This window comes from Saccharicrinis sp. GN24d3, from assembly GCF_052400645.1.
In the GTDB taxonomy this organism is placed as follows: domain Bacteria; phylum Bacteroidota; class Bacteroidia; order Bacteroidales; family Marinilabiliaceae; genus Saccharicrinis.
On record NZ_JBQTGI010000011.1, the window covers coordinates 1 to 57671 of the forward strand.

At 39.3% G+C, this 57671-nt stretch carries 47 protein-coding genes; 33 read left to right on the top strand and 14 right to left on the bottom strand.

Annotation, left to right across the window (positions count from 1 at the left end; all coding sequences use genetic code 11):
• The first annotated feature begins 297 nt into the window (after positions 1–297).
• Both mnmA and ACT29I_RS13700 read left to right on the top strand, forming a co-directional pair.
• Complete coding sequence (mnmA, locus tag ACT29I_RS13695; protein WP_430933002.1) at positions 298–1497, top strand: tRNA 2-thiouridine(34) synthase MnmA; 1200 nt, start codon at positions 298–300, stop codon at positions 1495–1497.
• Between the two features lie 179 nt (positions 1498–1676).
• Positions 1677–3986: a beta-N-acetylhexosaminidase gene (locus ACT29I_RS13700; RefSeq protein ID WP_444793712.1), complete on the top strand. Its 2310-nt coding sequence runs from the start codon at positions 1677–1679 to the stop codon at positions 3984–3986.
• Positions 3987–4088: 102 nt separating this feature from the next.
• Here ACT29I_RS13700 and ACT29I_RS13705 read toward each other — a convergent pair whose 3' ends face one another.
• Positions 4089–4592 carry a SixA phosphatase family protein gene (locus ACT29I_RS13705; RefSeq protein WP_444793713.1) on the bottom strand — a complete coding sequence of 168 codons (504 nt, stop codon included), beginning with the start codon at positions 4590–4592 and terminating at the stop codon, positions 4089–4091.
• A gap of 127 nt (positions 4593–4719) precedes the next feature.
• Here ACT29I_RS13705 and ACT29I_RS13710 point away from each other — a divergent pair, with 127 nt between their 5' ends.
• Positions 4720–5232, top strand: a complete 513-nt coding sequence (locus tag ACT29I_RS13710; protein WP_430933005.1) for a metallophosphoesterase family protein — start codon at positions 4720–4722, stop codon at positions 5230–5232.
• A gap of 79 nt (positions 5233–5311) precedes the next feature.
• On the opposite strand, the gene ACT29I_RS13715 is transcribed toward ACT29I_RS13710, so the two are convergent.
• Together ACT29I_RS13715 and ACT29I_RS13720 are read right to left on the bottom strand one after the other, a co-directional pair.
• Positions 5312–6154, bottom strand: coding sequence for a hypothetical protein (locus tag ACT29I_RS13715; RefSeq protein ID WP_430933006.1), 843 nt, complete (start codon positions 6152–6154; stop codon positions 5312–5314).
• A 102-nt stretch (positions 6155–6256) separates the two neighbouring features.
• Complete coding sequence (locus ACT29I_RS13720; RefSeq protein ID WP_430933007.1) at positions 6257–7087, bottom strand: hypothetical protein; 831 nt, start codon at positions 7085–7087, stop codon at positions 6257–6259.
• A gap of 503 nt (positions 7088–7590) precedes the next feature.
• Between ACT29I_RS13720 and ACT29I_RS13725 the strand changes: the two genes are divergently transcribed.
• Entirely contained in the window at positions 7591–8526 is a 936-nt protein-coding gene (locus ACT29I_RS13725; RefSeq protein ID WP_444793714.1) for a GDSL-type esterase/lipase family protein, read from the top strand.
• A 92-nt stretch (positions 8527–8618) separates the two neighbouring features.
• On the opposite strand, the gene ACT29I_RS13730 is transcribed toward ACT29I_RS13725, so the two are convergent.
• Together ACT29I_RS13730 and ACT29I_RS13735 are read right to left on the bottom strand one after the other, a co-directional pair.
• Entirely contained in the window at positions 8619–9665 is a 1047-nt protein-coding gene (locus ACT29I_RS13730; RefSeq protein WP_430933009.1) for a TRM11 family SAM-dependent methyltransferase, read from the bottom strand.
• A 214-nt stretch (positions 9666–9879) separates the two neighbouring features.
• The gene (locus ACT29I_RS13735; RefSeq protein ID WP_444793715.1) at positions 9880–11493 is read right to left on the bottom strand and encodes an ABC-F family ATP-binding cassette domain-containing protein; all 1614 of its coding nucleotides are present in this window, start codon (positions 11491–11493) and stop codon (positions 9880–9882) included.
• Between the two features lie 511 nt (positions 11494–12004).
• Here ACT29I_RS13735 and ACT29I_RS13740 point away from each other — a divergent pair.
• The 8 genes from ACT29I_RS13740 (at position 12005) to ACT29I_RS13775 (ending at position 20796) form a co-directional block, all read left to right on the top strand.
• Positions 12005–12796: an META domain-containing protein gene (locus tag ACT29I_RS13740; RefSeq protein WP_444793716.1), complete on the top strand. Its 792-nt coding sequence runs from the start codon at positions 12005–12007 to the stop codon at positions 12794–12796.
• A gap of 173 nt (positions 12797–12969) precedes the next feature.
• Positions 12970–13818: an HAD-IIA family hydrolase gene (locus ACT29I_RS13745; protein ID WP_444793717.1), complete on the top strand. Its 849-nt coding sequence runs from the start codon at positions 12970–12972 to the stop codon at positions 13816–13818.
• 81 nt (positions 13819–13899) lie between these two features.
• Entirely contained in the window at positions 13900–14736 is an 837-nt protein-coding gene (locus tag ACT29I_RS13750) for a CvfB family protein (protein WP_430933013.1), read from the top strand.
• A gap of 331 nt (positions 14737–15067) precedes the next feature.
• On the top strand, positions 15068–15862 hold the full coding sequence (locus ACT29I_RS13755) for a sirohydrochlorin cobaltochelatase (RefSeq protein ID WP_444793718.1): 795 nt from the start codon (positions 15068–15070) through the stop codon (positions 15860–15862).
• 126 nt (positions 15863–15988) lie between these two features.
• On the top strand, positions 15989–16582 hold the full coding sequence (locus tag ACT29I_RS13760) for an ABC transporter ATP-binding protein (protein WP_430933015.1): 594 nt from the start codon (positions 15989–15991) through the stop codon (positions 16580–16582).
• A 6-nt stretch (positions 16583–16588) separates the two neighbouring features.
• A complete protein-coding gene (locus ACT29I_RS13765; protein WP_430933016.1) occupies positions 16589–17377 on the top strand; it encodes an ABC transporter permease in 789 nt (262 codons plus the stop codon).
• A gap of 148 nt (positions 17378–17525) precedes the next feature.
• On the top strand, positions 17526–18368 hold the full coding sequence (locus tag ACT29I_RS13770; protein WP_444793719.1) for a polysaccharide biosynthesis/export family protein: 843 nt from the start codon (positions 17526–17528) through the stop codon (positions 18366–18368).
• Between the two features lie 22 nt (positions 18369–18390).
• Complete coding sequence (locus ACT29I_RS13775) at positions 18391–20796, top strand: polysaccharide biosynthesis tyrosine autokinase (RefSeq protein ID WP_444793720.1); 2406 nt, start codon at positions 18391–18393, stop codon at positions 20794–20796.
• A 6-nt stretch (positions 20797–20802) separates the two neighbouring features.
• Here ACT29I_RS13775 and ACT29I_RS13780 read toward each other — a convergent pair whose 3' ends face one another.
• Both ACT29I_RS13780 and ACT29I_RS13785 read right to left on the bottom strand, forming a co-directional pair.
• Complete coding sequence (locus ACT29I_RS13780) at positions 20803–23874, bottom strand: AAA family ATPase (protein WP_430933019.1); 3072 nt, start codon at positions 23872–23874, stop codon at positions 20803–20805.
• Positions 23871–25097, bottom strand: coding sequence for a metallophosphoesterase family protein (locus ACT29I_RS13785; protein ID WP_430933020.1), 1227 nt, complete (start codon positions 25095–25097; stop codon positions 23871–23873). The genes ACT29I_RS13780 and ACT29I_RS13785 overlap by 4 nt, the downstream gene beginning before the upstream one ends.
• A 543-nt stretch (positions 25098–25640) precedes the next feature.
• On the opposite strand from ACT29I_RS13785, the gene ACT29I_RS13790 reads away from it, so the two are divergent.
• The 3 genes from ACT29I_RS13790 (at position 25641) to ACT29I_RS13800 (ending at position 27573) form a co-directional block, all read left to right on the top strand.
• Positions 25641–25913 carry an HU family DNA-binding protein gene (locus ACT29I_RS13790; RefSeq protein WP_430933021.1) on the top strand — a complete coding sequence of 91 codons (273 nt, stop codon included), beginning with the start codon at positions 25641–25643 and terminating at the stop codon, positions 25911–25913.
• Positions 25914–26047: 134 nt separating this feature from the next.
• Entirely contained in the window at positions 26048–26719 is a 672-nt protein-coding gene (locus ACT29I_RS13795) for a TrmH family RNA methyltransferase (RefSeq protein ID WP_430933023.1), read from the top strand.
• 140 nt (positions 26720–26859) lie between these two features.
• On the top strand, positions 26860–27573 hold the full coding sequence (locus ACT29I_RS13800) for a LytR/AlgR family response regulator transcription factor (RefSeq protein ID WP_430933024.1): 714 nt from the start codon (positions 26860–26862) through the stop codon (positions 27571–27573).
• A 71-nt stretch (positions 27574–27644) separates the two neighbouring features.
• On the opposite strand, the gene trmD is transcribed toward ACT29I_RS13800, so the two are convergent.
• The gene (gene trmD, locus ACT29I_RS13805) at positions 27645–28319 is read right to left on the bottom strand and encodes a tRNA (guanosine(37)-N1)-methyltransferase TrmD (RefSeq protein WP_430933025.1); all 675 of its coding nucleotides are present in this window, start codon (positions 28317–28319) and stop codon (positions 27645–27647) included.
• 219 nt (positions 28320–28538) lie between these two features.
• On the opposite strand from trmD, the gene ACT29I_RS13810 reads away from it, so the two are divergent.
• From ACT29I_RS13810 to hemF, 10 genes are all read left to right on the top strand, one after another.
• The gene (locus ACT29I_RS13810; RefSeq protein ID WP_430933026.1) at positions 28539–31046 is read left to right on the top strand and encodes a DUF349 domain-containing protein; all 2508 of its coding nucleotides are present in this window, start codon (positions 28539–28541) and stop codon (positions 31044–31046) included.
• Positions 31047–31260: 214 nt separating this feature from the next.
• Positions 31261–31596 (top strand): hypothetical protein, encoded by a 336-nt coding sequence (locus ACT29I_RS13815; protein WP_444793721.1) that lies wholly within the window; start codon positions 31261–31263, stop codon positions 31594–31596.
• A gap of 84 nt (positions 31597–31680) precedes the next feature.
• Complete coding sequence (gene hemA, locus ACT29I_RS13820; RefSeq protein ID WP_430933027.1) at positions 31681–32937, top strand: glutamyl-tRNA reductase; 1257 nt, start codon at positions 31681–31683, stop codon at positions 32935–32937.
• Positions 32938–33128: 191 nt separating this feature from the next.
• Positions 33129–34061: a hydroxymethylbilane synthase gene (gene hemC / locus ACT29I_RS13825; RefSeq protein ID WP_430933028.1), complete on the top strand. Its 933-nt coding sequence runs from the start codon at positions 33129–33131 to the stop codon at positions 34059–34061.
• A complete protein-coding gene (locus ACT29I_RS13830; protein WP_430933029.1) occupies positions 34054–34839 on the top strand; it encodes a uroporphyrinogen-III synthase in 786 nt (261 codons plus the stop codon). Before hemC ends, ACT29I_RS13830 begins: the two co-directional genes overlap by 8 nt.
• A gap of 48 nt (positions 34840–34887) precedes the next feature.
• Positions 34888–35856, top strand: a complete 969-nt coding sequence (hemB, locus tag ACT29I_RS13835) for a porphobilinogen synthase (protein ID WP_430933030.1) — start codon at positions 34888–34890, stop codon at positions 35854–35856.
• Between the two features lie 170 nt (positions 35857–36026).
• Positions 36027–37319: a glutamate-1-semialdehyde 2,1-aminomutase gene (gene hemL / locus ACT29I_RS13840; protein ID WP_430933031.1), complete on the top strand. Its 1293-nt coding sequence runs from the start codon at positions 36027–36029 to the stop codon at positions 37317–37319.
• A 69-nt stretch (positions 37320–37388) separates the two neighbouring features.
• Entirely contained in the window at positions 37389–38420 is a 1032-nt protein-coding gene (gene hemE / locus ACT29I_RS13845; protein ID WP_430933032.1) for a uroporphyrinogen decarboxylase, read from the top strand.
• Positions 38421–38499: 79 nt separating this feature from the next.
• Entirely contained in the window at positions 38500–38814 is a 315-nt protein-coding gene (locus ACT29I_RS13850; RefSeq protein ID WP_430933034.1) for a DUF6787 family protein, read from the top strand.
• 78 nt (positions 38815–38892) lie between these two features.
• Positions 38893–39792, top strand: coding sequence for an oxygen-dependent coproporphyrinogen oxidase (gene hemF, locus ACT29I_RS13855; protein WP_430933035.1), 900 nt, complete (start codon positions 38893–38895; stop codon positions 39790–39792).
• A 191-nt stretch (positions 39793–39983) separates the two neighbouring features.
• Here hemF and murB read toward each other — a convergent pair whose 3' ends face one another.
• Genes murB through ACT29I_RS13870 form a run of 3 tightly spaced genes read right to left on the bottom strand, consistent with a single transcriptional unit; the run spans position 39984 to position 43941 of the window.
• The gene (gene murB / locus ACT29I_RS13860) at positions 39984–40997 is read right to left on the bottom strand and encodes a UDP-N-acetylmuramate dehydrogenase (protein WP_444793722.1); all 1014 of its coding nucleotides are present in this window, start codon (positions 40995–40997) and stop codon (positions 39984–39986) included.
• A 6-nt stretch (positions 40998–41003) separates the two neighbouring features.
• Positions 41004–43382: a GumC family protein gene (locus tag ACT29I_RS13865; RefSeq protein WP_430933037.1), complete on the bottom strand. Its 2379-nt coding sequence runs from the start codon at positions 43380–43382 to the stop codon at positions 41004–41006.
• Between the two features lie 31 nt (positions 43383–43413).
• On the bottom strand, positions 43414–43941 hold the full coding sequence (locus tag ACT29I_RS13870; protein WP_430933038.1) for a DUF7935 family protein: 528 nt from the start codon (positions 43939–43941) through the stop codon (positions 43414–43416).
• 252 nt (positions 43942–44193) lie between these two features.
• Here ACT29I_RS13870 and ACT29I_RS13875 point away from each other — a divergent pair, with 252 nt between their 5' ends.
• From ACT29I_RS13875 to ACT29I_RS13900, 6 genes are all read left to right on the top strand, one after another.
• Positions 44194–45384, top strand: a complete 1191-nt coding sequence (locus ACT29I_RS13875) for a pyridoxal phosphate-dependent aminotransferase (RefSeq protein ID WP_430933039.1) — start codon at positions 44194–44196, stop codon at positions 45382–45384.
• Between the two features lie 216 nt (positions 45385–45600).
• The gene (locus ACT29I_RS13880; RefSeq protein ID WP_430933040.1) at positions 45601–46605 is read left to right on the top strand and encodes a GntR family transcriptional regulator; all 1005 of its coding nucleotides are present in this window, start codon (positions 45601–45603) and stop codon (positions 46603–46605) included.
• Positions 46606–46813: 208 nt separating this feature from the next.
• Positions 46814–47857: a UDP-glucose--hexose-1-phosphate uridylyltransferase gene (locus ACT29I_RS13885; protein ID WP_430933041.1), complete on the top strand. Its 1044-nt coding sequence runs from the start codon at positions 46814–46816 to the stop codon at positions 47855–47857.
• A gap of 222 nt (positions 47858–48079) precedes the next feature.
• Entirely contained in the window at positions 48080–48616 is a 537-nt protein-coding gene (locus ACT29I_RS13890; protein WP_444793723.1) for an NADPH-dependent FMN reductase, read from the top strand.
• Positions 48617–48790: 174 nt separating this feature from the next.
• Positions 48791–49153 carry a DoxX family protein gene (locus ACT29I_RS13895; RefSeq protein ID WP_430933043.1) on the top strand — a complete coding sequence of 121 codons (363 nt, stop codon included), beginning with the start codon at positions 48791–48793 and terminating at the stop codon, positions 49151–49153.
• A 19-nt stretch (positions 49154–49172) separates the two neighbouring features.
• Positions 49173–49784 (top strand): class I SAM-dependent methyltransferase, encoded by a 612-nt coding sequence (locus ACT29I_RS13900; RefSeq protein WP_444793724.1) that lies wholly within the window; start codon positions 49173–49175, stop codon positions 49782–49784.
• Positions 49785–49851: 67 nt separating this feature from the next.
• Here the strand turns inward: ACT29I_RS13900 and ACT29I_RS13905 are convergent, their stop codons facing one another.
• On the bottom strand, positions 49852–50850 hold the full coding sequence (locus ACT29I_RS13905; protein WP_444793725.1) for a YhdH/YhfP family quinone oxidoreductase: 999 nt from the start codon (positions 50848–50850) through the stop codon (positions 49852–49854).
• A 136-nt stretch (positions 50851–50986) separates the two neighbouring features.
• Here ACT29I_RS13905 and ACT29I_RS13910 point away from each other — a divergent pair, with 136 nt between their 5' ends.
• Entirely contained in the window at positions 50987–51313 is a 327-nt protein-coding gene (locus tag ACT29I_RS13910; protein WP_430933046.1) for a winged helix-turn-helix transcriptional regulator, read from the top strand.
• Between the two features lie 150 nt (positions 51314–51463).
• Here the strand turns inward: ACT29I_RS13910 and ACT29I_RS13915 are convergent, their stop codons facing one another.
• Positions 51464–52882: an MATE family efflux transporter gene (locus ACT29I_RS13915; protein ID WP_444793726.1), complete on the bottom strand. Its 1419-nt coding sequence runs from the start codon at positions 52880–52882 to the stop codon at positions 51464–51466.
• 586 nt (positions 52883–53468) lie between these two features.
• Between ACT29I_RS13915 and purL the strand changes: the two genes are divergently transcribed.
• Positions 53469–57155: a phosphoribosylformylglycinamidine synthase gene (purL, locus tag ACT29I_RS13920; protein ID WP_430933048.1), complete on the top strand. Its 3687-nt coding sequence runs from the start codon at positions 53469–53471 to the stop codon at positions 57153–57155.
• Between the two features lie 77 nt (positions 57156–57232).
• Here purL and ACT29I_RS13925 read toward each other — a convergent pair whose 3' ends face one another.
• Positions 57233–57589, bottom strand: coding sequence for a DUF5684 domain-containing protein (locus ACT29I_RS13925; protein WP_444793727.1), 357 nt, complete (start codon positions 57587–57589; stop codon positions 57233–57235).
• Positions 57590–57671: the final 82 nt, after the last annotated feature.

The window sequence follows — 57671 nt, forward strand, 5'->3', positions numbered from 1 at the left end:
GGACACCCAAGTTAAAAAAGAAAGTCAGCAATAGCAAGGGATACGGAGGGTGTCCCACAAAAAGTGCGGAAGTCAAGTGTCCGCGGATAAATAGAATTAGACAAACTAATATAACTTAAAAGGGAGCATGTTGCTCCCTTTTTTTTTATGTACGACGGAAAATCTGCTTCATCTGTGGCCTAGAACCGGCTGTGAAACAACCATTTTTAAGTTTTATGATTTGAGGAATGACATGTTACTAATTTAATTTATCTTTGTGCGCTAATTTTTTGTACAAGAATAAGAAGAGGAATTAAAATGCAAAAGAAGAAAGTAGTCATAGGATTATCGGGTGGAGTTGATTCAAGTGTAGCAGCTTATGTGTTGAAGGAACAAGGCTATGAGGTGATCGGTTTGTTTATGAAAAACTGGCATGATACTACCGGTGTACTCGAAGCGGATTGTCCTTGGTTGGATGATAAATTCGACGCTATGGCTGTGGCTAAAAAGTTAGATATTCCTTTTCATTTTGTGGATTTGAGTGAGCAATACCGTGCGCGTGTGGTGGATTATATGTTTGCCGAGTACGAAAAAGGTCGCACACCAAATCCGGATGTGCTTTGCAACCGGGAAATTAAATTTGATGTTTTTCTGGATAAATGTTTTGAGCTGGGAGCCGACTATGTTGCTACGGGGCATTATTGTCGTAAGGAAACCATTGAAAAAGACGGCAAAGAATATCATCGTCTGCTGGCAGGTAGCGATAACAACAAAGACCAAAGTTATTTCCTTTGCCAGCTTTCGCAAGAACAGCTTTCTAAAGCTTTGTTTCCTGTTGGGGATATTATTAAACCAGAGGTGCGCAGGATTGCCAACGAGTTGAATCTAGTAACCGCCCATAAAAAAGATTCACAGGGAATATGTTTTGTGGGTAAAGTGGACTTACCTGTATTTCTTCAGCAAAAGCTCGAAGCCAAAAAAGGCAAGGTTTTCTTGATCGATAACGAAGCTGAATTGTATCAGCGAGACTGGCAACAAGCCAAAGATAATCCTTCGGATGAACTGTTGGAGGATTTATCAAAACCATATATGTTTCATCCTAAATATGGTAAAAAAGTAGGAGAGCACGGTGGAGCGCATTTTTATACCATTGGTCAACGTAAGGGTTTAAATATTGGGGGGTTCCCTGAACCCTTGTTTATCATCGGAACTAACATAGAATACAACCAGGTATATGTGGGTATGGGCAAAGAGAATCCCGGCTTGTTTCGTCAGGTGCTAAAAGTTAATGCCGACGAGTTACATTGGGTTCGGCCGGATTTGGCCATGGAAGTAGGGGAGAGCCGTAGGTTGAAAATTCGTATCCGTTATCGCCAACCGTTGCAAAGCGGAGTTATTCACAGAAGAAAAGAAGGTATGTATGTGGTGTTTGATGAACCGCAACGGGGTATTGCCGCTGGTCAGTTTGCTGCCTGGTATGTGGATGATGAACTGATAGGATCAGGCGTGATTAATTAACAGTTATCGGTTGCAAGTTGATAGCCAATGGTCAACTATCACATGGTAGTATTTGATGCTTTATAGGTTGACGGAAAAAGAGAACAGTTGCTGTTTACTTTGTCTAGAATTTTACCGGGTTATTATAAACAAACGTAATGTGTTAATATTTAGTTTTAATGTTGATAAGAATGATCGCTATGAATAAATTGATATTACTGATAGGTTTAACTGTTTTATGGGTTAGTTGTCATACGAATAGGGAGAAGCAAATAAAGATAATTCCCAAGCCCCTCAAGGTGGTAGATATTTCTTCTGCTTTTGTGCTTAATAAAAATACAAATATTGTATTTAATACAGACAACGAAGAGTTGCTAAATTGCAGCGTATATTTTCAAAAGGAATTGAGCAAGATAGCTGGATCTATAATTCCAATGGCGGAAGCAATTAATTATGAAAATCAGATTATTATTGAGCATAAACCTGAGCTAAAAAGTGATGCATATAATCTGGAAATTACAAATAACAATATTTCAATTTATTCATCTTCTTATGGCGGAGTAGTATACGCATTGCAATCATTAAAGCAACTAATCGCAACCAATAATGAGGAGAATACTACACGAATAACTATTCCTGGCCTATTGATAGAAGATGAACCTGCATTTGTATGGCGAGGGTTTATGCTTGACGTGGTTAGACATATGCAAACGGTCGATCAGCTAAAACAGGTCCTAGATTATATGGTAGAGTTGAAGTTAAATGTGTTTCATATGCATTTAAGCGACGATCAGGGATTTAGAATGGAAATTGAGAGTTATCCTAAACTAAACGAAATTGGTTCGTGGCGGGTTGATTATAATACAACGGATGAAAATGTAAATAGCTACTGGGGAAGGCCTGAACAGAAAAAAGGGGATAAAGCTACTTATGGCGGATATTATACGAAAAGTGAGTTAAAAGAGTTAATCGCTTATGCGCATGAAAGGAATATACAAATCCTCCCTGAGATTGATGTGCCCGGTCACTCAAGGGCCATTATTGCATCATATCCCGAATTGTCGTGTTCAAAAAATAAAACCTATGTGGCAACTGGATGGAGTCGTTTGAATAATACTTTGTGCCCAAGTAATGAGGCCACGTATCAAATGATGAGTAGTGTCATTAAAGAAGTGGCTGAATTATTTCCGATGGAATATATCCATATTGGTGGCGACGAGTGCTATAGGCATTACTGGGAAAAGCATGATCAATGTAATGATTTTATGAAATCAAATAGTTTAAAAGATACTCGTGAATTGCAAAGCTATTTTATTCATAAAATGGAGGAATTGGTAAGGGCAAATGGAAAAAAAATGATGGGTTGGGATGAGGTATTAGATGGAGGATTGGCTCCTAATACAACAGTTATGTCGTGGAGGGGCGAAAAAGGTGGAATTAAAGCTGCTCAGATGAACCACGATGTAGTGATGTGTCCATTCAAATACCATTATCTTGATTTTAAACAGGGCCAGTCCTCGTACGAGCCTAATTTAGGGTATGGACAAAGTTTGTTATCTGATGTGTATGCTTATTCGGTTATACCTAATGAGTTAAGTAAAGAACAAGGGAAATATATCATCGGTACCCAGGCAAATCTTTGGACAGAAAGTGTTTCTGATTGGGGAAAGCTTACTTATATGGCTTTCCCTAGATTGTTTGCAGCGGCAGAAAACGCATGGACACAACAAAGAAATAAAAATTGGGATGATTTTGTCGACAGACTGATACCGCATATGGAGTTGATGGATAAAAAGGGTATCAGGCACGCAAAGAGCGTGTTTAATCCTTGGGTGCATCATAAAGGGAATGGTAAGAGGATTGAAGTTTGGTTTACTTCTGAAATATCAGATCCAGTGATCCGATATACCTTAGATGGATCGGAACCCAATATGCAGAGTCCGATGTATACAGATACGATTGAGATTAATAAAACAGCAACGCTAAAGGCTGCCATTTTTGATAAAGATAAAAGGATGGGAGATGTGTTAAATCAAGTATTTCAAATTCATCAGGCTGCTGGGGCAGAAGTGCGACTTATCGAAGGAGAAACCAATAATAATCTTCAGTCCTTAACAGATTTGTCATATGGCGAATTTTTGCAATCAGGCGATACAAGCTGGGTAGCGTTTCATGGGGATTGCCTGATTGAGGTAAAGCTGCCTGAACCCAAAAATATAAATACTATAACGTTACGATCGTTAAGGCATACCTTACATGGTTTATATGCCATAGCGCGATTCGAGGTGTTTGCAGATATAAATGGTGAATACATAAAAATAGGAGATACAGGAGACATTGCAGAGAATTATACGCAAGGGCGTAATATAAAAACGAATAGCTTAGCTTGTCAGGCTAAAAACATTCAGAATATCCGTATCAAAATATATAAAGTAGATCCAATTCCCGAAACGCATGCGGGAGCAGGCAAAGTATCCCATATGAAAATTGATGAATTACAAATTTTTTAAATACGATGGGTTGATGAACATTGTTTACTCAATTGCACAATTCAACCTAATACCCTTGCGCTTTTATAACTTTATTACCATATACCTTGTTCCCAGTTTCTTTTATTCTTTAAACATCTTTGGATAAATATATAGCTCAACTTTTCCGGCTCTGGCTTCAACGTCGTTCCAGGTATCAGCGGCAAAATTAATCACCGTTGTGCAACTCGTAGGAAAGTGCCATAGGTCTTCAGTAATCAGATTTACGGTTAAGCCGGCAATATCCGGGTTATGACCAAAAACGATGATGGTATCATGTGCTTCTCCTACCTTAGATAAATAACTGAGCATCTCTGAAGTAGTATAACCATCGTAAATAAACTGTTCTTTCCGTATTTTATCCTCTGGATATCCCAGATGTTCTGCAAAAATCTTGGCAGTTTGCTTGGCTCGTTTAGCCTTGCTGGTAACAAAAAGACTTGGAAGAATACTTTTTGCTTTAAGTTGCTCTGCAATAATCACAGAATCTTTATGGCCGCGTGGCATAAGCTTGCGGTCAAAATCAGATTTGCTGTAATCGTAAACCTGCTCTGTTTTGGCGTGACGCACTAATATTAGTTTTTTCATTTATGAAGTATCAAGTTTATCGGTCAAACATTTATAATTTAAAACCTTTATACTTTTGTATTTCTTCTTTATGCGATTATTTATTGTCTAAAATAAGCTATTTTCGGGCAAAATAAAACTTTAATTGATGACTCGTATAGGACTATTATCGGATACCCACTCTTATTTCGACCCCAGATTTAAGGAACTTTTTGCCGATTGCGATGAAATATGGCATGCCGGTGATATTGGAGATGTAAAAGTACTTGATGCCCTGCGCGATCTAAAACCAACCCGGGCTGTCTTTGGTAATATTGATGATGCACAAATTAGGGCCGACCTGAAGGAACATCTTCGTTTCGAATGTGACGGAGTTGATGTTTGGGTCACCCATATTGGTGGTTATCCAGGCAGATACTCCCCATCTGTAAAATCAGAAATATACAAGAACCCGCCCAAACTATTTATTTGCGGTCATTCGCACATCCTAAAGGTAATTTACGATGATAAAATCAATTGCCTGCATATGAACCCAGGGGCTGCGGGCCGTTCCGGTTTTCACGCAGTGCGGACGGCCATCCGGTTTGCGCTGGATAAGGGTGAGATTAAAGATTTGGAGGTAATTGAGCTGGATAATAAAAGTTTTGGGGCCAAGTATTAGTTTTTTTCTTTCTAAACACTTGCACTTATATGCATTAAATATGATAATCATTCAGTTCTTAATGTTCCTTTGACTGCGCCTAGCCCTGTTCCTTCACCTGTTTCACTAATCTATCAGCTAAAGCTTCTATTAAATCATCAAATTCCGGAGCGTTGGCATCACTTAAGGCTGTTATGTTATTTTTAAGGAATTTGGGTGGTGCAAATAAATAGGTTCGTTTTTTAAATTTCCACTCCCGCTCTATTCCCAGATACTGGTGTGTGCGTTCGTCAACTTTGCCTAATTCGAAGATATCTTTTGCATCATTATCTTTTTGGGATTTTTCATCAATGCTTTTACTTTCAATATTTACCAATACAGCAGTTGTTTGAGGTAGACCCAGCAGCAGTTCACAAATAAAGAAGATATTGCCGCTGCGGCACAGTTTGCGATCCCTGTCACTAAGGTTTTGTTTATCCTGGACACCTTTAACCTGATATGCCATGCCGTTGAACATACTTTTTGAGAAGTTTAGTTTTGAATCAGAAAAATTGCGGTTTAAAACAGTTTGGATAAGTTCTTTCCCCATGGGGCCGCCAACACCTTTATGGCTAAAAACTCCTTCTTCCACATTCATTTCAATAAACATTCCGGACTGGTTTAAAATATTTTTCACCGCTTGGTAGTTGTATATAGTGAATGGTTTATCGGTCACATCATTTTTGACGGAGTGTACAGCTTTAGTCATAGCCGTAAAAAACACGCTGACATCAATAAAAGAATCTTTAATATCCTGATCGAAATTTTGGATACTGTCAGTGGTGGCACAAAGCATTATATTACCTGTTTCGTTAAATACATAATGCTTGGTCATGGGGGTATAATATGACTGAGCTTCCTTATCGTTGTTCCCTTTTAAATAACGCCAGATTTTTTTAAACATTATAATGGGTTTAGTTACAAATGGTTTTGACAAGCATTTACGGCCTTGCATAATTGCCTGTTGTAGTATTAGCGGTTAATATTCTATTATGTTTAACCCAGGTTATTTCCCGCTTCCGCCTGGTTTAGGAGTAGGTTGACCTCCTTCATTTTCGGAAATAGCAGACTTAATGGATTCAACTAGGTTGTTAAATTCCGGATCTGACATCGCCTCATTTAGAGATACTGCGTGTTTAACAAAAGATGGGGGAACGAATAGGTAAACCGCTTTACGAATGGAGATTTCATACCTTTTATTTTCAAAACTGAGGCAAGGTCCCGCTTTCATAATTCTTGCAGCTTCTTTGGCATCAACAGAAATTATAATCGGAGTTATAGAGACTGCTCCCAATAAATACTCACAAACAAAAACAATGGTACCAACTCTTGTTTTTTTACTTGAACTCTCCGACTCAATTTTAATGGATTCTTCTCCCATGCCAACAATCATATCCATCAGTGATTTCCCGATAGATGCCAGGTTACCGCTCAAACCGAAAAGTGTTTGGATCAATTGGTTTCCGATGGTAAGTCCCCATTGACTGCTTATGAAACGAATATTGCTTTGGGTTACCTTAACAAAGAGGCCAGAAGAAGAGACTAGTTTGTCTAAAGCATCATAATCATATAGATTGGCCCCAGCCTCTGTCATTGCTTTGGTCATAGCAGCAAAAAACAAACTTACCTGGCCAAAGGCTTCTTCCGCTTCGTTAGATATGGTTACATGATCAGTATCGACACCGTTGAGTGTTGTTGCAACAAATAGGTTCCCGGTTGCATTTACGACAAATTGTTTGGTGGCCGGTATTTCGGAGTTTTTGCCACTTGTAAGGTTGGCTGCTCGTGTTTCAGCGTTGCTGATCATGTGATCTTTAGGTGGAGTTACTGCTGGCATAACATTATAGTTTTAAAGTTTTATTAGAATTCCTTTTTTTTAGCAATCGACGGTTATTTTGAGTTATCGATCAATAAATATTTAATTGATACTGCACCGGGTTTCGTCCGGGAAAGTATAAATTACTGAGAGTAAGTTAGGTAAATATACAAAGAACAAGAATGTAAGTCAATAAGGATTTCAAAAGCTTGCAAAGTCTGTTTGGATGCAGTGTACCGTCTTGTCGTTTGCGTTACTCTTTTTAACCTGGCAGCTGATACCCAAAAATTAAAGAAGTCACCAATTATTCTTATTAATGCTAATATATTTCTGTTCGAAATAATAGAGGATGTTGAATTGCCAATCATCTCAAAAGTGGGCAAGTATAGCCATAAGTAAAATCCTTATGGGTGCTTAATTATGAATTGTTAACCGTTCGTTATGGCTTATATAAACAACCAATATGCATGTTGTCTGTTATAATTTAAGCAAGTTGTAAGAATCGTTTTTTATTACAGTAATCCGTGAAAAAAATAACCCTGTTCATATTTTTTCTGTTTTTGGGTATTGCATCAAGAGGTCAAGAGATACACGTAAGTAACCCTATTCGTTTTTTGGCGTTGGGAGATTCATATACCATCGGGCAAAGTGTGCTTGTTTCGGAACGGTGGCCAAATCAGCTGGCTAGTTATCTGGAGAATCGTGGTTTTACCATTGGCAAGCTTGAAATTATAGCACGCACAGGTTGGAGAACGGATGACCTACAGAATAATATTGAGCTGCAAAACCCTTCGAATGATTACAACCTGGTATCCCTATTGATTGGTGTAAATAATCAGTTTCAGGGAACCAGTTTTGAAAAATACCCAACAGAGTTTAGGCAATTATTAAACCAGGCCATTCAATTTTGTGGAGGCAAGGTTGCTGGCGTATTTGTTTTGTCCATTCCAGATTATGGCTACACTCCTTTTGGTACTTATAACAGGGCGACGATTAGTGCCCAGATAGATATGTACAACCAGGTGAACAGAAGAATTTCAGAAGAATTAGGCGTTACCTATATTGATATAACAACTATTAGCAGAGAAGCAGAGGAAAAGCCGCAATATATTGCCAGCGATAATCTACATCCCAGTGGTCAAATGTATGCCCAATGGGTTAGAGAGGTAATACAGAATATGGATTTAAATATCGCTCCAGGTGTTCCTTCAAACAAGGAACGATATCGCTGGAATTTATACCCAAACCCTGTTATTGATGAAGTTAGAGGTACTTCGGCCGTTCCGATTGCCTCTATTATAATCTATGATTTATCAGGGGAGCAAATTATATACCGGAGTATTCAGGACAATGCGTTTAGTATGGATATCTCCGATTTATCTTCAGGTGTTTATTTTTACCGGACTATATTGGTTAACAAAGCGGAGATATCAGGAAAATTTTACGTTCGTAAAAATTAAGGATGTTCTGTTGCCAGTGTATACCTAATCAAAAGCGACATTGTTGTTTCAATTTCCCTAGGATCTGATCCCCTGCTTCTTTTACATGTCTTTTACCTTTTCCTGGCCACAACAATATCTCTTTTTATAGATTTGTCCACCATATGTTCAAATTCGTCGTAAGGAGAATCAGATAATACCTCAAGTCCATGTTTAGTAAATGTTTCCGAAAGTTTTTGTCGGTTAACAATGAAGGAATTCCATGCTACGATTATTGCGCCGCCTTTTTTTAATACTTTCACCCATTCCGGTAAACATTCATCCAGAAGGTGGGATGGGTTTCTGGTTTTGGAGGCAGTTTTTTTACCTTTTACGTTTCCATGCGCAATGCCATAGGGTAAGTCACCAACAATAATGTTAAACAATTCCTTTTTAAAATATTTAAAAGCATTTTGAGAATTGCCATTCACCATACCCAGGGTTTTGATCGTTTCTCTTGATTTGAATTGTTCTTTGCTGGTAGCATATTCAAATTTCTGAATCTCCACAGCATCAGATTTATTTGAACCATAAATCTGCTTCTTGCTCATTAGATGTTTTACTCTTTCTGTCTGCAAATATTTCCTAAAAAAAATACTCGCTTCGTGCACCGACTTTGGTTCTATTTCAATACCGTATGTGTCAAAGCCATAGGTTGTTCCTTCAAACAAAGTGGTTCCCTTCCCGGCAACCGGGTCCAGCATTTTTATTTTATCGCCGTAGGTAAAATCACTTGAAAGCATAGCAACGTTAATCATCATCTTGGTAAATAACTCGTTGGTTTTGCCGGGGTATTTAAGGAGCGAGCTGATTTTATTGTTCAGGTATTCGTATTCGTCCCTTTGTATTGGAATTAAATAATCTTCATTGTCCTTGTGCTTCAGCACAAAAATGGCAAAAACAAAGGATAGCCTCGCTATTAAATTTAAATCTTTTGGGGTAAGAGTGCCATCTGATTCGATGGATAAATAGCGGATATTTTTAATCTCTACAATATCAATATTGGTGCAATCAGCTGATAATCTTGTGCTGGCCAATTTTAATTCTGCCAACGCTAACTTGTCGGCTATACTGTAATAAACCCGGTTGTGCCCGGGATGCTGTAGTATTAGGTACTTCATCTGATATAAAAATCTATCAACCGATAAACAAATTCCTATTTATAATGGGGAGTTCAGAAATCCCCCAATAGTATTAGTAAGAATGGCTATTGGCTAACCTTTGTTAAACCAATAGCCATTAATGTCATCATTAAACCAAATGAACGTTTTGTAAGTCTAGTGCTAAAAACGTTCAACTTGTTACTTTTAACTTTATGAAGTTACAAAGTTGCATTTAAACGTACATACTGTCTCTTCTTTTCATCAACTCTTCGTCGGCAATGTAATCGTCATAGTCCATCTGCTTGTCGATAATTCCCGACGGTGTTAACTCGATGATGCGATTACTTACTGTTTGAATAAATTCGTGGTCGTGGCTGGAGAACAACACGATTCCTTTAAACTGCTCCAGCTTCTCGTTAAAAGCCTGTATAGATTCCAGGTCCAGGTGGTTAGTAGGCGTATCTAAAATCATGGTGTTGGCATTCTTTAACATCATACGCGCAATCATACAACGCATTTTTTCGCCACCGGAAAGCACTTTGCTTTTCTTGTAGATTTCCTCTCCTGAAAAAAGCATTTTACCTAAGTAGCCTCGGATAAAAATTTCGGTTGTATCATGAGAATACTGTGCCAGCCAATCCTGAATATTCATGTCGTTATCAAAGAACCCAGAGTTTTCAACAGGGAGATAGGCTTTGGTAATGGTCTGACCCCAGCGGTATTCCCCGGTATCCGGTTTGTGTATATCGTTGATAATGTCAAACAAAGCACTCATGGCTCGAGGGTCTTTAGAAAGGAAAACGATTTTATCGTTTTTTTCCACATTAAACGAAACGTCTTTGAACAAGGTTTCTCCCTCGATGGAAGCACTTAAATCTCGAACCTCCAAAATGGTATTTCCCGGCTCTCTTTCCGGGGTAAAAATGATGGCAGGATACTTACGGGTGGAAGGGTGAATTTCTTCCACGTTTAATTTTTCTAACATCTTTTTACGACTGGTGGTCTGCTTACTTTTGGCCACGTTAGCACTAAAGCGGGCAATAAACTCCTGAAGCTCTTTTTTCTTTTCCTCGGCCTTCTTGTTTTGTTGCTGTTGCTGACGAAGCGCCAACTGACTCGACTCGTACCAGAAACTGTAGTTACCCGAGAATAACTGAACCTTACCAAAGTCAATGTCAACCGTATGCGTACAGATGGAGTCCAGGAAGTGACGGTCGTGGGATACCACCAATACCGTATTTTCGAAGTTCGACAGATAATGTTCCAACCAACTCACCGAATCCAGATCCAGGTCGTTGGTAGGCTCATCCAGCAGGAGGTTTTCAGGTTTACCGAATAGGGCGCGGGCCAAAAGGATTTTTACTTTTTGCTTACCGCTCAAAGTACTCATTTGGGTGGTGTGCAAATCTTCCTTGATACCCAATCCGCTTAACAAACTGGCCGCATCACTCTCTGCATTCCAGCCGTCCATTTCTGCGAATTTCTCCTCCAACTCCGAAGCTTTGATACCATCCTCGTCCGTAAAATCGGGTTTGGCATATAAAGCATCCTTTTCGTGCATCACTTCCCAAAGATGAGTGTGTCCCATCATCACGGTATCTAAAACAGTCAGTTCATCAAATTCGTGATGGTCCTGCTTAAGCACGGACAAACGTTCATTGGGGCCAAAAACAACCGTTCCGCCGGTTGAATCCAATTCGCCGCTCAATATTCTTAAAAGGGTAGATTTTCCGGCGCCATTGGCTCCAATAATACCATAGCAATTGCCTTGTGTAAACTTTAAATTCACATCCTGAAAAAGAACCCTTTTCCCAAACTGAATCCTTAAATTCGAAACTGTAATCATTTATATCGTTTTTTTTATTTTCACTTAAATAGTCTTATGGCTAAGCTAGCTTGTTGGGTTTGTAGACTGGAACAGAGATATTGCCTGTAATTTAGTAGCTTAATATATCTTGAAAATAAGTATATTATCTTATGTCTAAAATCTGACGATCTATTCAATAAAATGCGCGCAAAAATAGGTATTATAATTGAGCTTAAAGTACCTTGGGTAGTTTTTAATTGTTAAGGAATGTTTAATGGATGGAAAACGTTAATGAATGAACACCAGAGAACTTGGGTTTATTTCTTCAGACAAGATTTGCAGGATTTGCAATAGAATCCAATCAAGGCTTAAATAATAAGATTTTTGCCGGAGGAATTCAATAGATCAGGATTAAGTTGACACAGAGGAATATTTCTTCTCATGCCTTACCTATTGCGTAACTAATCCTGAATATTATTTATTTCAACTTACTATGGTTGAAAATTAATGTGTAAATTAGTTTTTCAACAATAACAAAAAGGTAGTTCATATGATAAGGAATATTTTAATAACATTTACTGTTTTCTTTGCATGCGCTTGCGCAACCTTAAAAGATAAAACGCATAAAGAGCAAGGTGCTATATTAAGTATGCAGGAATCAAATGTCAATTACGAAATGCAAAAGAAAGGAGTAGATTTCTTGGCCTCGGGAAATGACTCGGTTTGGTTGCTGGAAATTGATTTTGATAAAAAGGTGAGATTCACATCATACCAATTGGAGAAAGATTTTGAAGTAAATATACTTGCGCTGGGTAAAGGATTAAGAGGTTCGGAGGCAACACACGAAGTGATCAGCAAAGACGGAAAACTGACCGTAAGTATTAAAAACAAAGAAAAAAAGTTTATTCTGCCTGGAGAAAAGCCATTTGATGTTGTTGTGGCTTATGAAGACCATAAAACTAAATCGTTACAAGTGTTTAATGGTGAGGGTGAATTTTATGGTGCCATTGGTTTACATGATAGGTGGAACCTGGAAAAGATCAATGGAGAAAAACTAGATGCTTCAGGCCTTCGCAACCATCCGTTCATGGAAATTTATTTGGATAAAGGAAAAGCCATGGGTTTTTTAGGGTGCAATAATTTTTCATCAAACATTTATTTTGGAAGGGAAGAAATTTGTTTCACTACAGTTTTGAGCACAAAAAGGGCTTGCCTCAACGATGTGGTTGAACCAAAATTCACAAAAGCAATTTCGGGTAAAGCACTTAAATATAACTTCAATGACTTATATCTAATATTGGAGAATGAAACGGATACTTTGGTTTTTAAGAAAGGAGATTAGATTTGAGTATAAATATGTCACAATGCCTATCTAATAGCTATCAAACAAATCTAAAAACAATTTTTGCCACATAATGAATATAGTCTGATCTAAAAATTATCTTTGCGGCCATGTAAACATATGAGATAAATTTATTTTGCTTAATAAATTAGGGTCTCATTATTCAACGTTTAATGGAAATTGCAAAGTTTAAAGAAGTAGTTCGGCAATATAAAGTCGTGTTTTTTGATGCTTATGGTGTATTGAAAAAGCACAATGGAATAATGAATGGCGTAAAAGAGATGTTGGATTTTCTTAAGGAAGAAGGCATCGAATTTTATATTATCACCAACGATGCTTCCCGTTCGCCCGAGCTGCTGGCAAAAACCTATCACGAAGCGGGTATTGAGATTATAAAAGCAGATAACCTGATTTCGTCGGCTATGATGAGCATGACGTTTTTAAAAGAAAATATTCACCCTGGCGCTTCGGTAGCATATCTGGGGCGTAATACTTCGGAGTTTTTTATTAAAGGTGCCGACTTGGTGCCGGTAAGAATAGAAAATGTTGAACCCAAAGACTATCCTGATATAGAAGCAATTGTTCTGTTTGATGATGGTGGTTACGAATTTCACCCGGGAATTAACAAAACCCTTAATCTAATTAGAGGTACTGATGTTCCGGTTGTGGTAGCCAATCCAGATTTAATTTATCCGGTTAATAATGGTGAAACAGCGTTGGCTATTGGAAGTATTGCCAATATGTTTGAAGCGGTGGCCAATCGTAAATTTTTTAGATTCGGCAAACCGGATGTCAGTGTTTTTAAATATGCTTTTGATAGAGTGAACAAGGAGCGCAAAATTTCGAAGCGTGAAATTTTGATGGTTGGGGATACCCTGGCAACCGATATTATTGGTGGAAATAATTTTGGTATCGATACTGCACTTGTTTTATCGGGCAGTACTATTCCTAAGCAAGCTGAAGTTATGATACAGGAAACGGGGATTGAACCAACCCATATTTGTATCTCAGTGGTGGATTAAAACTTATCTTACCATCTTAATACTTGCGTCTTGTTACTTGCTACTTTAAAAGTATCTTTGCAATATAAATAGATAAATACAATGACAGAAATAGGTAAATATAATGTGTTGAAAGTGGTGAAGGACCTGGACTTTGGCCTTTATTTAGATGCGGGTGAAGATTTGGGGGAAATTCTGTTGCCCCGCAGATATGTACCGGTTAACTGTACCGTGGATGACGAGTTGGAAGTGTTTATTTATCTGGATTCGGAAGACCGGTTGATAGCCACCACAGAAATGCCGGAAGCAACGGTTGGAGAGTTCGCTTTTTTGGAAGTAGTATCCGTGGGTAAAGTAGGAGCTTTTTTGGATTGGGGTTTGCCCAAGGATTTGTTGGTGCCGTTCCGTGAGCAAAAAATGGACATGGAGAAGGGCAAGAAATATGTTGTTTACGTTTATCTGGATGATGAAAGCCGCAGAATAGCCGCATCGTCTAAAATCGAGAAGTTTCTGGATAACCTGCCGCCGGAATTTGAGGAAGGACAGGAAGTGGACTTGATTGTTTATCATCAGTCGGAACTGGGATTTAAAGCGATTGTTAACGGTACACATACAGGAATACTTTATGACAATGAGGTTTATCGTAACTTAAGGCGTGGCGATAAAGTTAAAGGCTACATTAAAAAAGTAAGGGAAGACGATAAAATTGATCTGGTTCTTGAAAAACCGGGATATGGAAAAGTGGAAGGCATTGCCCAGTCGTTGTTGAATAGACTGGAAAAGGCCAATGGATTTATAGATATGACCGATAAAAGTTCGGCAGATGAGATTAACCGCCGTTTGGGAATAAGCAAAAAGAACTTTAAAAAAGCTGTCGGCTCACTCTATAAGCAAAAAATCATCGATATTGAACAAGGCGGAATCAGGCTTTTGAAATAGTACTACAATGGAAAATAAAATTTGTCAATGGCAACTTTAATACCTCTAGTCTGAAAATTAAGATTACTTTACCCAGACTTTCCAAAGCTGTTGACGAAGGGTTTAGTGATATCAGAATATTTTCGGATAAGCCGACTTATTTAAATTTTGAAGCATGAGGAGGTGGAGAAACGTATGTTAGCCCTGCCATTAAAACTCCTAATAAGGCAGAGCTATTAATTTATGGAAGTGTGAATTTTGGGGTAGGTAATTCAAACAATGGATTGAGTTAACCGCAGTAGATATTATTTATCCTATAATCGGAACTACACATATGCTATCGAAAAATAAAATGGAAAAACCAATTAAGAAAGGAATTTTATTGGTGTCCTTCGGATCGTCGGTCCCTTCTTCAAAGGTGGCATTGGAGAATATGCATCGTGAGGTGAAAAAATCTTTTCCCGGCACAAAAATCCAATGGGCTTATACCTCTGCCTTCATCAGAAAAAAGTTGCGGGAACAAGGAGAAGCTATTGATTCTCCGGTTGTGGCATTGTCGAAAATGGCAGATGACGGTTATACCCATATTGCGGTTCAATCAATGCATACTATCCCTGGTTTGGAGTATGATTATTTATTACAGACAGTAAAAGGTATCACGGAAATTCCCAAAGGTCCTGTGAAAGTGAAAGTGGGACGGCCACTCTTATACTCCCATCAGGATATTGAGTTGGCCGTAGATGCCATGATCGCTAATTTTCCGGAAAGGGAGCTGAATGAAGGTGTGGTTCTTATGGGACATGGCACTCCTCACTTTTCCAATGTTTTTTATCCAGCACTCAATTATTACTTTGCCGAAAAAACCGATGGTGTATTTTTAGCAACAGTTGAAGGATTCCCAACGATACAGGATATAATTGTAAAGCTTAAACGAAACAAAATCGACAAAGTATTTTTAATGCCTTTTATGAGTGTGGCCGGAGGTCATGTAAAAAACGATATGTGTGGAGATGATCAAGCCAGTTGGTATCATTTATTAACTTCTGCCGGGGTTAAGGTGGAATGTATCTTAAAAGGAACGGGCGAAATAAATGAAGTGGTTTCTATCTGGGTACAACACCTAAAGGATGCCTTTTATAGTCTCTGACGTGGGATGCTTTTTTCATTACAAAAACAATACTCTCGCTATTTTTTCTAAATTGCACTGCAAAGAATTAATCTTCATGTTCATAAGTTAAGCATTCTTTATGAGCATCTATCTCAATACCTGATTATGATTGAATGTAAAAACATATCCCTCTCGTTCGATAAACTGGAAGTATTCAAGAGGTTCAATTTAAAAATTGAGAGAGGGGAATCGGTGTGTATTTCAGGAGAGTCTGGCAAAGGAAAATCGACGTTGTTGAAATTGTTGCAAGGTTTTGAGTTGGTAAATGAAGGAACTGTTATCGTTGCAGGAGACGAACTAAATGAGAAGTCAGTCGGGCAGATTAGAAATAAGATTGTCTGGGTTCCGCAAAATATCAATTTACCCGTTAAAAATGGGAATGAATTGATGGGGCTATTGCAGATAGGGGATCAAAAAGAAAAGGTATTAACCTTTTTAAAACAGCTTGGTGTCGACGCAAGGAATTTGGGGAAAGATTTTTCAGACGTCAGTGGAGGGCAAAAACAGCGTATCATCATTGCTATTTGCCTATGTTTAAATAAAGAAATAATATTTTTGGATGAACCCACATCATCGTTAGACGAGCATTCTGTTCGGCTGTTGGTGAGCACAGTGAAGTCGTTGAAGGGGAAAACTATTGTTTCGGCATCGCACAATAAAATCTGGTTGCAAAGCGTAGACCGGGTAATTGAATTGTAGGCTTTTATGGGAAAAACCATCGACATACAATTGTTTGATCTTAGCCTGGCGTTTTTGGTAATGATCATACCTGTTTCATTGTTTCTGTATCACAGGGTTAAAATAGTGAAAAGCGTTTTTATAGCTTTGTTGCGAATGATTGTGCAATTAAGCATGATTGCTTTGTATTTGGACCAACTCTTTGAACTGAACAATGCCTATGTAAATACTGGTTGGGTTTTTATAATGATTCTTGTAGGTGTTTCTACAGCTATTACCCGAGTGGGGCTGAATTGGAAATACTTTATTGTCCCCTTGTTTTTCTCGGCTTTGACATCGGTACTGGTTATTGACAGTTTCTTTCTGGGAATGGTAATAAAACCCAATTATTTTTTCGATGCCCGTTATTTTGTGCCAATCACAGGCATGGTGTTAGGAAGTTCGTTGAATCATAATATTGTAGGCTTAACTGCCTATTTTAAAGGCCTTACGGAGAAAAAAGAACTATTTTTTTTCCTCTTGACCAATACCGGAGAAAATAAACTGGCCTTGCGACCATTTATTACTGAAGCAGTAAAAAGGGGGTTGAACCCGATGATAGCCAATATGACGGTTATTGGCCTAATCTCTCTTCCGGGAATGATGACAGGACAACTGTTGGGAGGTAGCGATCCTGTGGTAGCAGTTAAATATCAAATAATGATTATGTTGGCCATTTTTACCGGAAGTACCATGAATCTTTTCCTGAGTATTTTGTTTTCCAATCGGTTTATCTTTGATAAGTTTAATAGATTGAAGAAAGAAGTTTTAAAATAATAACTCGAATCGATGTTTAAAACCTAAATTATCATTAGTGTAATGTGCATATCTCCATAAAAAGATTATTTTTGCTTGTTTAATTATACAATCCATAACAGGATTTATCATTTCTTACGTTGAAAACATTAAAAAACCCTGATAATCAATGCAATATATTTTTATATTCCTTTTTGCCATTTTGTTTGTTCTGGCCTTGCCGGTTATGTACCATACTAACATGAAGCGTTTAAAGGGAAAAATTATTTGGTTGCCTTTGTTGTTGATTTTGGCAGTATCGTGTATACCGCAAAAAGAATTGCTATATCTGCAGGAAAAAGAATCAATTGTTGAGTACGAGGCAGCTACTGAAATTACAGGAAAGTACACGCTACAGCCGAATGATTATTTGTTTATCCAGGTATCAACCTTCGACCCTAAGCTTTCGGAGTTTTTCAATACGACACAGGGAACCGGTGTAAATCAGTCAACACAAAACAACCTTTTTATGTACATGGTGGACGACGACATGAATATCGATTTCCCTTATGCCGGAAAAATAAACCTGAAAGGGTGTAACCTGGAGCTTGCCAAGGAAAAAATCAAAGCGGACTTAAAACCCTATTTGAAGGAATTCAATTTAATTGTGCGTTTGGGAAGTAATTCTTTTACTATATTGGGTGAGGTCTCGAGTCCGGGACAACACAAAATGAGCAAGGATCAAATCACAATTTATGAGGCAATTGGTATCGCAGGTGATTTGACAGCTTACGGTAAAAAGAAGGATGTGAAAATTGTTAGGCCACAAGCGGATGGAACCTACAAAACATTCATGGTAGATATTACAGACCATAAGATTATCGGTTCCGATATGTATTTTATATATCCCAATGATTTAATTTATGTTCGACCCATAAGAGCCAAGCAATTGGGTATTGGAGAATCTTTTAGCTTGGGTATTTTTTCTTCGTTATTAGCTTTGGCTTTAACTATTGTAACTTTAACAAGATAGTCGGTAAAGTATTATTTATTGTATGCAAAATTCACCAAACAACACCACTACCGATTCAGGATTAAATATAAACCTCGATTACAAAAAACTAATAAGGGATATACTTCAGTATTGGTGGCTGTTTGCAATAACACTACCAATCGCTTTGGGGGGCGTGTATCTCAAGCATCGCTGGGTTACCGAGATATACAGTGCTTCCATGCGGATATTGATGGAAGAGCGGGGCAATGACATGCCCCAGACGGATATGATGGAAGGTTTCGGTTTAACGCCTGGAATGAGAAATCTGGATAATCAATTGGCTGTATTAACTTCGTGGGACATGGTAAGCAATGCCATCAACTCCCTTAATTTTAATGTAAGTTATTTTGTAAAAGGTAACTTTAAAACTACCGAAATATATCCGGCATATGATTATTGGGTGGAGTTTGATACATTGCATCCCCAACTATTGAATACTGCGTTTTATATTGAAAAGATTGATGCCAATACATTTGAGTTAAAATATTCAACAGAGGGACAAGCCACCTATAATTACAGTAATGGTAACATGAGTTCCGTACCCGGTACATTGCAGGTATCGGAGCGGTATCGAATTGGCGAATGGATTAGTAAGGATTATTTTCGCTTTAGGATAATGAGTGGCCGATTTTCTTTGTCTTCGGAAAACCAATATTATTTTCAGTTTAATCATCCGGGAGCCTTAACGGGCCAATATTCCCGGTTGTTAAGAGCAGAAAAAAATGGTGAGTCTTCTATCGTTCGAATCTCTGTTACAGGAGCCAACAAAGGCAAGAACATAAAGTTTCTTAATACTTTGGCCGATGTGTTTATTGCATCAAATCTTCAAAAAAAGAATCAGATAGCTACCAATACCATCAAGTTTATCGAGTCGCAGCTGATCAATATCAAGGATTCGTTAAGCGATACAGGTAAGGAGCTGAGTAGTTTTAGGACTTTTAACAGGATTCAAAGCATCGATTCTAAAACGGAATATTTGTTTACCCAATTACAGGAGTCGGAACAAAAACTTGCAGAGCTGTACATTATGCAAAACTATTACGACTACCTTATTAACTATTTTGCTAACAGTGAAATAGATAACGAGATTATAGCGCCGGCCATTTATAAGGTTGACAATCAGTTGTTGACTTCCCAAATTCAAAAAATAATTGATTTAAATGCTGAGCGTTTGGCCGTGGGAATCCCTTTGGGAGAAACCAATATTAATCCTTATTCGGAGCAAAAGGAAATGGAGTTGAAGCTGGCAAAGGAAGTGTTGATTAAATCTATCGAGAACCAAAAAGGAAATTTATCCGATCAAATAAGTAGAATTAAGGAAGAAAAAGACAAGTTTGAAGCTGATTTATATGGTTTGCCCGAAACAGAACGAAAGCTGCTGGGGATAGAACGTAAGTTCGACTTGAACAACGAGGTCTTCACCTTTTTGTTACGGAAAAGATCCGAAGCACAAATCCAAAAGGCATCCAATACGCCCGATCATCAAGTTTTAGAAGCTGCCAGGAGTGGGGGGCAAGTAACGCCAAGTTTGCAAAGTAATTTGCAAAAAGCCGGGATGATTGGGCTTCTAATACCTTTACTCATTTTGGTTGTCAGGCAGTTGCTAAACAATAAAATTACCGGCGTAGATGATGTCGAGAAGATTACCTCGATTCCTATTATTGGCCAGGTAATCCATAGTAGTAAAAAGGAGGTGAACGTGGTAAGTACGCACCCAAAATCTGTTGTTACGGAAACCTTCCGTAGGGTTCGGACCAGGCTGGAATTTTTGGTGGGCGATAAAAAAGCACCGATTCTTACGGTAACATCCTCTATGCCAGGTGAAGGGAAAACTTTCTGCTCCTTGAATTTGGCTTCCGTATTTGCTTTGTCGGGAAAAAAGACCGTTATCATCGGTTTTGACATGAGAAAACCGGGATTGAACAAAGTTTTAGGTTTGAATGATTACGGAGGGGTGTCCAATTACCTGATTGGAAAGGCTGAACTGAAAGATATTATTTTGCCGGACCCATCCGGGTTGGAAAATTTATATATTATTCCTTCCGGCGTGATTCCTCCGAATCCGTCAGAATTGATTAACTCTGATAAAACCAGTGAATTGTTCGCCGTGTTACGTCAGCAGTTTGATATTATTATACTCGATTCACCACCCATGGGGGTGGTTGCAGATCCATATATTTTAGCGCGACATTCGGATGCTTTAATATTTTTGGTCCGTCATAACCATACTATCCGCCAGGTATTCGCACATACGGTATCTAATTTAAAAGCAGAAGGCATCACAACCAATGTGGGCATTTTGCTGAACGACCTGAATGTTAAACAGGGGGGGTATGGTTCGAATTATGGTTATGGTTATGGCTACGGTTATGGCTACGGATACGGGCATGGATATTACGAGGAATAGGTTGTATTACCTATTCCAACTTTCTTCTATGTGACTTCCTGTTTCTTGATCCTGTGATATGTTTAGGTAGGTGGGAATTTCCTGTTGCATTTCTTCAACGTGGGATATCACCCCAACAATACGATTCTCTTTTCTCAAATTCTTAAGCGTACCAAATACTATGTTTAACGATTCCTTGTCCAATGAACCAAATCCTTCGTCTAAGAAGAAGAAGTTGCGTTCCGTTTCGGTAAGTCTTTGGATATTATCGGCCAAAGCCAGCGCCAAAGCTAATGCTGCCTGAAAAGTTTGCCCACCTGATAGCGTCTTAACGCTGCGTAATTTACCTCCGTTCATATAATCGCGCACCTCAAAATTATTGTCCTCACTCAACTCAAGGCTTAGGGTTTGACGGGTCATTTTGTAAAAACGTTCGTTGGCTGTCGCACACAAATTCTGGAGGTAAACCGAAGAAACATAGTTGACAAATCCACTTTTGTAAAAAAGTTTTCGCAAGGTATCGATATCTGCGGCTCTTAGTTGCAGCTTGTTCAACTGTTCTTTTAAGTCCTTTTGCAAAATCAACTTCCGAGTAAGGTCAGTCAGTATCGATTGTGTTTTACCATGTTGGCGGTTGGCTTCTGTTAATTTCTCTTTTATGTCCTTGGCTTGAGCTATGGCCAGCATATGTTTTTCGGCTTCATATTTTTTTTCGCCCATTTCTTTTGTCAACTTCTGTATTTCAGAGTCGATGGACTGCATGCTGTGATGATACGCTTCTATCTTATGCTTAGATGCTTCAATATCCAGGTCGAGTTTTAGCAAGGACAGAACATGATCAATGCTTTTGTAATCTGATTTTTCAACATCCTTGTTGAGTTTTGTCTCGAGTAGGGAGTTTTGTTTTGATTCTGTTTCCAGGTGTTTTTGGTTAACGTCAATTTTGCCTTGCAGAATGGACATGGTATTCTGGTTATCTTCAACCAATTTACGGGTTTTTTCATAATTGGTGTTAATCTCTGAGATTTTACTTTCCAGCTTTTGAGATCTTTCTATAATAATTTCACTCTGGTCGTCCCTGTGTTTTATGATGAGCTCGCCGGGCAATTGTCCTTCCAGTAACTCTTTAGAATTGATGTTCTTGTCCAGGTCGCGTTGAATCTCACTTAGGACTGTCTGATAGCGTTCCTTATTTTTTGTTTCCTTGGAAAGAGTATCTTTCAGCCGAATGAGTTTGGCTTCGCTTGTTTCAATTTGCTTTTTTACCTGCCGATACGTTTCAAAGGATTTATCCAGCTGCTGTTTGTCTTGATAAATTTTAATACTACCTTTTTGATGCGTTTCGCGTTCCTTTTTTAGACTGTTTATTTTAATATCGATATTTTTAAGCTGGTTTTCCACGGTATTTATGCCGGCAATTTGTTTGTCAATAAATAAGTTCAGTTTTCGTGTTTGCTGGATAATTTTTTCCTGTTTATCGGTTTTGTTCTTTAGTTGATTAATTTGGTTGCTTATTTTGTTAGAATTCAGTGGTTTTGGGTGGTGTTCAGAGCCGCACAGCGGACATGCTTCCCCCGCGTTCAGTTCTTTTGCATATTTTTCCAGTCCTGATTGAATAAGTAAGTGCTCTTTTCGGTCATTCAACAGTTTGAGCTCTTTTTCTTCTTCTTTTAGTTTTTTGCTGAGTCCCTGAATCAAAAGTGGTTTGTTGTCAGGCGAAAAAGGAAGGGTTTGCTCGTTTAGTTTGTTTTGTATTTCTTCCTCCAACCTATTGGTCTGCCCAATTAAGGTGTTTCGTTCTAACGTGGCGTCGTCAATGCGCCCGGCAATATTATTCTCTTTCAGGTGCCATTGTTGAGCCTGGTTGATGATCTCGATGTCGGGCAGCTGCCTTTTTAACGAGGTTAGGGATGCTTGTTCTATTTTTTCTTCTTGCTCTAATTTGTGAATAGTATCAAGAACATGAGCCACTGTTTTTTCGCCATTTTTTAGTCTTTGGGTTCCTTCCTCCACTCCGGCATTCAATCTTTTAACCTCAACCAATTTTTTTAGGTTTTCGGCTTCCCTCTTTAACGCATCCAACCCATTAAATTCGTCACTTAACTGTGTAAAGATTGCTTGTAGTTTATGATGCTCGATTTGTTTTTCTTTTAAGGTTTGGGAATCCAAACTTAAGGCGTCTTTAAGGGCATGTAGTTTTTGCTTATGAAGGCTTAAGGTATCGATGGTATTTTTAAAATTTACCAGGCAGTATTCGTAGTCGGCTAGGTTTTTTTCAAGCTGACCAATGGTGTTTTTTTGTTGGTTCAGGGTTGCTTTTCTGTTTTGTAAATCCTCCAACAGTTCGGAGTTTTCTTTGAGTTTATCAAAGGCCAACACTGTTTGGTCTTTTTGTTTCTGAAGAGAAGAGAGTATGGTTATGTTTTTTTCAACTTGGGTAAGTTGTAACTTCAAATCGTCCAGCTGTTCTGTTGAAATAACCCCAATTTGTTCCAGTCTGCCCTCCAGGTTCTGCATATTGGCATTATTCTTCAATTCCAAATCCTTCACTTTGGGCGACAACTCGTATTTCTGCAGGTTAAATAATTCCTTCATCATACGGGTTCGATCGGTGCTTTTAAGCTGCAAAAACTCCTGGAACTTACCTTGCGGGATAATAATGGTTCGTTTAAAGTTATCATAGCTTAAACCAATGTTGTTTTCAATTTCAGCTTCGTTAATTGGTATATATTCTTCGCCCTTCTTTTTATAAAAGGTGCGAGGCGATGATTTTACATCGTGGTATTTTTTGCTGTTTCGCTTAGCGGTATATTGAATTCTGTATGCCTGGCTATCCTTACCTGCCAAAAAATCAAACTCAATAAATAGTAGGTTCGATTTTAGGTTCATCATATTGTAATTGCGGTTGTCGCCACTTAACAATAATCGGTCGGTTTTTCCATAGAGGGCAAAAGTAATGGCTTCAAGAATGGATGATTTGCCACTGCCAACAGTGCCAAATATCCCAAAAAGATGATTGGAAGTAAGTTTGTTAAAGTCTATGGTTTGCCTTTTCTGGTAGGAATAAAGGCCTTCTAGGGTAAGAGTAATAGGGATCATGCGTTTGAGTCTTTTTGTGCAATAACTTCATCCAGCAAGTTTAGTATGCTCTCACCTGGATCAATGCCGTTAGAATGCTTAAAGTAATCGGAAAATAGTGATCTGATATCTTTGTTGATATTAATGTTTTTGTGATTCCGCGTTTCTGGTTCCCGGTTTTTAAATTGAGGTATCAACGTAACAATACCCTCATGAATCTGATGAAGGTGTTGTCGCTCCTTGGCAGAGATATATTCATCGGTTTTTAAGGTGAGCTCAATTAGACAGTTGGGGCTGTTTTTAAGTTGAGCTTCCGCGTCTTCCATTCCGTCCGCTACAATCCGTAATAATTTTTTGCCCAGAATTAGTTCAACGGGTTTTACCCGGGCTTCTTGGTTGGGCTCAACATCTACTATCATTACATATTTTTTTTGGTCAGCTTCGGCAAAAGAATAGGACAAAGGACTTCCCGAATAAACTACAGGATGATGCGTTGAGGCTATGATTTGTTGACGATGCAAGTGCCCTAAGGCAACATACTGTATTTGTTTAGGGAAGTTAGAGGTATAAATGGCTTGTGCGCCGCCAACATGCAAAATAGGTTTTTCGTCCTCAGGTTCGTTCTGGGGTGTTTCCCCCTTGTTAATGACAAATAAATGCGTGGCCAAAATGTTTACGCCTTTGTCGTCGCAATTTTTGCCGGCAATTTTGTGCCAGTTTTTTTGCAGTATATCCCTGAGGTCAGCCTCCTTATCTTCCGCATCTAAAGCTTGTTTCATCCTGTATTCGTTGGCATAAGGCGTTGTTATTACACGAAGTGGATACGCCACATATGGTAAGTTAAATTCTATAAAACCTTCCTCCGATTTTGATACACGTAAACCGGATTCAAGTACAAAAGGAGTTGTTTTGCTATTGGGGTAACCCAAAAAAACAATGCCACATTCTCTCGCCAAAGGATCTGCCGTTTCAATTCTATCGGGCGAGTCGTGGTTGCCCGAAATAGCTATTACCGGTCGTAAACCCTGTTTGCTCAGCTTTTTCAGTGTTTTATAGAATAATTCAATGGCTTCCGATGATGGGTTGAACGTGTCAAAAAGATCGCCAGATATAATGACAGCGTTAACGTTTTCCGAATCCGCTATATTACATATCTCGTCCAAAACAAGAGTTTGCTCTTCGATACGGGTAAAGCTTTCCAGTTTTTTTCCTGTATGCCAATCGGCGGTATGTAATATTTTCATAATTGTTGAATAAGTAAAGTTTTGCCTCCATCACAATTTAGTCATCTTTCCATGGGCCTGAACTACTTGTTTCCGGACGAATTCGAAAGATTTCGTGTATTATGATAGTTTTATGGTTTGTTTTGGGCATCCTCAAGCCATCTTTAGAAAAGCAAATGTAAAATAAAAACAGGATTTAATCTCAAAAACAATATAGCATCTCCTTTAATCAAATTGAAGATAATAATATAACCATGTTAATAAAACATTAAACCATAGGGGGGTAGGGCAATTTTGATAGGGAATCATCTGAAGGAATGAATATTCATACGAAATAGGTTATTTTTTGATGCCATTTGGGTATTTTGATTAGAGCGTTGATAATTAGCGGTTAACGTGGGATTGTATGGGTTTAAGGGTTATATTAGTTATTTATTTCTTGGGTTAAAAATACGAAATCCCTTTATTTTATTGGCTTTGGATTTGGTTTATACTAGGAATAATCTATATTTGTAGAGCAAATTTGGTGAACTTAGTTGTTAACCCTAAAAATTATCAATTATTATGAACAAAGCTCAATTGATTGATGCTATCGCCGGAGATTCTGGTTTAACAAAAGCAGACGCAAAAAAAGCGTTAGATTCATTTATTAACGTTACAAGTGACGCACTTAAAGGTGGTGACCGTATTTCTTTGATCGGTTTTGGTTCTTTCTCTGTTTCTGAGAGAAGTGCAAGAACAGGAAGAAATCCTCAGACAGGTAAAGAAATTCAAATTGCTGCTAAAAAGGTAGTTAAATTTAAAGCTGGTAGCGAACTAGGTGACGCTGTAAACTAGTTCTCTGTTAAGGAAAAAATATAAGAGAGTACTTTTGGTGCTCTCTTTTTTTGTACCCGAAAGTTTGGTTGTATTGCAGTTATCTGATCATATATGTTTAATGTCTAAATAATTTATTGTTAAATAAGTTCAGGATGAAAGAGGAGTTGGTTCGGTTTTTAAGCGAGCATGTAACGGAAAATAGGAATGCGCTGTTTGATAGGGTTTTAAAGGATAGGACAAAATATATTACTGTAGTTTTAGAAGATATTTTTCAATCGCACAATGCCAGTGCGGTGCTTCGTTCATGCGATTGTTTTGGAATTCAGGATATACATGTTATCGAAAACAGAAACGTGCTTAATGTTAGCAGGGACGTAGCGCTAGGTTCAACTAAATGGCTGACTATAAACAAGTATAACAATGAAAAGAACAATTCCAAGTCAACACTGCAAAAGTTAAAAAAAGAAGGGTATCGTATTGTTGCAACCACTCCTCATACCAATGATGTTGAACTTTATGATTTTGATGTTTCAAGAGGTAAATCGGCGATCGTATTCGGAACGGAGCTGACAGGTATATCAGATATTGTCAAGGAGGAGGCGGATGAGTTTTTGCGCATCCCGATGTACGGTTTTACCGAGAGTTTTAATATATCAGTTTCGGCAGCTTTGGTATTGCAACATTTAGCCCATGAAATAAGACGGAAGAACGTAAATTGGCATTTGGCTGACGAAGAAATGTTGGAGATTAAATTACAGTGGTTAAAAAGAGCGATAAAGAGTGCTGAATTGATTGAAAGGGAATTTTATCGAAAAAAAATATAATGACCAAATTAGTTTGATATTGGATAAACATGTTTTTTTTGATGATTAAAATTGTTTTTCGTATATTTCACCTTTAAAGATTGTTCACGTAACTTTTTCTTTAAACTAAATTTTCTATTTTTGAAAAAAAGAAGCGCTCTATGAATTGTATAATTATTGACGACGATAAGTTATCAACCAAGATTATTGCAGAGTTTGTAGAAAAAACAGACGAACTTAACCTAATTGAGACCTACGAAAATGCTGTTGATGGTATCAACTATCTGAACGGTAAAAATAACAAACAAATTGATATTCTTTTCCTAGATATAGAAATGCCTGAAATGACTGGTATTGATGTTTTGAAAACGCTGAATGTATTGCCCCAAGTAATTATTTATTCTTCGAAAGAAAAGTATGCACTTGAATCGTATGAATATAACGTGACAGACTATCTGTTAAAGCCAGTTACATATCCTCGATTTTTAAAGGCGATCAATAAGGTTAAGGAAAAGAATGAGAAAAGCGAAGATGTTACGAAAAGTTCATCTGAAATATTCATAAAAAACAACTCTTCGTTGGTAAGGGTTAAATATGAAGATATTCTTTGGATTGAAGCCTTGGAGAACTATGTGGTAGTAAACACTTTTAGAGATAAATACACCATTCACTTCACCATGAAAGCTATCTCGGATAAAATGCCTTCTGATAAATTTGTCCGGGTTCACCGTTCTTTTATTGTTAACCTGAGCAAAATTAAGGTGATTGAAGATAATTCGGTAGTGATTAAAACAGAGTCAGGATCTAAGGTTATACCAATCGGTAAATCATATAAAGATCAATTAATGAACGATATTAATTTGATTACCAAGTAAATAAGAATAATGAAATGATAAAGCCGTAAGTGATTTTTTCGCTTACGGCTTTTGTTATTTGGCCTTGTTGTTTACTTTAACAAGTCGGGCCTGCGTTGTTTGGTTCTTTTGTATGCTTGTTGTTCTTTCCAGGCCTCAATTTTTTTGGTGTCACCGGATAAAAGGATTTCAGGAACCTTCATTCCTTTGTAATCTGCAGGGCGCGTGTAAACCGGAGGGGCCAACAGGTTATCCTGAAAGGAGTCAGTAAGGGCGGAGGTCTCGTCAGAGATTACACCAGGTATCAGCCTGATTACTGAATCTGCAATAACCGCCGCAGCCAGTTCGCCTCCTGTTAACACATAATCACCAATAGATAGTTCCAGGGTAATGTAATGATCCCTGACTCTTTGATCAACACCTTTGTAGTGTCCGCATAATATCATCAAATTACCGGTAAGTGATAGCTGATTGGAGATGCCTTGATTTAAGGTTTTACCATCCGGAGTAGTATAAATAATTTCGTCGTATTCGCGTTCTGCCTTTAGTTTTTCTATCAAAATGGCTATTGGCTCAATGCTCATGACCATTCCGGCACCACCGCTAAAGGCATAGTCGTCAACTTTTTTGTGCTTGTTGGTTGAGTAGTCTCTAATGTTGTGGCAATGGATTTCGACAGAGCCTTTTTCTTGTGCCCTTTTAATAATAGATTCACTAAACGGACCTTGAAACATGTCGGGAAACAAAGTTAATATGTCAATTCGCATCGTTATATGTTTGGTGTACAAATATAGTTAAATACAAAGTAAACATTTCATACTTTTTGCTTTTAACCGCAGCAAGCCCAAAAATACGTAAGCCACATGTATTAATTGACGGAAAAAATTTGACATTTTATGTATATATGATATATTCGTACTATAAATTAAATCAATTATTTATTTGCATGTGCAAATGAATTTGATGTACCAAGAACTTAAATGCTGATGGAAGCTAATGATCTAAATAAAACTGGCAACGAAGAAAAAGATTTGAGTAAAACCAATCCAAATTCGGAAGTAAAAAAAGAGGAGACTTCTTCTAATACAGAAACACCTGAAGAATCTGTAGTTGAGCCAGAATCCACGGAAAAGGATAGCGAGCAGGTTACAATAAATAAAACAGATACCGAAGAGCCGGTTGTGGAAGAGTCGGATAAGATAGATACGGCAGAAGCCGAGAAGGTAGAGAAAGTATTTTCGGAAGAGAAGCAAACAGTTCCTGAATCAGCAGCTGAGTCCGTTGCTGAAAGAAATGAGGGTTTAGAGGATGAAAGCCAGGATAAAGTTGCGCCTGAAACGGTAAATACTGATGAAGTGGAAAAGACTCAACCGGAAAAAGAAAGCTCAACCATTGTACCTGCCGAGGAAGTAACTGCCGAGACTCCAATCAAAGGGAAAGATATCGATCTAACACCGAAGTCGCAAGAGGCTGAGGAAATTAAAGCAGAGGCGACTTCCGGTGAGGAGGGAAAAACTGTAGAAACGAAAGTTGAACCGGAAAAAGTTGAACCGGAAAAAGAAAGCTCAACCATTGTACCTGCCGGGGAAGTAACTGCCGAGACTCCAATCAAAGGGAAAGATACCGATCTAACACCGAAGTCCCAAGAGGCTGTGGAAGTTAATGCAGAGGCGACTTCCGGTGAGGAGGGAGAAGCGGTAGAAACGAAAGCTGAATCGGAAAAAGTTGAACCGGAAAAGAGTGAAGAGGAAGAGGCAAAACCCGTACTCGAAAAGGTGGATTTGTCTACTTTGAATCGCGAGCAGCTGGTAAATAGGTTAAGACATATTAATAAAATATTTGATGTTCCCACGATCAGGGAGGAAGTGGAGGACATAAAGTCTGTATTTTATAAGCTGTTTAACGAAGAAGTCGAAGAACTTAAGGCACGGTTTCTTGAATCAGGCGAAGTCGAAGAAAATTTTGCGCCACCGGTAGATGCGTTTGAGGTGGAGATGAAAGAGTTGCTGAAGGATTTCAGATACAAGAAGGCAGCTTACATGCATAAGCTCGACACCCAGAAGGAGAAAAACCTGGAAGCCAAGATGGAAGTTATCGAGGCTATTAAAAACTTGATCAACCGTCAGGAATCGTTGAATGAAACGTTTAACGAGTTTAAGATGCTTCAGCAAAAATTTCACGATATAGGATCTATTCCCCAAAACAAGGTTAGGGATGTTTGGGATACTTATAACTTGCATATCGAGAATTTTTACAATTACGTTAAAATAAATAAGGAACTTCGTGACCTCGATCTTAAAAAGAACCTGGTACTGAAAACCGAGCTTTGTGAAAAAGCGGAGGCGTTATTGGAAGAAACAGCTGTGGTGAACAGTTTTAAGACATTGCAAAAATACCACGACAGATGGCGTGAAATAGGTCCTGTTCCTAAGGAGAAAAAGGACGAGTTGTGGGAGCGTTTTAAAGCGGCAACAACAAAAATAAACCAAAAACATCAGGAATATTTCGAAGGATTAAAAGATCAGTTGAAAGAGAACTTGAAGCAGAAGACCGCTTTGTGCGAAAAAGCCGAGGAAATTGTAAAGGAGGAGGCGCATTCGCCAAAAGAGTGGGAGGGGAAGAGCAAGAAGCTGATCGAACTTCAACAAACCTGGAAAACGATTGGTTTTGCACCTAAAAAGGATAATAACGCTATTTATGAGCGTTTTAGAAGTGCTTGCGATAAATTCTTCGAGAATAAGAGAGCGTTTTTTAAGTCGTATAAAAACGAGCAGCAACAACATTTAATCCAGAAAACGGAACTGTGTGAAAAGGCCGAGGCCATGAAGGACAGCACCGATTGGAGAAAGACTACCGAGGAATACATAAGAATACAGAAAGAATGGAAACAAATCGGGCCAGTGCCTCGCCGTCAGTCGGATGCTATTTGGCATAGGTTTAGAACGGCTTGTGATGCGTTCTTCGACAATAAATCCAAATTCTTCAATAAGATCGATGAATCACAAGAAGAGAACTTAAAGAAGAAAATGGCGCTCATAGAAGAAATTAAAGGTTTTAAAAACCTTGAGGATAACGAGGATACATTTAATATGCTTCAGGATTACCAGCGTAAATTTTCTGAGATAGGGCATGTGCCGTTCAAGTTAAAAGATAATGTGAACCAAGAGTTTCGTAACGAAATAAACAAGCATTTTGATGCACTGAATATGGACGAGTACCACAGAAATGTGCAAAAGTTCAGAAACAGGCTAGAGAATATAAAACACTCCGATCATCAGGATGATAAAGTTTCGCAAGAGAGACATAAGCTGATGACCAAGCTAAAGCAATTGGAGAACGATATTATTGTTTGGGAAAACAATATCGGCTTCTTTGCAAAAAGCAAAAATTCAGATTCGCTCATTAAAGATTTTCAGCATAAAATTGAAAATGGGAAACGCAATGCCAAGCTGTTACAAGAGAAAATTAGAATGCTGAACAAATTAGAAGATTAGTGTTGTTACATAGATTCCGTAAAGAGCGAATGTCATCACATTCGCTCTTTCTGTTTCATTTATGGTGTCGCTTGCCGATAAAATCAGGAATCAACAAAACAAAACACGTCTAGAATTGTATTATCGTTGATATTCTCAATTGTAAGTATTACTTTTGGGTCGTTAACCTTTAATTTCAGTTGTGGTTTTAATCGGGATTTTTTCTACACATGTAATGTATTTGTTGCTGGCTGCAGTATATATCTTCGGCTTTGGGGCATATGCCTTAAATTGTAAGAAAAATGATTGTAAACTGGCAGAAGCCGCTCCCAAGGAAATTAATTATAAGGAATCTTCTTCTAATCCTGAATATTCGCAGCAAAATGATTGTTATTGCTGGAATCAACATCAAGAAGAAACGTTAATTGAAACAGAAGCACAGTCCAAATTAAAATACGATTATCATATTTTTAAGAATGCTTTAAAGGGCAAAGAACATTTCTGCACTTTATATTGCGATATTAAGTTTTCTTTACAGATAGCTTCCCGCCCGCCACCGTTTTCTGTCTAATTTTTTTAGATATCAGCGTAAGGATTCAATTTCTTATGACACTAATAATTAGCACAAGAAAGTATCATTAAAAAAAACAATTAAATGATAGGTGTACTTGGTGTAAACCATAAAACAGCTTCTCTGGATATCAGAGATTTATTTTCAATTGCTCAAGACGATATCATTCCACTTTCAGAGAATATTCTACTGAACCAGGATATTGCCGGAGTGGTAGTTGTGGCTACCTGCAATCGTACGGAAATATATTATTCGCATCATCAATCGGATGTATCCGAACTGAAGTTGGCGTTGTTAAAAAAGCTTCATCTATTCCTGGGCATAGAAAAAAACTATAACCAACATTTCTATCACTTCTCACAATCGGAAGCTATCAACCATCTTTTTAAAGTAATATCGGGGGTTGATTCAATGGTAATTGGTGAAAACCAAATTGTGAGCCAGATGAAAAAATGCTATTTGTACAGCACCGAAGCCAACCTGACTGACGCGGTTTTAATGCGATTATTCCAAAAATCTTTTGAATGTAGCAAAAGGGTGCGTACCGAGACTGCCATTCAGCAAGGAGCAACTTCCATTGGCTATGTGGGAATTGATTTATGCAGCAGGGAGTTCGATAATATCAAGAATAAAAGTGTGTTGGTAGTTGGTGCCGGCGAAACAGGCGAGTTGTCGATTCGGGGTCTATTAAAACGTGGTGTAGATGATATTTATGTGACCAACCGTACCGATAAAAAAGCGCTGGATGTAGCCGAGAAAAACAATATTAAGCCCGTACTGTTCGGTAATTACAAGGATCAACTATATAAAGTTGATATTGTTATAACGGCAACAGATGCAGGCAAGTACCTGATAGAAAAAGAAGATGTGGAAATTGCATCAGATCTGAGAAACGGGAAAAAGCAGTTGTTTGTTGACTTGTCTGTTCCGCGAAATATTGACATGGAGGTGGCAGAAGTTAAAGGGGCAGAACTCTACTCGGTGGATAATCTGCAGAGCATTTTGGATGAGCATAAAGATATGCGCGAACAAAGTCTCGAAAAAGCGGAAATCATCATCGATGAACTGGTAGATGAATCAATGGCCTGGTTAAACAGCCGGTCGCTCAGGCCTGTTATTAACACAATTACAACCAACATGCAGGAATTAACCAAAAGCGAACTGGCCGAATACCGCCGTTGCTTGGGGGATGATACCTGCGATCAATTGGAAAAGTTAACAGGTTTGCTCACACAGAAATATGTTAGGTATTTTATAAAAAACCTGAAGGAACTCACCGATAATGGTAGTTCGACCCAATCATTGGAGGATATCAACCATTTATTTAAATTTGATACCTAACTTAAACAAACCAAAACAACATATATCTATAAAATTATACCGGTAACACTGTTTTGGTTTAATTCAAGTTAATGGGCAAAATAATTTAATACATAATTTGTATTTATGGGTAATATTTCTCTCATGAAACAACAAGGCATTATAAATTTTGCATACGTACCTTACAAATCACTCACGCGCAATAAACCTATATGGAGTCTGACAAAATAATTATTGGTACCAGAGGAAGTCGATTAGCACTTTATCAAGCCAATAAAGTCAAGCAGGAGTTGGAGAATCAATGTCCTGATCTGACTGTGGAAATAAAAATTATAAAAACCAAAGGGGATAAAATTCTGGATGTAGCGCTGTCGAAAATCGGAGACAAAGGGCTTTTTACAAAAGAATTGGAAGTAGCCTTGTTGTGTAAGGAAATTGATTTGGCGGTTCATAGTTTAAAAGATTTACCTACTGAATTGCCACAAGAATTTACGATTGGGGCTGTTTTGGAACGTGCTGATTTCAGAGATGCCTTAGTAAGCAAAGGTGGACTAAAACTGCGTGAGCTGACCGGTGATCATACGATTGCCACCTCCAGTCTTCGAAGAATTGCCGGACTAAAAAAAGTAAATGCTGATTTTACCATAGTGGATATCCGGGGAAATGTGAATACACGGCTTCAAAAAATGGAGGACGGATACTGTGACGCCATGATAATGGCTGCTGCCGGACTAAAAAGGCTGGGGCTTGATAAATACATTACCGAAGTTTTGGAACCTGCTGAGTTTATTCCTGCAGTGGCACAGGGAGCTATAGCAGTAGAAACGCGCGCAGGAGATAGTGGCGTAAACAACGTGTTGCAACGGATCAATCATATGCCTACCCAGCAAGCGGTCACTGCCGAAAGAGCCTTTATGAGAAGCCTGGAGGGAGGGTGTCAGGTGCCCGTTGGAGCCTATAGTACTTCACGGAACGGGGAAATCACCTTGACGGGATTTGTTTCTTCATTAAACGGAGACAATTATCTAAAAGAAACCTTGACGGATAAAGCGGAAAATGCCGGGATGCTAGGAGAAAAGCTTGCGGAGAAATTAGTGGAGAAGGGCGCAAAGGAAATTTTAAAAGATATACGTAGCAATGGTTGACTCACCTCAAAAAAAAACTACCGTATCACTTAAAGGTAGGTGTTTTATTTCCACTCGACCACCAGGTAAATCCAATGAGTTAAGAGATTTGCTAAAACAACATGGTGCCGAATTGCTTGAGTTTCCAATGATTGAATTGTCAGAGCTGGAATGCGACGAGGTATGTAAGGATATTTTGGCTAACTACTGCCATTATACGCATATCGCTTTTACCAGTGCCTACGGGTTTGAGTTTTTCTACCAAAAAATCAGCAAGCATCAACATTTCGAAAAAATCATAGCTACATTTAAGATAGCTTCCATTGGTTATAAAACATCAGCGTTGATTCGTAGAAAAGGTTTAAAGATTGATTTTGATGCCAACGCAAAAACAGGAGAAGAGTTTGCCCGTAAATTAGTAAAATACCTTTCCGGAAAAAAAGCCCACCTAATTTGGGCAACAGGTTACATATCTCCCAATAATCTGATGAAAAAAGCGGGTGCAGTTGCGCAAGTAACCCGGGTAAACCTTTATAAAAATGAATTACCTGATAAAATTGACAGTAAATTACTCCAAAAGATTAAACAGCAACAATATGATATGATTGTATTGACCAGTCCTTCTGCTTTTAAAAATTTATTCAGATTATTGGAGGCAAAGGATTTAAAGGTGGTTTGTATTGGGCGTACTACCGCATCCGAGGTGGAGAGGCACGGTGTTAAACCCCTGGCTGTTGCCGATGAACCCAGTTCAAAGGGAATTGCCGAGGCTATTTTGAAATATTACAGAAGCCTGTAGCTACTAGCCTGTAGTCACTAGCTTATAACAAATAAAACAAATATAATTATGGCTTTCCCAATAACAAGACTGCGAAGACTAAGAAAAACAGAAGTTTCCCGTAATATGATTCGTGAAACTCAGCTGACAAGAAACGATTTAATCATGCCTTTGTTCGTGCGTCCAGGAAAACGAGTGCAGAATCCGATTAACTCCATGCCGGGTAATCATCAGCTTTCGGTAGATATGCTGGTTGAAAAGTGCAAGGAGCTTTACGGTAAGGGTGTGCAATCGGTCTTGCTGTTTGGAATTCCGGAACATAAGGACGAACATGGTTTGGTGGCTTGCGAGGAAAATGGAATTGTACAACAAGCCACCAGAGCCATTAAAAAAGAATTGCCCGAACTTTTTGTGATTGCCGATGTTTGTAACTGTGAATATACCACACACGGCCATTGCGGAACGATTATAGATGGTGATGTGGATAACGATTCTACCTTAATTACATTGGGAAAACAATCGGTTTCGCTGGCGCATGCAGGTGTTGATATGATTGCTCCAAGCGATATGATGGACGGTCGTGTAGGTTTTATAAGACAGGCGTTGGACGAGAATAAATTTACCAACATGCCCATTATGGCTTATTCTGCCAAGTATGCCTCTGCCTTTTATGGCCCGTTTCGCGATGCGGCCGAGAGTGCACCACAATTTGGAAACCGTGCCACCTATCAGATGGATCCCGCGAACAGCAACGAGGCCGTCCGCGAAGTGGAACAGGATATTATTGAGGGGGCGGATATTGTAATGGTAAAGCCTGCATTAAGTTACCTGGACATTATCAACCGGGTGAAAACTGAATTTAATATGCCGGTATGTGCTTACAATGTGAGTGGTGAGTTTTCAATGGTAAAAGCAGCTGCCGAAAAAGGTTGGATAGACGAGGATAGAATCACCTTGGAGATTTTAACCTCTATTAAACGAGCTGGCTCTGATATCATTATATCCTATCATACACAGGATGTTGTTGAAAAATTATAGAGATGGACACTGAGAAAATAAGGTAGAGAATTGAGAATAAATCAAAAGAATAAAACCGACGTATCATGATCTGTATTAAATATACTAAGTGAATGTTCGTTGAAAATTAATAAAGTTAGTTTGATAAAGGATAATAGACTTTGTGTTTATCTTTTATCTAAAAATCTATCATGAATATACAAAATAGCAAATCTGCTTACCAGGAGGCGGTAAAACATATCCCGGGCGGTGTTAATTCACCTGTGAGAGCTTTTAATTCAGTGGGAGGTAATCCTCTATTTATAAAAAAAGCCATCGGTGCAAGAATAACAGATATTGATGACAATGAGTATATCGATTATGTTGGCTCGTGGGGACCAATGATCCTGGGGCACACACATGCCGATGTGGTGAATGCCTTGCATCACACAGCTATCAACGGAACCAGTTTTGGGGCACCTACTCTAATGGAAACCGAAATGGCAAACCTGATTTGTGCGATGGTTCCTTCCATTGAAAGCGTCCGAATGGTAAACTCGGGAACCGAAGCCACCATGAGCGCCCTTCGTTTGGCACGTGGTTATACCCAACGCGATTTGGTCATCAAATTCGAAGGGTGTTATCACGGGCATGGCGACAGCTTTTTGATTAAAGCCGGTTCAGGGGCGTTAACCCTGGGCACACCCAATTCGCCGGGAGTAACCAGGGGAACTGCCAGCGATACCCTGACGGCCGGTTATAATAATTTGGATTCCGTCCTGCATCTTTTCTCTGAATATAAGGACCGGATTGCCGCTGTAATTATCGAGCCTGTTACGGGAAATATGGGCGTCATCAAACCCAGTGATGAATTTATTAAAGGTGTTCGAAAAGCCTGTACTGATAATGGTGCCTTGTTAATATTCGATGAGGTTATGACGGGGTTCAGGGTGGCCAAAGGTGGTGCCCAGGAACTATTGGGCATCACTCCTGATTTAACCACCTTGGGTAAGATTATCGGGGGAGGATTGCCCGTTGGTGCTTATGGGGGTAAAAAGGAAATTATGGATATGCTGGCACCCAATGGGCCTGTTTATCAGGCAGGAACCCTATCGGGAAACCCAATGGCCATGGCAGCCGGATTAACCACCTTAAAAATTCTGAACGAAACAGAAGGTTTTTATGATCGCCTGGAAGAAAAAGCTGCCTTTTTAGCAGATGGACTTCAAAAGAATATGGATGACTTAAATTTTCCCGGAGTCATCAATAGGGTGGGTTCAATGTTTACATTGTTTTTCACAAATGAAGCCGAGGTGAACAACTTCTCCGATGTGATGAAGTGTGATACGGAATTATTCGCCCAATACTTTAGGCTTGGATTGGAAAGCGGTATTTATGCGGCTCCATCCCAATTTGAAGCGGGTTTCGTATCCATAGCCCACACCAATGAAGATTTACAGACAACTATTGATAAGAGCTTTGAAGCTTTAAAACAGTTGAAATAAGTTTTAAAGTCTTTGATTCAAAGTCTCTTATCTACTCCCGCAATACTGTGGGACAAGTAACCTAAATACATGAACGACTCGATTTTATTGAAAACCCTTGCGGGAGAACAAACGGAACGACCGCCATTTTGGTTTATGCGACAGGCAGGCAGGGTTTTGCCATCTTACATGAAACTCAAAGAGAAACATTCTTTTTGGGAAATGATGCAAAAACCTGAACTGGGAGCCAAGGTAACCTTGCTGCCTGTGGATGATTTGGGAGTTGATGCCGCCATTTTGTTCTCCGATATTTTGGTGATCCCCTACGCCATGGGAATGGGACTGGAATTTACCGATAGAGGCCCTGAATTTGAGGTTCCGCTGGTGGCACGGGATAACCCTGTGGAAGCTTTAAATCCCGATCCGGATAAGCTCAATTATATTTACGAGGTCATCCAACAAATCATAGCCACAAAGCCCACTCATATTCCATTGATCGGTTTTTGCGGGGCGCCATTAACCGTGCTTTGTTATATGCTGCAGGGAATTGGTCGAAGCAAGGATTTTCCGTTGGCCACCACCTTTATCTATCAGCATAAAGAGACGGTAAAAAAGTTGGTGGATGCCATCACCGAGTTGTCCATCATCTATGCCAAAGGACAGATAAAACAGGGCATCAAGGTTTTTCAGCTGTTCGAAACACATGGCGGCCTGCTCCCATTTGAGTTGTACAAGGAGCTGTTTGTTCCATCGGTGAAAAAGATAGCGGCGGCGGTTAGGGAGGAAGGTATTCCTTTTATTTATTTTCCCAAAGATCTGGGAACAGGGATCGCAGAGGTAACACCTGATATGTGTGACTATTTAAGCATCGATTGGCAAACGCCCATAGAGGTGGCCAGAAAGATGGTAGATAAAAATATTGGCTTGCAAGGAAATATAGATCCAAGATTACTGTATGCCGATCAGAACACTATTGAAGCTACTTTAAACAGGTATATCAACTTTGGCAGCAAAAACCGGGATTGGATTATCAACCTGGGGCACGGCTTTTTGCCTGATATCCCATACGATAACGCTAAGTTCCTGGCCGATTGGATAAAACAAACCGACTGGAAAAGGTAGGGTCCACGAGAAACGAAGAACCCGGGTAAAACAGTGTGGCGAAGTAGTTTGTTATTAACAATTATTCGAGGATAAACATATGTTGGAAAAACTAAAAACACGATGGGGTATCCACTCCAACTGGCAGATCATCATTATCCTGATCGTATTCTCGGTGACGGGAAGTGCGGCGGTATATGTAAAAAAAATAATCTTCGATTTGTTGGGGATTGATGCCGATACCTCCCTGTGGATTAAAATACCCATGTATATTTTGACCATATTACCGGCCTATCAAATCTTATTGTTGGTATTTGGGTTTGTTTTCGGTCAGTTTCGGTTTTTCTATAATTTCCAGAAAAAGAGTTTTGGGCGTTTTGTTCGCAAAAAGAAGAAAGCAGAAGAAAGCGCCTAGCTACAATACGTTTTCTAAAGTTCAAAACCTTTAAAAAGATTTGATATCTCAAATTTCTATCTCAATAACGCCTGTCGCATGATACATACTTCGCGAATAGCATCCATTTACAAACCATTACAGCAACAAATGTGTCGCCAACTGGAGGAGGGCGATGGCAAAGGTGTGTTTCGACAGATACCATGGACAAAAGAAATAGGTTCGGGCTTGACTTGCGTGATGAAAGATGGTAATGTGATAGAAAAGGCCGGGCTTAATTTTTCGCATGTGGAAGGGGAATTTACCGATAGGATGAAAACTATTTTAGGTATGAAGGCCAATCGATATTCCGCAACGGGCATCTCTTCCATTATTCATCCCTATAACCCGTTTGTGCCTATCATCCATATGAACGTGCGCTACTTTGAGCTGGATAATGGTGTGTACTGGTTTGGTGGAGGTATTGATCTAACGCCGCATTATGTGGATAAAGCGGAAGCAGCGTGGTTTCATCATACTTTAAAAGATATCTGCGATAAATACGGAAAAAACTATTATCCCGACTATAAAGCCTGGGCGGATAATTATTTCTTTATCAGACACCGAAACGAAACGCGCGGTATAGGGGGAATCTTTTTCGACCGTATTCAACCTGGGGGAGTTGATGGACTGGCTAACTTCTTGAGCTTTACTGTCGATCTGGCGAAAGCCTACCCACAGATTTATTGCGATATTATGGATAAAAAGCGCAATACTCCTTTCGACGAATCCAATAAACAATGGCAAGCTTTGCGCAGAGGACGCTATGTGGAATATAACCTCGTATACGACCGTGGTACCAAGTTCGGTTTAGAATCAGGAGGAAACACGGAATCCATCCTGGTCAGCATGCCGCCTATGGCACAATGGGAATATAGTCATCTACCTAAAGTAAATTCACCGGAACAGCAAACAATGGATTTGCTGAAGAAGGGGGTTGATTGGGTAAAGAAGGAATAGCCAGCCAAAAATATTCCCATCATTGTCATCAGACTTCATCTAAATGCCCATTCGATTAACAAAATCTGAACATTATTAAAAACCATTTCGTCCAGAGAGGTTCTCGAGTAAAGGACTTTTGTTGACTGAAAGAAAATCAAACTAAGCCTGATAAGACGCATAATGCATATGGTCAGATCTCGGATGATGGACTAAACCACGTTAACTTCTTTTTCGATGTCGATGCCAAATTTATCTTTTACTGATTTCTGAATCTCAGCGGCGAGGGCAAGAATTTCATTGCCGTTAGCTTCCCCGGTTTTATTGATAAGCACTAAGGCTTGTTTGTCGTGAACTGCTGCATTGCCCATTGCCTTGCCTTTCCAACCACTTTGTTCAATCATCCAACCAGCCGGAATTTTTGTGTATTGATCATCAACCTTATAATAGGGAGCGTTAGGATAAGCTGAAAGAAGCTTATCGGCGATTTGCTTTTCAACCACCGGGTTTTTGAAGAAACTTCCGGCATTTCCGGTAGCTTCGGGGTCGGGTAGTTTGGATTCCCTGATATTGATAACCGCTTTTCTTACATTAGATAGATTGACTTCGCCCAGCTTTTCCAGCTCTTCTTTTACACCACGATAATCGGTTTTTAATTCACCTTGCTTGTGCAATAAAAATTGAACCGATGTAATGATGGTTTTTCCTTTTAAGGTATTTTTAAAAATACTGTTTCTGTATGAAAATTTACATTCTCTATTTTTAAAGCTGAATGGTTCCAGTGTGTCCAGGTATATACCATTTACCTGGGTAATCACATCCATTATTTCCACACCATAGGCACCAATGTTTTGCACCGGGCTAGCCCCAACGTTGCCCGGTATCAGGGATAGATTTTCAATGCCAAAGTATCCTTTTTCAACACTCCATGCCACAAAACTGTCCCAATCGACACCTGCACCAGCCTCCACCCAAATGCTATGTGTGTTTTCGTCTATGATATTGATCACCTGAATATTCGGTTTAACAACCAGTCCTTTGAAATCTGACTTGAAAAGCACGTTGCTGCCGGCTCCTAATACAAAAAGAGGGAGGGCCTTGAATCTAACATTGCTTAAAACCTCAATTATTTCCTCTTCGTTTTGTGGTGCCGAAAAATAATCGGCACATATATCAAAGTGAAAAGTATTGTGTTTTTTAAGGGGAAAATGTTCTTGTATTATCATGGTAAATTATGACTTATTTGAGTCGGTATAATATCTTTTGGAATAATAGCCGTATCCTCCTCCATTGCTTGAAATATCGTTAAAAATGATACCCAAAGGAAATACTTTTTCTTCCAAAAGATTCTGGTAGGTGTGTTTAAAATGTTCCTTAATTGTTTTGTTGGCTCTTACCACAAACAAATGACAGTTGCTGTGTTCCATTAATAATCGGGCGTCTGCCACAACACCAATTGGTGGAGAGTCGACCACAACCACGTCAAACTCATCTTTGAGTTCTCGGAAAAGTTTTTCCGTGTTGTCGCTCGATATAAGTTCTGATGGGTTTGGAGGTATGGCTCCGGATGGTATAATGGTTAAGTTGTCAATAGGTCCTTGAAATTTTATTTCCTCAAGGGTTGCACGCCCTATAAGGTAATTGGATAGCCCTGTATGTTTATGATGGTCAAATATTTCGGTAAGTCTGGGTTTTCTTAGGTCAAAGCCAAGCAAGACCGTCTTTTTGCCGGATATGGCAAAAACAGAGGCCAGATTAAGTGCGCAAAAGGTTTTGCCTTCGCCCATACCGGTTGAGGTAACGCTTAAAACCAGTTTTTCCTCGTTTGTGGTCAAGTATTTTAGTTTGGTTCTTAGTGCTCTAAACGACTCGGAAATACTTGAAAGGGGTTCTGACGCTATCACGATATGGTTGGTCCCTTTGTACTCGGGAATATAGCCTAATACGGTAGATTGGGGCGCCAATGAAGTCAAGTCATTTTTGTCTCTGATCTTATTGTTCAGATATTCTTTTAATACAATAATCACCACCGGAAATAAGAAGGCCAGAAATAAAGCCTGCCTGTTATTCTTAGATTTATTGGGCGATACAATGCCTGTAATACCGGCATCATCCAATATTTCGTTATCGGGCGTGTTTGATGCTTTTGTGATTTGAGTTTCGGATTGCTTCTGTAACAAAAAGGTATAAATGGCATCGTTAAGGTTATATTCCCTTTCAATATCCAGATACTGACGTTCCGTTTCGGGCAGATGGTTCATTTTAGCGGCAGCTTTGTTCATTTGCGCAACCAGCTTTTCTTTTTTGATGCCCAGGTTTTTTAAAATTTTACGGAGTGCAACCAACAGGTTTTCCTTGCTAACCTCAATTTTCCGATCTAATTCGGTTAAAATGGGATTGTCCTCATTCGTTTGCGATTCGATCAATGATCGTTCGTTATGCAGCGACAACAGATCAGTAACAAAAGAAGTGATAAAGCTGTTGGCATCCAGCGAAAAAGCGGGTAACAGATAGTCATCGCTCAACGGCGCGTTAACCAAATGTTGGCTTAACTGATTGTAGTAGTTCTCGCTTACTTCCAGCATGCTAATTTCTTTTTCGTATTCAAAATACTGGTCCGCCAGTCGTTCCGATAATTCGGTAGGGGCATTGAAAACATGTTGGCGCCTGAACTCCATCATTTTCCGTTGTGTTTCTCGCAGCGTGTCGGACACCTGTATTAATTGTGTTTTGATAAAAGCAAGGGTTCGTTCGGCAATTTCGTTTTTGCGTTCCAGACTTTGCTCTAAATATACATCGCTCAAAGCGCTTAAAAAAGCGTTTATTTTCAAGGTGTTAGTGCCTGTGGCCGAGATGTATATAATCGAGCTGCCATCCATATACGGACTTACTGAAATGCGATTTCGATAGTTGGATGCGAGCCAATCATTAGAACGAAAATAGAAATAATAGCCTACATCAATAGTTGCTCCTGCCTTACAATTTATTTTGAACTTGCAGAATGAAGTATTTATCTCATCACCAAGGTTAATGGTTTTATCGAAGTTTATGCCTCCCGAACCACCATGGTTTTTTTCATCTATATAGGAGTGCAGCCCTGCATTTTCGGTTTTGATCTTAATTTTTACTTGCGAAGCGCTAACCGGCTCAATATAGATAGGGGTATTTAAAAGTTGCACGTGCGATGAGTCCATGACAATAGTGTATGGACTCTTGTGATACATGTCAACGTCTTTAAATAATCCATCACTATGAATTTCTATTCCAAAATCTAATTTATCAATAACCCGTTTGACTATTTTTTTGGACCTTAATATGATGGTTTGGTTTTCGATGCTTTTGGTTTCCGGCGAAAGGCCAAATCCTTCGATGATACCGGCACCAGATACAGTTCTTTGTTCGTCACTTTTCATCATAACAGTAACCGAACCTTTGTAAATAACCGGGGTGTATCGGTGATACAGATGTGTTAAGCCAACAAAAAGAGGAAACGATATCAGCATAAGGTACCAATTTTTTTTAGCTAACTGAACAATCTTACGGAAGTCGGGAAGGGCATCCGAAACAGGTTGTGGTTGTGTGTATTGGGTGTTATGGTTGTTTTTATCCACGTAAATTACTTTTTAAAAATGGTCAACAGGATTAAAAATTATAAAAGGACTGTACATCAAGTTTTAAGTTATCCAATGCTTTTTTAACGTGGTAAGCAGCAGCGTTGGGGTACTGTTCCAATATTGTTTTACCCAGAGCCATTGAGGCATGGGCCGGATTTACCATGTTTGCGGAAATATTTACCGTACGAATCATCTCTTCTTTCGCATTGCGAACCAATAACCAGGTAGCAGGCGGCAGGTGTACTTGCATGGCCATATTGTGTTCGTATTCCGTTCTAATGGCAGCTAATAGATTAGCTTGTAGTTCTTTAGCGGTTGCCGCATGTGGCTGCTCCCGTATAACGATTGATTCCGCACTTATTCTTTCCAAAAATAAGGTGAGTCTTTCATAGGCCGCTATTCTTAAGGGCAGCGCATCCTTGTTTTGACCGATCAACAATTCTTGTTTTCTTCTGTCGTTTTCACTTTTTAAAAACCATCTCACCAATAGTAAAGTAAAAATAAATGCCACTATGCTGGGTACTGTATATCTCAATAGTTCAAGAAAGACTTCCATAATCTCGAAAAATGTTACTTTTGCAGAATTAGTATTAATATTCGGTGAAAATAATGGTAATTGCGTTGATTTGCAACCGTTACTGATGATAGTTCGCCGAATGTTTTTTTAAGTTGACTATTTTGTGATTTTTTATCTTTGTCTTCTTTTTAATTTATGTTATGAATAAAGCTCTTCAGGCCTAAGCATCCTAAAAGGGTTAGGTTTACAGAGCGTGAATCGATTATTTTATTGTAGAATAAACTACTTATTATGAATATTTCCGAAAGATTAGCAAACGTAAACGAATCGGCCACATTGGCCATGTCTCAAAAAAGTAGGGAGTTGCAAGAGCAAGGGCATGATGTGATTAATTTGAGCATCGGTCAGCCCGATTTTAATACCCCCGATCATATTAAAGAGGCAGCTAAAAAAGCCATTGACGATAACTTTTCGAAATATACACCGGTTCCCGGACTGCCAGCTATTCGGGAGGCGGTTTGTACCAAGTTTAAACGGGATAACGACCTGTTTTTTAAACCATCACAGGTGGTAGTGTCTAACGGGGCTAAACAATCCATCGCAAATATTATTCTGAGTTTGGTTGGCCCGGGCGACGAAGTAATTATTCCTGCTCCGTACTGGGTGAGTTATATCGAGATTGTGAATCTGGCCCAAGCCTCAAATGTAATTATTGAAGCTGGGTTAGATCAGGACTTTAAGATTACCCCGGCACAGTTGGAGGCTGCTATCACACCTCGTACTAAGGTGTTTTTATTTAGTTCACCATCTAACCCAACGGGTAGTTTATATACAAAAGATGAGTTAAGGGCATTGGCTGATGTATTTGCGAAACATCCGCACGTGGTTGTGATATCTGACGAAATATATGAGCTAATCACCTTTGAGGGCAAACACGAGAGTATCGCACAGTTCGAAGAAATAAAGGATCGTGTAGTAATCGTCAATGGAGTTTCAAAAGGATACGCGATGACGGGGTGGAGGATAGGTTATATTGCCGCACCACAGTGGATTGCTGATGCCTGCATCAAGTTGCAAGGACAATATACTTCCGGAGCCTGTGCGGTTTCGCAGGTTGCATCTGCGGCTGCTTTAACCCAAACCCAAGTTCCTTCATTGGAAATGAAAGAAGTGTTTTTGCGCAGAAGAGATTTGGTAGTGAAAATGGCCAGGGAAATAAAAGGGATGAAAGTGAACGTTCCGCAAGGTGCATTTTACCTGTTTCCGGAAGTGGACAACTACTTCGGGAAATCAGCAGATGGTTATACCATTAATAATTCGACCGACCTGGCGATGTACCTTTTGGAAAAAGCGCATGTTGCAACCGTATCGGGAGAAGCGTTCGGAAGTCCGAAATGCTTGCGGTTTTCATATGCCACATCTGATGAGCAATTGGTAGAGGCCATGAAAAGGATTAAGGTGGCTCTGGAAAAGCTGAACTAGGTATTTGTTTTTATACAGTAATTATGGCTGCCCAAAAAGGTAAAGCTATTTAAAATATATTACTCAATAACTTCGTCCACACTATCCTATTTGTATGCGAAACAAAGGCATCTGTTACTTCTCTTGTTAGGAGTGACCAGGTCAACCCAATTTGCAGTTGATATTAAAATATTTATTTTTGCATACTGGTAGACACTAGTAGGTAAAATTAGGTTTATGGTAAAGAAAATCATTAAAATATCAGCTGCACATACACAGGCAAAGTACCGCCAAATAATACAGTCCGTTATAAATTCAATTGCGGACGGGGTTATAAAAAAAGGCGACAAAGTTCCTTCTATCAACGAAATAGCCAACGAATATAACCTTTCCAGAGATACAGTTATGCTTGCCTTTAGCGAATTGAAGGCACGAGGAATACTGGGAGCAGTGCCGGGCAAAGGATATTTTGTGGAGAGTGATAATATTGGAATCGAAAAACGCGTTTTGTTGCTTTTTGATGAGCTGAATAGCTTTAAGGAGGAACTCTATAATGCTTTTCTTGACAGTGTTTCGGATGATACACAGGTGGATATCTATTTCCACCATTTCGATATTAACGTGTTTTCTTCCTTAATTAAGGAAAGGGTGGGGAAGTATTCTGCCTATGTAATTATGCCCGCTAACCTGACGGACATATTGCCGTTGATTCAACTGTTGCCCAAAGATAAGGTGTATATACTCGATAGAAAGATCGATGAATTGAGCGGATACCCGGTAATTTATCAGTCGTTTGATGAAGATATGTATAGTGGTTTGAGCGCTGGATATGATTTATTGAAGAAATATGAAAAAATAATTTTGGCCTACCCCGGCGGCAAAGAACCTGAAGGTTTTTTGACTGGTTTTAAACGTTTTTGTAAGGATAGAAAACTCAAATACGATGTATACGAACAGATTAAAGACCGACCGATCAAAAAAGGCGAGGTATATATATTGCCTTCTGACAGAAATCTGATTAACCTTGTAAAACGTTGTTGGGAAAAGGGGTGGAAGTTGGGTGAAGACGTTGGCGTAATTTCGATCAACGAATCTGCTTTAAAAGAAGTGGTAGCCAATGGTATTTCAACTATTTCAACCGATTTTAAGCAAATGGGGAGAACTTTAGCCGATTTTGTGGAGAACAAAAAAACAGGTGAAATGAAAAATATATCCAGATTTACCCAGCGGAACTCTTTGTGAATACTTGTATGTATCAGTATCAGACCGTGTTAATTAGGGTTTGTAGTTTTTAATGAGTTTAAAAAAAGTTCTTTTTTTATTTGCAAAATAAAAATAAATTGTAAATTTGCGTATCAGTACCTACCGGTACCTACCAGTTGAGTAGGTTAGTTCAAAGATAAGATTTCTAGTTTCAAGATTATAAACCATTGTAACTAAAAAAAATAGAATGGCACAATTTAACATGGAGGATCATCCTCACAAAAGATTGAATGTATTAACTGGAGAGTGGGTCTTGGTATCTCCACATAGGGCCAAACGACCCTGGCAAGGGCAGGTTGAAAAAGTATCAGAGGAAAAGAGACCTGAGTACGACCCTAAGTGCTATTTATGTCCGGGCAATGAACGTATTGGTGGTCATATGAATCCCAAGTACACCGAACCTTACGTATTTGTAAACGATTTTTCAGCTTTGTTAAGCGATACTCCGGGAGGTGGAGTTGATGAAGGATTGTTTCAGGCAAAAAGCGAAAGCGGCATTTGTAAGGTAATCTGTTTTTCTCCTCGTCACGATTTAACGGTTCCGGAAATGGAAGTTTCTGAAATCAAAAAAGTGGTTGATTTATGGACTTCGGAATATAAGTCGATTGGAGAAAATGATTTTGTAAACTACGTTCAGATATTTGAAAATAAAGGAAGTGTGATGGGATGTAGTAACCCGCACCCGCACGGACAAATATGGTCGAACAGTACTGTACCTAATGAGCCAGCTAAAAAGCAGGCGAAAATGAAGGAGTACTACGAAAAGAACGGAAAGAGTTTGCTGGCTGACTATATAGCTGCCGAGTTCGAGAAGAAAGAGCGTATTCTTTTCGAAAACGATCATTTTGTAGGTTTGGTTCCTTATTGGGCGGTATGGCCATTTGAAGCGATGATTGTGAGCAAACGTCATGTTTCGAACTTAACGGAACTTACCGAAGAAGAAAAAGAATCATTTGCAGCTGCATACAAAGAGTTAACCGTAATGTATGATAACCTTTTTGAGGTATCCTTTCCTTATTCGGCTGGTATCCACCAGGCCCCAACCGATGGCGAAGAGCATCCGGAGTGGCACTTGCATATGAGTTTTTATCCACCATTGTTGCGTTCGGCAACAGTGAAGAAGTTTATGGTAGGATATGAAATGTTGGGCACGCCCCAGCGTGACATTACTGCCGAAACTAGTGCACAAAGGCTTCGAGACCTTTCTAAGGTTCATTATAAGCACAGGTAGTTTTTTGGTTTTAGAGTAAAAGAGGTTACTGTGGTAGGTAACCTCTTTTTTTTGCCTTTTTTTGTCCTCAGATCACACAGATTAAAACGAATTTTATTCACAAGTCTATGTGAGGGTGTAGGTATTGCCATAAGAATTGTGTTTTCTAGAACTCGTTAAAGATTTTTTAAAACGATTCTTTGTTTGCGTTGTTATTAACTTAAAATAATAAACATGAATAAAATGAAGATATTGCTTACGCTTGGGGGTAGTAACAGTTTAAAATCCATTAATAAACAATTGGCAGTTTATGCAGCCAGTCTTGTTGAGAATACTCAAATGGTTGTGGCAGACTTAAATGACTTTAATTTACCGGTTTATAGTGTCGATTTGCAAGAAGAAAAAGGAATACCGGATAATGCCTTTAGATTTGATAACCTAATAAAAGAAGCTGATGGTATTGTGTTGTCCTTGGCAGAAAATAATGGTTTGCCTACGGTAGCATATAAAAACTTGCTGGATTGGGTTTCCAGGATCAATAAGAAGTTATGGCGAAACAAACCAATGCTATTAATGGCCACGTCGCCGGGAGAAAGGGGAGGTGAAAATGTATTGGAAATAATGAAAAAATTAATGCCTTTCCATGGAGGTAAGGTCGTTGCTGACTATACATTGCCATTGTTTTTTGAGAATTTTTCGGACGAAGGAATTAAAGATCCTCAAAAAAAACAGGAACTGGAACAGAAGTTGAAGATCTTTAAAAATGAATTGGGTAAATAACGGGTGAGTAACCGAACATTGAGGTAATTCTTTAATTGAAGTAAGATTACCTTTGTTATATTGTCCTTCTAAAAGACAGATAATGGTAGGAAGTAAAAAAAGAAAACAGTTTTATTTATAACGATTCTTTCTTAATGTTGTTATAAACTTTGAAACTATAAAATATGGGATGATATGAAGAAACTTAAAATTGTTAATTGGATAAGTACCGGGTTGTTGACGGTGATGATGCTGATGTCGGCTTCCATGTATTTTATAAAGCATGCCGATATGGTTCAGACTTTCGAAGGGTTTGGGTACCCTTCTTATATCATCTACCCATTGGCAATAGCTAAAATATTAGGATTGTTGGCCATTTGGTTTTGCAGAAGGAATAATGTTAAGGAATGGGCTTATGCCGGGTTTTTCTTTGACTTTGTTTTGGCGTTTTTTGCGCATTATATGACGGATGATGGAAAGTTTATTCCTGCACTGGTTGCATTACTGTTGTTAGCCACCTCATACTTTAGCCGGAAAAAACTGGACAATATCAGTTAAGTGATAAACAGAAAAGAATATGAAAGAAATGTGGGATAAAAGGTATAGTGCCGAAGATTATGCCTATGGAACGGAGCCGAATGATTTTTTTGCAGAGCAACTAGCTAAAATAAAATCTGGAAGCATTTTATTACCTGCCGAAGGCGAAGGACGTAATGCCGTCTACGCAGCCCGGATGGGTTGGGACGTGCATGCTTTTGATTTAAGCCGGGAGGGGAAATCGAAAGCGCAAAAGCTGGCGGAAACACATCAGGTCAATATCCAATACCAGATAGCAGAGTGTAGTGAAATCAGTTTTCGGAAAGGCACTTTTGATGCCATTGGTTTGGTGTATGCACACTTTCCGCCGGATAAGAAATCGATGTACCATAAACAGTTGGATCAATATTTGAAAAGTGGTGGTATCGTTATTTTAGAGGGGTTCAGTAAATCTCATCCTGAAGTAAGTAAAAGCAACGAAAAACCCATGGGACCCCCTAATCCAGCCATGCTTTTCTCGCTGGATGAAATCAAGAAGGACTTCAATAATTATGAAATTATTGATCTTAAGGAAGAGCAGGTTGCTTTAAACGAAGGTGAGTATCATGTAGGCATGGGTGCAGTAATCAGGTTTGTGGGGAGGAAAAAGTAGTCGGCAGTCATAAGTCGGCAGCCCTGTGTTGCTGGCCGCTGACAGAGAATTGCCGACCGCTGACTGGTTATATTTTTACTACAACACGTCCTTTGCTTTTCTTGTCGAGCATCAGATCAATGTGGGTTCTAAGAGATTCCAGCGAAGATTCTCTGATTAAACCCGGGTCAAAATCAATAGACCAATCCCCGGCTAATAGATTCCAGATTTCCTGACGAATCTCCATCGGGCAGTTTTGAGAATCGATACCTAAAAGACTTACTCCTCTCAAAATAAAAGGATACACTGTCATTTCAAGCTCACCGGAACCAATATTTCCACATGTAGTGACGTTACCTAGAGGCATGCAGCCTTTTAGCATGGTTGTAAGCGTATTTCCTCCGACCACATCAACGGCTCCGGCCCATTGGGTTTTTAACATTGGTCGGCCCGATTTGTCATCAGAAACACTGCGATCGATTTGTGATTTGGCACCAATCTTCTGAATTTCTGCTTCGGGAGCCAATTCGTAATTAGCTGCAATAACCTCAAAACCTATTTTATTCAGAATCTGGCAGGCAATGTTTCCAACACCGCCTAAAGCACCTGTCACAGCAACAGGTCCCATTTCTGGTTTTTGCCCATTGTTTAACAGTCGAAATACGGATAGTGCTGCTGTGAAACCAGCTGTGCCATACGTCATTGCCTGGCGGGCATTCATGTTTTGGGGCATAGCAACAATCCACGAATCCGGCACTTTAATATATTCGGCAAATCCACCAGGATGGTTCATGCCAAGTTCATAACTGGTTGCTATAACCGAATCACCTGCTTTATACAATTCACTATTACTTTTTTCGACGACTCCGGCAGCATCAATGCCCGGAGTGTGAGGATACTTTCTGGTTACGCCTTTGTTACCAATGCTTGATAAAGCATCCTTGTAATTTAAGGAGCTGTATTCTACTTTAATAAGAACTTCACCCTTTTCTAAAATATCAAATGGCATGTCTTTAATAGAAGTGATGTAATTGCCGTTTTCCTCTTCTACGCGAAATGCCTTGAATGTTGTATCGCTATTTTTCATTGCTTATTTATTATTTTTTGAATACTTTTGTACAAAGTACGTTATAAAAGAGCTGTAAAACAAGAGCTTACAAATATGTTGCTAACGAACATTTTGTTCCATATTGAGTGGAATAAGGCAAGCCAGGAGAAAAAATATGGAAAAAAGTTATTGCCCTATTGATACATTCATCAATGTTATCAAGGGAAAACGTAAAGGAACTATTGTTTTACATCTTTTTCAGGGAAGTAAAAGATACCATGAATTGGTTAAGCTGTTACCGGACATCAGCGAGCGAATGCTTACAAAGCAACTAAGGGAACTGGAAGATGACGGTTTAATCGGGCGCACAGTGTTCCCCGAAGTACCGCCCAGGGTAGAGTATTATTTGACAGAATTAGGTCAAAGAACGCAACCTGTTCTAAAAGCAATGTTTAAAGGAGGATTGGTGTTTGAATCCATCATAGATGACGTTAAGGAATGATGATTTTCAGTTGCACTGTATTTTAGAAAGAATAAAATGGTGAATAATGCTATCGTGTTTTACTCAAATCTTAATTCTCCGTGCGCGTCATCCTCGCTACTAGGTTTATCATTACTGAATACTTTTATCTGCCTTTTGTTTAAACAGTGACTACTCTTTGTCCACGAAAATCTGTTGCCTTAACCTGTTTGGAATTAGGCTGATAAGAATATTCTTTCTGGATTTGCCGGATTTTCTGTTTAAAACGGTCAGGTACCAGCCCATTGATACGAATCCTTTGACCACGCTTGAAAGGCTGATGGCCCACCAAATGCCAAACATGCCCAGTAATTTTGAGGAGGACAATATGTAGCCTGCCGGTACCCGAGCGCCTGTAAATACGATGCCAACAATGGAAGGTGGGACTGTTCGGCCAATACCATTGAATGCTCCTCGTGTAACAATTTCAATAATCATAAACGTTTGCGAAACGGCCAATATTTTTAAATAGATGATGCCCATTTGTAAGGGCTCAGATTCTCTTAAAAACAATGAGAAGATCTGCTTGCCAAATACAAAGAACGACATCGTTACTGTTAATCCTAAAAATATACCAACGCCCAAAGTGGTGAAATAACCTTTTTTGATCCTGTCCCAGTTTCCAGCTCCAAAGTTTTGTCCGGTAAAACTACTCAAAGCAGTTGCAAAGCCCGAAGAAGTCATCCAGGATAAGGCCTCAATTTGGGCGCCCACACTTTGAACCGCAATGGGCATATCTCCCCACTTGGTTATCATTCGGGCCAGTATCAATGCAAAAATGGCAAACAGGCTGCTTTCCATAGCAACCGGTGAACCCAGTCTGAAAACATTCTTTGTAATGTCTTTGCATAATTTAAATTGTTTGAATTCCGGATTCATGATTTCCTTTTTCCAGACAAAGCGAATGACAAAAATAATATAAACCACCGCTTGTGCAGTTACCGTAGCTATGGCGGCACCTTTTACTCCTAGCGAAGGAACAGGGCCAAGGCCAAAGATAAGAAGGGGATCTAAAACCATGTTTAAACCTAAGCCAACAAGCAGATAATAAAAAGGTAGTTTGCTGTTGCCTGCACCATTATAAATACCCTGAAAAGTAGGGTTCATAAACGTAAAAATAAAACCCATAGCTACAATTCGCAGATATCCTATTGCTCCGTTTTCAACGACCCCTTCCGACAATCGAAAAACACCAATTAACTGCGGTGTAAAAACAAGTACGACCATGGATATGAAAGCAGAAAGTACCAATGCCCAAAATAGGGAATGCCTTGCGTAGCGGGCGGCTTCTTCTTTTTCTTTTCTTCCCAGGGCTTGCGATACGCCAATCTCGGCGCCTATTCGGGTGATGAGTAACACAGAAATTCCTAACCACACGAAAAAACCGGCAGCTCCTACAGATGCCACAGCATTACTTCCCACTTGGCCCAGCCAAATCATGTCGGTCAGGTTATAAGCCATTTGCATGAGCGATGTGCCGATAATGGGAATTGCCAGCTTGAGCAATTGCTTGAAAATAGGGCCGCTTGTTAAATCAATTGTCCTGTTCATATCGCCGGCGAAAGTAAGGAAAAAAGGGTAAAGAAGGAAGTGGGAAGTGTTTTGTGACTTGTAAAGTAGAACGCTCCAGTTTCTGCAAAGTGCATTAACCCTAACGTGGATCGCATAGACGTTTTAAAGATAGGATGTTCGACCTCTCTGTGGTCGGTGTGTGGATGCTTCGGTTTCTATAAACGGACAACACCGCTGGTGTTGGTGTATGTTATGGGTGTGTTTTTCTATAAACGTGACACCATGGGTGGCAGAAGTGTATAGTAACTAATCTGCAAAAAATAATACTGTTCTCCGGGGATGAAAATAGCAAATAGGAACGATATGATTTAAAACCCATGCGTCATGGTAATAAGATGCTAGCGGCATCGAGCGTTTAAAACAGAAGGTACGCAATATGGGGATCGACCCCAGTTGCGGTAGTATGTTTGCTGCAACTAATTAAAAATTCCTCTGTGCCCCTGTGTCTCCATGTTTGTTTTTTGTTAATAACTGCTTAAAAAACAATGAGGCAGGATTACGTAATTTGGTCGGTTTGTTGTATTTTTGCGGTTTATTAGAATAATCTCATAAAACAGGAAAATTCATGGTCCTTTTCTTTAAAGGTAAATCGGAACAGATTTTAGCAGTGGGCTGCGAAAAACATTTTGCGGCAGAAGATATAAAAAAGCTGGAATGGCTATTTGGCGGCGCCACCAAAACGGATGAAACAGAGCTAGGTGGCTTTTTTGTTGGCCCCCGTAAAGAGATGATTACGCCCTGGAGCACAAACGCCGTTGAAATTACCCAAAATATGGGATTGCACGGAATCACCCGTATGGAAGAGTTTTTTGGCGTTGCCGATGAAAATGCCGAGTACGACCCAATGTTACAAGTGCTGTATACCGGATTAGGACAAGATATTTTTACTATCGACAAAAAACCTGACCCAATTGTGGAGATTGATGATGTAGCGGCGTACAATAAAAAAGAGGGACTCGCCTTAAGCGACGATGAGGTGGATTATTTGGATGGTTTGGCAAAAAAGCTGGGAAGAAAATTAACCGACAGCGAGGTGTTTGGTTTCTCTCAGGTAAATTCGGAGCATTGTCGTCATAAAATATTCAACGGTACCTTTATTATCGATGGAGAAGAAAAAGAAAGTTCTTTATTTCAATTGATCAAGCGTACTTCAAAGGAAAATCATAATTATCTGGTTTCGGCATATAAAGATAACGTGGCCTTTGTTGAAGGGCCCAAAGCGGTGCAATTTGCACCGGTAAGCCATGATAAACCGGACTTTTTTGAGACCAAAGAGATTGATACCGTATTGTCGCTGAAAGCGGAAACACATAATTTCCCAACCACAGTTGAGCCTTTTAACGGAGCTGCTACCGGTTCAGGTGGCGAGATCCGTGACCGGCTGGGGGGAGGTAAAGCTTCTTTGCCATTGGCCGGAACAGCCGTTTACATGACTTCATATTCCCGTTCGGTGGAAGGAAGGGCCTGGGAAAAGGCTACCGAGGCACGCCCGTGGTTATACCAGACGCCGGAACAAATATTAATTAAAGCTTCAAACGGAGCCAGTGACTTTGGCAATAAATTTGGTCAGCCCATGATTTGTGGTTCGGTGCTTACTTTTGAGCATTTCGAAAACCACAAGAAATTTGCTTTTGATAAGGTGATTATGATGGCGGGAGGTATTGGTTTTGCCAAAAAATCGGATGCTATCAAAGATACTCCAAAGAAAGGAGACAAGGTAGTTGTCCTTGGAGGAGATAATTATAGAATTGGAATGGGAGGTGGTGCTGTTTCTTCGGTTGCCACGGGAGAATTCGATAATCATATTGAACTAAACGCGGTTCAGCGTTCTAATCCTGAGATGCAAAAGCGTGCCATGAATGCCATTCGCGCCATGGCTGAAGGCGAAGAAAATCCGATCGTGTTGATTCACGACCATGGAGCCGGTGGTCACTTAAACTGTCTTTCGGAGTTGGTGGAAGAAACGGGAGGTACCATCCATCTGGATAAACTGCCTGTAGGTGACCCAACATTATCTGCCAAAGAAATTGCAGGAAACGAGTCGCAGGAGCGAATGGGACTTGTAATACATGAAAAAGATATCGACCGGTTGAAGAAAGTGGCCGACCGTGAGCGTTCGCCAATGTACGTGGTGGGTGAAACCACTGGAGATATGAGTTTTGTTTTTAAAGATAACAAAGGAAATACACCTATCAACTGGCAGTTGTCCGATATGTTCGGGAATCCACCTAAAACTATAATGAAAGATGTTACCGTGGAAGAGACATTCGAACCGGTAGCATACGATGACTCCAGAATTGAAGAATACTTAAAAAATGTGTTACAGTTAGAGGCGGTAGCAAGTAAGGACTGGTTAACCAACAAGGTAGACCGCTCAGTTACCGGGAAAGTAGCCAAACAGCAATGTGCAGGTGAAGTGCAGATTCCGTTGAATAACCTGGGGGCAACTGCCATCGATTATACCGGGACTGCAGGTATGGCAACTTCAGTAGGACATGCCCCGGCAGTTGCTATGATTGACCCGGCTGCCGGTTCCAAAATTGCCATAGCTGAATCATTAACTAACTTGGTGTGGGCGCCGTTTACACATGGCATCAAAGGGGTTTCGTTAAGTGCCAACTGGATGTGGCCCTGTAAAAACAAAGGTGAAGATGCTCGTTTGTATAAAGCGGTTGAGGCGGTTAGTGATTTTGCCACTGATTTGGGTATCAATATCCCAACCGGCAAGGATTCGCTTTCCATGACACAAAAATACAAAGATGGTGAGGTCGTTTACTCTCCGGGTACGGTAATAATTTCGGCTGCTGCTGAGGTGAGTGATGTAAAAAAGATTGTGGAACCGGTTTTGGTGAAGGATACCGACTCTTCTTTAATTTATATCGATTTTTCTTTTGATAGTCACAAACTGGGAGGTAGCTCTTTTGCGCAGGTGGTGAACAAACTGGGGGCAGAAGCACCTACTGTTGTTGATACCGATTATTTTAAATTGGGAATAAATACTATACAGGCCTTGGTTAATGAAGGATTAATTTTAGCCGGTCATGATATTTCCGCAGGAGGAATGGTTACTGCCTTGTTGGAAATGTGTTTTGCCAACAACAGTTTTGGTATCGATGTTGATCTGTCTGGCATCGAAGAAACTGACTTGGTGAAAATTCTATTTGCTGAAAATCCGGGTGTATTGATCCAGGTGAAAGAGGTTGCCCAAGTAACGTCAATGCTTGATGAAAAAGAATTAGGTTACCTGGTTATCGGTTCGCCAATGGAGGAGAGATTCCTAAAGATTAATAAGTCTGGTAAAGAACTCAAATTCGATATTAACGAAATGCGTGATACCTGGTACAAGACTTCCTACTTGTTGGACCGAAAACAAAGTGGAGATAAGTTGGCCAAAGAGCGCTTCGATAATTATAAAAAGCAACCATTGGAGTACAAATTTAATATGGACTTTAATGGCAGGCTGGCAGATTACGGACTGGCTTTAAACCGTAACAAGAAATCAGGAATTAAAGCTGCCATTATTCGGGAAAAAGGGGTGAACGGCGATCGAGAGATGGCTTACGCTATGTATCTGGCAGGTTTCGATGTGAAAGATGTTCATATGACCGATCTTATCACAGGAAGAGAGACATTGGAAGATGTGAACTTCATTGTATTTGTTGGTGGATTTTCTAATTCAGATGTATTGGGTTCTGCCAAAGGATGGGCCGGTGCTTTCCTGTATAACGAAAAAGCAAAAGCTGCATTGGATGCTTTCTATCAGCGCAATGATACATTGAGTTTGGGCGTTTGTAATGGATGCCAGTTAATGGTTGAGCTTGGTTTGGTTTATCCGGATCATGAAGAAAAGCCTAAAATGCTCCACAATGAATCTCATAAGTTCGAGTCTAATTTTGTAAACATGAATATTGCCGAGAACAACTCGGTTATGTTAAAATCGCTGGCAGGAAATAGACTTGGAGTGTGGGTTGCACACGGAGAAGGTAAGTTCAGCATGCCATATGCCGAAGACCAATACAATATTCCAGGTAAATATTCTTACGAAGCGTATCCTGCTAATCCTAATGGAAGTGATTTCAGTGCTGCTGCTATCTGTTCCAACGATGGTCGTCATTTGGCGATGATGCCCCATCTGGAAAGGGCCATCTTCCCTTGGCAATGGGCCCACTATCCTGAAAACAGAAAGAAGGATGAGGTTTCTCCATGGATAGAAGCGTTTATTAATGCACGCAAGTGGGTGGAAAGTAAATAGTACCTAGTTGAAAGTTAAAAGTTTAAAACATCAAAGCCGGACTCGAAAGCCCGGCTTTGATGTTTTATTATAGTTGCCTAACCTTGATACTTGGCATCTCCAAACCCTAACACAGGATAAAATATAAATGGAAGGAATATTAAACCAAGTGTGTAACCTGCACCTTTTCCAAAACTTTTTGATAGTTGATTGATAACAATAATTCCGAATACTATGTTAACAATAGGTATTATCAGTAAAATAATCCACCAAATTGGTTTTTTTACAATTTCCAGCATTACAATTGTATTATAAATTGGAATGATTGCAGCCCAACCTGGTTTTTCAGCTTTAGTAAAAACTTTCCATAATGCTGCGATTAATAAAATAATTATTGCCATGTACACTATGCCAAGAGCACCAAAAGCGGCATACATTCCTGAAGAATCACTCATTTCCATAATAGATTAAATTAGTTTATTTATTTTCCTACTCTTAAGGTTTTTCGGATTCACCCCGTTTGAATGGTTGCCAGAC

Coding starts and splice junctions, on each gene's coding strand:
- ACT29I_RS13770 (WP_444793719.1), top strand. CDS start 17,526: ATGCAATATATTTTTATATTCCTTTTTGCCATTTTGTTTGTTCTGGCC.
- ACT29I_RS13885 (WP_430933041.1), top strand. CDS start 46,814: ATGGCACAATTTAACATGGAGGATCATCCTCACAAAAGATTGAATGTA.
- ACT29I_RS13700 (WP_444793712.1), top strand. CDS start 1,677: ATGAATAAATTGATATTACTGATAGGTTTAACTGTTTTATGGGTTAGT.
- hemB (WP_430933030.1), top strand. CDS start 34,888: ATGGCTTTCCCAATAACAAGACTGCGAAGACTAAGAAAAACAGAAGTT.
- ACT29I_RS13850 (WP_430933034.1), top strand. CDS start 38,500: ATGTTGGAAAAACTAAAAACACGATGGGGTATCCACTCCAACTGGCAG.
- ACT29I_RS13870 (WP_430933038.1), bottom strand. CDS start 43,941: ATGGAAGTCTTTCTTGAACTATTGAGATATACAGTACCCAGCATAGTG.
- hemC (WP_430933028.1), top strand. CDS start 33,129: ATGGAGTCTGACAAAATAATTATTGGTACCAGAGGAAGTCGATTAGCA.
- ACT29I_RS13775 (WP_444793720.1), top strand. CDS start 18,391: ATGCAAAATTCACCAAACAACACCACTACCGATTCAGGATTAAATATA.
- ACT29I_RS13810 (WP_430933026.1), top strand. CDS start 28,539: ATGGAAGCTAATGATCTAAATAAAACTGGCAACGAAGAAAAAGATTTG.
- ACT29I_RS13740 (WP_444793716.1), top strand. CDS start 12,005: ATGATAAGGAATATTTTAATAACATTTACTGTTTTCTTTGCATGCGCT.
- ACT29I_RS13750 (WP_430933013.1), top strand. CDS start 13,900: ATGACAGAAATAGGTAAATATAATGTGTTGAAAGTGGTGAAGGACCTG.
- ACT29I_RS13795 (WP_430933023.1), top strand. CDS start 26,048: ATGAAAGAGGAGTTGGTTCGGTTTTTAAGCGAGCATGTAACGGAAAAT.
- ACT29I_RS13745 (WP_444793717.1), top strand. CDS start 12,970: ATGGAAATTGCAAAGTTTAAAGAAGTAGTTCGGCAATATAAAGTCGTG.
- ACT29I_RS13830 (WP_430933029.1), top strand. CDS start 34,054: ATGGTTGACTCACCTCAAAAAAAAACTACCGTATCACTTAAAGGTAGG.
- ACT29I_RS13715 (WP_430933006.1), bottom strand. CDS start 6,154: ATGTTTAAAAAAATCTGGCGTTATTTAAAAGGGAACAACGATAAGGAA.
- ACT29I_RS13720 (WP_430933007.1), bottom strand. CDS start 7,087: ATGCCAGCAGTAACTCCACCTAAAGATCACATGATCAGCAACGCTGAA.
- ACT29I_RS13925 (WP_444793727.1), bottom strand. CDS start 57,589: ATGAGTGATTCTTCAGGAATGTATGCCGCTTTTGGTGCTCTTGGCATA.
- murB (WP_444793722.1), bottom strand. CDS start 40,997: ATGATAATACAAGAACATTTTCCCCTTAAAAAACACAATACTTTTCAC.
- hemF (WP_430933035.1), top strand. CDS start 38,893: ATGATACATACTTCGCGAATAGCATCCATTTACAAACCATTACAGCAA.
- ACT29I_RS13915 (WP_444793726.1), bottom strand. CDS start 52,882: ATGAACAGGACAATTGATTTAACAAGCGGCCCTATTTTCAAGCAATTG.
- ACT29I_RS13785 (WP_430933020.1), bottom strand. CDS start 25,097: ATGAAAATATTACATACCGCCGATTGGCATACAGGAAAAAAACTGGAA.
- ACT29I_RS13730 (WP_430933009.1), bottom strand. CDS start 9,665: ATGAAGTACCTAATACTACAGCATCCCGGGCACAACCGGGTTTATTAC.
- ACT29I_RS13710 (WP_430933005.1), top strand. CDS start 4,720: ATGACTCGTATAGGACTATTATCGGATACCCACTCTTATTTCGACCCC.
- ACT29I_RS13880 (WP_430933040.1), top strand. CDS start 45,601: ATGGTAAAGAAAATCATTAAAATATCAGCTGCACATACACAGGCAAAG.
- ACT29I_RS13910 (WP_430933046.1), top strand. CDS start 50,987: ATGGAAAAAAGTTATTGCCCTATTGATACATTCATCAATGTTATCAAG.
- ACT29I_RS13815 (WP_444793721.1), top strand. CDS start 31,261: ATGTATTTGTTGCTGGCTGCAGTATATATCTTCGGCTTTGGGGCATAT.
- hemE (WP_430933032.1), top strand. CDS start 37,389: ATGAACGACTCGATTTTATTGAAAACCCTTGCGGGAGAACAAACGGAA.
- purL (WP_430933048.1), top strand. CDS start 53,469: ATGGTCCTTTTCTTTAAAGGTAAATCGGAACAGATTTTAGCAGTGGGC.
- ACT29I_RS13905 (WP_444793725.1), bottom strand. CDS start 50,850: ATGAAAAATAGCGATACAACATTCAAGGCATTTCGCGTAGAAGAGGAA.
- ACT29I_RS13705 (WP_444793713.1), bottom strand. CDS start 4,592: ATGAAAAAACTAATATTAGTGCGTCACGCCAAAACAGAGCAGGTTTAC.
- ACT29I_RS13900 (WP_444793724.1), top strand. CDS start 49,173: ATGAAAGAAATGTGGGATAAAAGGTATAGTGCCGAAGATTATGCCTAT.
- ACT29I_RS13755 (WP_444793718.1), top strand. CDS start 15,068: ATGGAAAAACCAATTAAGAAAGGAATTTTATTGGTGTCCTTCGGATCG.
- ACT29I_RS13800 (WP_430933024.1), top strand. CDS start 26,860: ATGAATTGTATAATTATTGACGACGATAAGTTATCAACCAAGATTATT.
- hemA (WP_430933027.1), top strand. CDS start 31,681: ATGATAGGTGTACTTGGTGTAAACCATAAAACAGCTTCTCTGGATATC.
- trmD (WP_430933025.1), bottom strand. CDS start 28,319: ATGCGAATTGACATATTAACTTTGTTTCCCGACATGTTTCAAGGTCCG.
- ACT29I_RS13790 (WP_430933021.1), top strand. CDS start 25,641: ATGAACAAAGCTCAATTGATTGATGCTATCGCCGGAGATTCTGGTTTA.
- ACT29I_RS13895 (WP_430933043.1), top strand. CDS start 48,791: ATGAAGAAACTTAAAATTGTTAATTGGATAAGTACCGGGTTGTTGACG.
- ACT29I_RS13875 (WP_430933039.1), top strand. CDS start 44,194: ATGAATATTTCCGAAAGATTAGCAAACGTAAACGAATCGGCCACATTG.
- ACT29I_RS13735 (WP_444793715.1), bottom strand. CDS start 11,493: ATGATTACAGTTTCGAATTTAAGGATTCAGTTTGGGAAAAGGGTTCTT.
- ACT29I_RS13890 (WP_444793723.1), top strand. CDS start 48,080: ATGAAGATATTGCTTACGCTTGGGGGTAGTAACAGTTTAAAATCCATT.
- ACT29I_RS13780 (WP_430933019.1), bottom strand. CDS start 23,874: ATGATCCCTATTACTCTTACCCTAGAAGGCCTTTATTCCTACCAGAAA.
- ACT29I_RS13765 (WP_430933016.1), top strand. CDS start 16,589: ATGGGAAAAACCATCGACATACAATTGTTTGATCTTAGCCTGGCGTTT.
- mnmA (WP_430933002.1), top strand. CDS start 298: ATGCAAAAGAAGAAAGTAGTCATAGGATTATCGGGTGGAGTTGATTCA.
- ACT29I_RS13760 (WP_430933015.1), top strand. CDS start 15,989: ATGATTGAATGTAAAAACATATCCCTCTCGTTCGATAAACTGGAAGTA.
- hemL (WP_430933031.1), top strand. CDS start 36,027: ATGAATATACAAAATAGCAAATCTGCTTACCAGGAGGCGGTAAAACAT.